This is a genomic window from Pseudomonas sp. S3_A03 (assembly GCF_054668275.1).
This window is the reverse complement of the sequence record NZ_CP162753.1, coordinates 288,358-346,028: the sequence shown is the minus strand read 5'-3', so window position 1 is coordinate 346,028 and position 57,671 is coordinate 288,358. Positions and strand designations below refer to the sequence as shown.

At 57.8% G+C, this 57,671-nt stretch carries 46 protein-coding genes and 8 pseudogenes (2 of these 54 only partly in view); 22 read left to right on the top strand and 32 right to left on the bottom strand.

From position 1 onward, the window contains the following. Positions 1-744, bottom strand: the 5' portion of a protein-coding gene (locus AB4O25_RS01615; protein ID WP_068936452.1) for a helix-turn-helix domain-containing protein. It extends 219 nt beyond the left edge of the window; 744 of the gene's 963 nt are visible here — the first part of the coding sequence; the start codon lies at positions 742-744; the stop codon falls past the left edge of the window. Between the two features lie 214 nt (positions 745-958). Between AB4O25_RS01615 and AB4O25_RS01610 the strand changes: the two genes are divergently transcribed. The 3 genes from AB4O25_RS01610 (at position 959) to AB4O25_RS01600 (ending at position 4,488) form a co-directional block, all read left to right on the top strand. Then, positions 959-2,335, top strand: a complete 1,377-nt coding sequence (locus AB4O25_RS01610; protein ID WP_017526968.1) for an aspartate aminotransferase family protein — start codon at positions 959-961, stop codon at positions 2,333-2,335. Between the two features lie 37 nt (positions 2,336-2,372). Then, complete coding sequence (locus AB4O25_RS01605) at positions 2,373-3,827, top strand: aldehyde dehydrogenase family protein (protein ID WP_065878602.1); 1,455 nt, start codon at positions 2,373-2,375, stop codon at positions 3,825-3,827. A gap of 97 nt (positions 3,828-3,924) precedes the next feature. Next, positions 3,925-4,488 (top strand): cytochrome b, encoded by a 564-nt coding sequence (locus AB4O25_RS01600; protein ID WP_026067199.1) that lies wholly within the window; start codon positions 3,925-3,927, stop codon positions 4,486-4,488. Positions 4,489-4,497: 9 nt separating this feature from the next. On the opposite strand, the gene AB4O25_RS01595 is transcribed toward AB4O25_RS01600, so the two are convergent. Continuing rightward, positions 4,498-5,046 (bottom strand): hypothetical protein, encoded by a 549-nt coding sequence (locus AB4O25_RS01595; RefSeq protein WP_065878607.1) that lies wholly within the window; start codon positions 5,044-5,046, stop codon positions 4,498-4,500. Between the two features lie 292 nt (positions 5,047-5,338). On the opposite strand from AB4O25_RS01595, the pseudogene AB4O25_RS01590 reads away from it, so the two are divergent. Next, positions 5,339-5,725: pseudogene (locus tag AB4O25_RS01590) on the top strand (hypothetical protein); the annotation flags it as partial. 89 nt (positions 5,726-5,814) lie between these two features. Here the strand turns inward: AB4O25_RS01590 and AB4O25_RS01585 are convergent. From AB4O25_RS01585 to AB4O25_RS01560, 6 genes are all read right to left on the bottom strand, one after another. After that, positions 5,815-6,576: an SDR family oxidoreductase gene (locus tag AB4O25_RS01585; protein ID WP_460150362.1), complete on the bottom strand. Its 762-nt coding sequence runs from the start codon at positions 6,574-6,576 to the stop codon at positions 5,815-5,817. 28 nt (positions 6,577-6,604) lie between these two features. Beyond that, the gene (locus tag AB4O25_RS01580; RefSeq protein WP_017526962.1) at positions 6,605-7,432 is read right to left on the bottom strand and encodes a DMT family transporter; all 828 of its coding nucleotides are present in this window, start codon (positions 7,430-7,432) and stop codon (positions 6,605-6,607) included. 74 nt (positions 7,433-7,506) lie between these two features. Then, entirely contained in the window at positions 7,507-8,412 is a 906-nt protein-coding gene (gene gcvA, locus AB4O25_RS01575) for a transcriptional regulator GcvA (protein WP_017526961.1), read from the bottom strand. A 123-nt stretch (positions 8,413-8,535) separates the two neighbouring features. Beyond that, complete coding sequence (locus AB4O25_RS01570; RefSeq protein ID WP_460150361.1) at positions 8,536-10,503, bottom strand: FUSC family protein; 1,968 nt, start codon at positions 10,501-10,503, stop codon at positions 8,536-8,538. Beyond that, a complete protein-coding gene (locus tag AB4O25_RS01565; RefSeq protein WP_460150359.1) occupies positions 10,503-11,411 on the bottom strand; it encodes an efflux RND transporter periplasmic adaptor subunit in 909 nt (302 codons plus the stop codon). Before AB4O25_RS01565 ends, AB4O25_RS01570 begins: the two co-directional genes overlap by 1 nt. A gap of 12 nt (positions 11,412-11,423) precedes the next feature. After that, positions 11,424-11,612, bottom strand: a complete 189-nt coding sequence (locus AB4O25_RS01560; RefSeq protein ID WP_065878617.1) for a DUF1656 domain-containing protein — start codon at positions 11,610-11,612, stop codon at positions 11,424-11,426. A gap of 143 nt (positions 11,613-11,755) precedes the next feature. On the opposite strand from AB4O25_RS01560, the pseudogene AB4O25_RS01555 reads away from it, so the two are divergent. From AB4O25_RS01555 to cysN, 12 genes and pseudogenes are all read left to right on the top strand, one after another. Continuing rightward, positions 11,756-12,552: pseudogene (locus tag AB4O25_RS01555) on the top strand (AraC family transcriptional regulator). A 214-nt stretch (positions 12,553-12,766) separates the two neighbouring features. Then, entirely contained in the window at positions 12,767-13,399 is a 633-nt protein-coding gene (locus AB4O25_RS01550) for a sulfotransferase family 2 domain-containing protein (protein WP_116079659.1), read from the top strand. Positions 13,400-13,998: 599 nt separating this feature from the next. After that, positions 13,999-15,168, top strand: a complete 1,170-nt coding sequence (locus AB4O25_RS01545; RefSeq protein WP_017526955.1) for an alginate O-acetyltransferase AlgX-related protein — start codon at positions 13,999-14,001, stop codon at positions 15,166-15,168. A gap of 42 nt (positions 15,169-15,210) precedes the next feature. Beyond that, positions 15,211-16,449, top strand: coding sequence for an MBOAT family O-acyltransferase (locus AB4O25_RS01540; protein ID WP_460150357.1), 1,239 nt, complete (start codon positions 15,211-15,213; stop codon positions 16,447-16,449). After that, entirely contained in the window at positions 16,425-16,631 is a 207-nt protein-coding gene (locus tag AB4O25_RS01535; RefSeq protein ID WP_460150355.1) for a hypothetical protein, read from the top strand. The genes AB4O25_RS01540 and AB4O25_RS01535 overlap by 25 nt, the downstream gene beginning before the upstream one ends. 586 nt (positions 16,632-17,217) lie before the next feature. Continuing rightward, positions 17,218-17,619 (top strand): GtrA family protein, encoded by a 402-nt coding sequence (locus AB4O25_RS01530; RefSeq protein ID WP_017526953.1) that lies wholly within the window; start codon positions 17,218-17,220, stop codon positions 17,617-17,619. Further along, complete coding sequence (locus tag AB4O25_RS01525) at positions 17,612-18,364, top strand: glycosyltransferase family A protein (RefSeq protein ID WP_017526952.1); 753 nt, start codon at positions 17,612-17,614, stop codon at positions 18,362-18,364. Before AB4O25_RS01530 ends, AB4O25_RS01525 begins: the two co-directional genes overlap by 8 nt. A 14-nt stretch (positions 18,365-18,378) precedes the next feature. Next, entirely contained in the window at positions 18,379-19,155 is a 777-nt protein-coding gene (locus AB4O25_RS01520; protein WP_116079670.1) for a PIG-L deacetylase family protein, read from the top strand. Positions 19,156-19,897: 742 nt separating this feature from the next. Then, positions 19,898-20,796 (top strand): annotated as a pseudogene (gene cysD / locus AB4O25_RS01515) (sulfate adenylyltransferase subunit CysD); the annotation flags it as partial. A gap of 1 nt (position 20,797) precedes the next feature. Continuing rightward, entirely contained in the window at positions 20,798-21,766 is a 969-nt protein-coding gene (locus tag AB4O25_RS01510) for an FAD/NAD(P)-binding protein (RefSeq protein WP_460150353.1), read from the top strand. Beyond that, the gene (locus AB4O25_RS01505; protein WP_460150352.1) at positions 21,724-22,218 is read left to right on the top strand and encodes a hypothetical protein; all 495 of its coding nucleotides are present in this window, start codon (positions 21,724-21,726) and stop codon (positions 22,216-22,218) included. Before AB4O25_RS01510 ends, AB4O25_RS01505 begins: the two co-directional genes overlap by 43 nt. A 2-nt stretch (positions 22,219-22,220) precedes the next feature. Next, positions 22,221-24,134, top strand: a complete 1,914-nt coding sequence (cysN, locus tag AB4O25_RS01500; protein ID WP_460150932.1) for a sulfate adenylyltransferase subunit CysN — start codon at positions 22,221-22,223, stop codon at positions 24,132-24,134. A 102-nt stretch (positions 24,135-24,236) separates the two neighbouring features. On the opposite strand, the gene AB4O25_RS01495 is transcribed toward cysN, so the two are convergent. The 9 genes from AB4O25_RS01495 to AB4O25_RS01455 form a co-directional block, all read right to left on the bottom strand. Beyond that, positions 24,237-25,244 carry a glycosyltransferase family 2 protein gene (locus AB4O25_RS01495; protein WP_460150350.1) on the bottom strand — a complete coding sequence of 336 codons (1,008 nt, stop codon included), beginning with the start codon at positions 25,242-25,244 and terminating at the stop codon, positions 24,237-24,239. 84 nt (positions 25,245-25,328) lie between these two features. Further along, on the bottom strand, positions 25,329-27,461 hold the full coding sequence (locus AB4O25_RS01490) for a hypothetical protein (protein WP_460150348.1): 2,133 nt from the start codon (positions 27,459-27,461) through the stop codon (positions 25,329-25,331). Positions 27,462-27,642: 181 nt separating this feature from the next. Beyond that, entirely contained in the window at positions 27,643-29,181 is a 1,539-nt protein-coding gene (locus AB4O25_RS01485) for a glycosyltransferase family 4 protein (protein ID WP_017526945.1), read from the bottom strand. Beyond that, positions 29,181-31,814 (bottom strand): glycosyltransferase, encoded by a 2,634-nt coding sequence (locus AB4O25_RS01480; protein WP_017526944.1) that lies wholly within the window; start codon positions 31,812-31,814, stop codon positions 29,181-29,183. Before AB4O25_RS01480 ends, AB4O25_RS01485 begins: the two co-directional genes overlap by 1 nt. Continuing rightward, positions 31,807-33,192, bottom strand: a complete 1,386-nt coding sequence (locus AB4O25_RS01475) for an ABC transporter ATP-binding protein (protein WP_017526943.1) — start codon at positions 33,190-33,192, stop codon at positions 31,807-31,809. The genes AB4O25_RS01480 and AB4O25_RS01475 overlap by 8 nt, the downstream gene beginning before the upstream one ends. Continuing rightward, the gene (locus tag AB4O25_RS01470; protein WP_460150345.1) at positions 33,182-34,000 is read right to left on the bottom strand and encodes an ABC transporter permease; all 819 of its coding nucleotides are present in this window, start codon (positions 33,998-34,000) and stop codon (positions 33,182-33,184) included. The genes AB4O25_RS01475 and AB4O25_RS01470 overlap by 11 nt, the downstream gene beginning before the upstream one ends. 415 nt (positions 34,001-34,415) lie before the next feature. Continuing rightward, entirely contained in the window at positions 34,416-35,438 is a 1,023-nt protein-coding gene (locus tag AB4O25_RS01465) for a glycosyltransferase family 2 protein (RefSeq protein WP_017526940.1), read from the bottom strand. Positions 35,439-35,791: 353 nt separating this feature from the next. Continuing rightward, positions 35,792-36,898 carry a nickel/cobalt efflux protein RcnA gene (locus AB4O25_RS01460; protein ID WP_017526939.1) on the bottom strand — a complete coding sequence of 369 codons (1,107 nt, stop codon included), beginning with the start codon at positions 36,896-36,898 and terminating at the stop codon, positions 35,792-35,794. 6 nt (positions 36,899-36,904) lie between these two features. Next, positions 36,905-37,198: a metal-sensing transcriptional repressor gene (locus AB4O25_RS01455; protein WP_460150344.1), complete on the bottom strand. Its 294-nt coding sequence runs from the start codon at positions 37,196-37,198 to the stop codon at positions 36,905-36,907. A 193-nt stretch (positions 37,199-37,391) separates the two neighbouring features. Between AB4O25_RS01455 and AB4O25_RS01450 the strand changes: the two genes are divergently transcribed. After that, on the top strand, positions 37,392-37,832 hold the full coding sequence (locus AB4O25_RS01450) for a hypothetical protein (RefSeq protein WP_065878629.1): 441 nt from the start codon (positions 37,392-37,394) through the stop codon (positions 37,830-37,832). A gap of 31 nt (positions 37,833-37,863) precedes the next feature. After that, entirely contained in the window at positions 37,864-40,752 is a 2,889-nt protein-coding gene (locus tag AB4O25_RS01445; protein WP_460150342.1) for a DUF4132 domain-containing protein, read from the top strand. Positions 40,753-40,760: 8 nt separating this feature from the next. Here AB4O25_RS01445 and AB4O25_RS01440 read toward each other — a convergent pair. The 6 genes and pseudogenes from AB4O25_RS01440 to AB4O25_RS01415 all read right to left on the bottom strand — a co-directional run. Further along, a pseudogene (locus tag AB4O25_RS01440) lies at positions 40,761-41,054 on the bottom strand (ATP-binding protein); the annotation flags it as partial. 567 nt (positions 41,055-41,621) lie between these two features. Then, positions 41,622-41,909, bottom strand: a pseudogene (locus AB4O25_RS01435) (response regulator transcription factor); the annotation flags it as partial. Positions 41,910-42,203: 294 nt separating this feature from the next. Then, positions 42,204-43,097 (bottom strand): annotated as a pseudogene (locus AB4O25_RS01430) (sensor histidine kinase); the annotation flags it as partial. Positions 43,098-44,499: 1,402 nt separating this feature from the next. Beyond that, positions 44,500-45,600 (bottom strand): ABC transporter substrate-binding protein, encoded by a 1,101-nt coding sequence (locus AB4O25_RS01425; RefSeq protein WP_116079650.1) that lies wholly within the window; start codon positions 45,598-45,600, stop codon positions 44,500-44,502. Positions 45,601-46,279: 679 nt separating this feature from the next. After that, positions 46,280-46,603: an aminotransferase class III-fold pyridoxal phosphate-dependent enzyme gene (locus tag AB4O25_RS01420; protein ID WP_460150340.1), complete on the bottom strand. Its 324-nt coding sequence runs from the start codon at positions 46,601-46,603 to the stop codon at positions 46,280-46,282. Positions 46,604-46,653: 50 nt separating this feature from the next. Then, positions 46,654-47,506 (bottom strand): IS5 family transposase gene (locus AB4O25_RS01415; RefSeq protein ID WP_460150339.1). Its coding sequence is split into 2 segments (ribosomal slippage): positions 46,654-47,158 and positions 47,157-47,506, totalling 855 coding nucleotides; the frame shifts between segments, so codons are not numbered across the junction. A gap of 126 nt (positions 47,507-47,632) precedes the next feature. On the opposite strand from AB4O25_RS01415, the gene AB4O25_RS01410 reads away from it, so the two are divergent. The 4 genes from AB4O25_RS01410 (at position 47,633) to AB4O25_RS01395 (ending at position 50,194) form a co-directional block, all read left to right on the top strand. Next, a complete protein-coding gene (locus AB4O25_RS01410) occupies positions 47,633-48,310 on the top strand; it encodes a response regulator (RefSeq protein WP_017530590.1) in 678 nt (225 codons plus the stop codon). 134 nt (positions 48,311-48,444) lie between these two features. Beyond that, a complete protein-coding gene (locus AB4O25_RS01405) occupies positions 48,445-48,903 on the top strand; it encodes a hypothetical protein (protein ID WP_460069304.1) in 459 nt (152 codons plus the stop codon). Beyond that, on the top strand, positions 48,900-49,697 hold the full coding sequence (locus AB4O25_RS01400; RefSeq protein ID WP_460149119.1) for a sensor histidine kinase: 798 nt from the start codon (positions 48,900-48,902) through the stop codon (positions 49,695-49,697). Before AB4O25_RS01405 ends, AB4O25_RS01400 begins: the two co-directional genes overlap by 4 nt. Positions 49,698-49,756: 59 nt before the next feature. Next, positions 49,757-50,194, top strand: coding sequence for a hypothetical protein (locus tag AB4O25_RS01395; RefSeq protein ID WP_460150336.1), 438 nt, complete (start codon positions 49,757-49,759; stop codon positions 50,192-50,194). Positions 50,195-50,637: 443 nt separating this feature from the next. Here the strand turns inward: AB4O25_RS01395 and AB4O25_RS01390 are convergent. The 9 genes and pseudogenes from AB4O25_RS01390 to AB4O25_RS01350 all read right to left on the bottom strand — a co-directional run. Further along, positions 50,638-50,831, bottom strand: a pseudogene (locus AB4O25_RS01390) (transposase); the annotation flags it as partial. Positions 50,832-50,880: 49 nt separating this feature from the next. After that, positions 50,881-51,891, bottom strand: coding sequence for an aminotransferase (locus tag AB4O25_RS01385; protein WP_460150335.1), 1,011 nt, complete (start codon positions 51,889-51,891; stop codon positions 50,881-50,883). Between the two features lie 261 nt (positions 51,892-52,152). Next, entirely contained in the window at positions 52,153-53,334 is a 1,182-nt protein-coding gene (locus AB4O25_RS01380; protein ID WP_460150333.1) for a hypothetical protein, read from the bottom strand. A 166-nt stretch (positions 53,335-53,500) separates the two neighbouring features. Next, complete coding sequence (locus AB4O25_RS01375; RefSeq protein ID WP_460150331.1) at positions 53,501-54,739, bottom strand: serine hydrolase domain-containing protein; 1,239 nt, start codon at positions 54,737-54,739, stop codon at positions 53,501-53,503. Positions 54,740-54,745: 6 nt separating this feature from the next. Beyond that, positions 54,746-55,702, bottom strand: a complete 957-nt coding sequence (locus AB4O25_RS01370; RefSeq protein WP_460150329.1) for an ABC transporter ATP-binding protein — start codon at positions 55,700-55,702, stop codon at positions 54,746-54,748. A gap of 24 nt (positions 55,703-55,726) precedes the next feature. Further along, positions 55,727-55,864: a hypothetical protein gene (locus tag AB4O25_RS01365; RefSeq protein WP_460150328.1), complete on the bottom strand. Its 138-nt coding sequence runs from the start codon at positions 55,862-55,864 to the stop codon at positions 55,727-55,729. Positions 55,865-55,944: 80 nt separating this feature from the next. Then, positions 55,945-56,757: pseudogene (locus AB4O25_RS01360) on the bottom strand (ABC transporter ATP-binding protein); the annotation flags it as partial. Continuing rightward, positions 56,757-57,641 (bottom strand): ABC transporter permease, encoded by an 885-nt coding sequence (locus tag AB4O25_RS01355; RefSeq protein WP_460150326.1) that lies wholly within the window; start codon positions 57,639-57,641, stop codon positions 56,757-56,759. The gene AB4O25_RS01355 and the pseudogene AB4O25_RS01360, both read right to left, overlap by 1 nt. Further along, on the bottom strand, positions 57,638-57,671 hold the end of the coding sequence (locus AB4O25_RS01350) for an ABC transporter permease (protein ID WP_460150324.1). The gene runs 983 nt beyond the window's last position; 34 of the gene's 1,017 nt are visible here — the last part of the coding sequence; the start codon falls outside the window, past its right edge — the gene reads right to left on this strand; it ends in the stop codon at positions 57,638-57,640. Before AB4O25_RS01350 ends, AB4O25_RS01355 begins: the two co-directional genes overlap by 4 nt.

Here is a 57,671-nt window from a genome sequence, read left to right as displayed (position 1 = left end):
CACCGCGCGAAAGCTGTTCTGCACGGTGCGGCGACTCACCTGGAGGCGCTCGCACAGTTCGTTCACGCTGGGCACGTTGAGCATCTCGGCCGTGGTCAGCCGGTGGCATTTCTCGACAATGAAGCTGCGCGTGGAGCTCGGGCTGCGCTGCTGTTTGTCACAGGCCGGGTCGGTGAGCAGCTGCATCAGTTCATCGAGCAGGGCCTGCTCAAGCCTGGGCTCACACGCGCTGTCGGGCGCCTGGTCGGTCACCGCCAGGGACAGCATCGCCAGCAATCGCCCTCGGGCCTGGGCAAAGCGCTGCGCGCAGACCCGGATCACCGGCTGACGCAACAACCGACCGATCTCCCCGGCCGACGCCGTGTGCGTCAACGCCTGCTCGAACCATTCGCGCTCGAACGTGACGGACAACAGCTCCATGCCCATCGGCATATGGAACATGAACTCCTCGCCGCCGTGCAGGAAAAACAGGCTGCTGTCGTCCACCTCGCGGCCCTGCATGCGCGTCGAGCCCGGCACGCTGATCGGCACGGCGAAGCACATCTTGCCGCGCGGCGCCACGCCGTGCTGCACCACGCGTTGGTTGATCTGCTCGCGGAACACGTGGCAACGCGCCGTCGTCAGTTGCATCAAAGAACTTTCGGCCTGGCCGGCGGTTAACTGGCTGTAGTCCTGGCTCCATTCCTGGACAGTGGCCGCATGCACATGGATATCGCGAAAGTGGCTCACATGATGGTTTTGCATGATGGGTGAAAACCTCTGCCGATAGTGTTGTTTCCAGCCTGCCGTGTTTTGCGATAGTCCCACATAGGTCACGCATTGCAAATTCTTTGTATCTGCCGCCATGCATCGGCAACGGCGCAGCTCATGCGCGTCGATTTGCCGATTCGGGCTAACGGTCAAGGCCCTGTCATGAGAATGATCGGCTCACTGAAAACCGTCAGCCAGAGAGTTCGTCATGAGTGAGTCCAAATTAGAAGCCCTGCATTTTGCGGATGCGCCGCGAATGATTTCCACAACCCTGCCCGGCCCCATGACCCGCGAGGCGCTGGCATTGTCGGCACGCACCGAGTCGATGGCGCGCGGCGGCGGGCGCATGCCGATCGCCATGGACCGCGCGTTCGGCGCGACCTTCAAGGACCCCGACGGCAACACCTACATCGACCTGTCGGCGGGCGTGGGCGTCAGCAGCGTCGGGCGCTGCCACCCCAAGGTGGTGCAGGCCATCCGCGATCAATCCGAAGTGCTGATGCACGCCCTGGAAATCAACAGCACCCGCCGCACCGCACTGGCGGCCAAGCTTTCGGAGATCGCGCCCGAGGGCCTGCGCGGTGACTGCATCACGTTCTTCACACAAAGCGGCAGCGACGCGCTGGAGGCGGCGGTCAAGTTCGCCAAACGCATCACCGGGCGTCACCAGATCCTGGCCTTCCACGGCGGCTACCATGGTGTGTGGAATGCCTCCGGCGCGCTCACCACCGGCACGGCCTACCGCAAGGGCTACGGCCCGATGATGGGTGGCGTGATCCATGCGCCCTACCCCTACGCCTATCGCTTTCCCTTCGACACCTCGCACGCAAGCGCCGAGCAGATCGCCGGCGACTACGTGGATTACCTGCTCAACAGCCCCTACACCGCCGCCGATGATGTGGCCGCCGTGATCGTCGAACCGGTACAGGGCGAAGGCGGCTACGTGCCGCCCTCGCCGCAGTTCCTGCAACTGCTGCGCAAAGCCTGCGACCGCGCCGGCGCGCTGCTGATTGTCGATGAAGTGCAATCCGGCGCGGGGCGCACCGGCAAGATGTGGGCGGTGGAGCATTCCGGCGTGAAGCCCGACATGCTCACCTTCGGCAAGGGTATCGGCAGCGACCTGCCGATGGCCGGACTGATCATGCGCTCGGACCTGGCGGCCGCGATTCCCGACGGGTCGATGCCCAATACCTTCGCCGCCAACTCGTTGTCGGCAGCCGTGGCGCTGACCAACATCAGCATCCTGCAAGACCCGGAACTCGGCCTGCTGGAGCGCGCCCACACCCTGGGGCTGGAAGCGCAGGCACACATCCGCGCATTCAACAGCCCGCTGGTGGGTGAAGTGCGCGGTCGCGGCCTGATGATTGGTATCGAGCTGGTCGAAGACGCCGCCACCAAGACCCCGCTGGCGGGCGAAAAGATCGGCCGGCTCATGGGCTACCTGATGAATCACGGCGTGCTGATGATCCCGTGCGGCCGCTACGGCAACGTCATGCGTGTGATGCCCTCGCTGACGATCCCGCGCGCAATGTTCTTCAAGGCGCTGGACGTATTCGGCGACGCCCTGGCCTCCCTTGAGGCATGAGGTATATGCCCCCTGCTCATCACCCCCGGACACTCACATGAATCAGCACCTGAACCACTTCATCCAAGGCGCGTCGTGCGAAGCCAGCGACAGTGGTCGCATCCCGCTCATCAACCCCGTGACCGAACAGATCTACGGCAGCTGCGCCAGCGGCACCGTCGACGACGTGGCCCGCGCCGTGGCTGCGGCACGCGTCCAGCTTGAAGGCGGTGATTGGAGCCGGCTTGACGGCGCCCAGCGCGGTCGGCTGCTGTCGAAACTGGCGGACCTGGTGGAACGTGACAGCCAATTGCTGGCCGACATGGACGCCGACGCCATCGGCCGTTCGCCACTCGAACCACGCCGGATGGACCTGCCCAACGCCATCGCCAACCTGCGCGCCGCCGCCGGCTGGGCCAACCAGTTGGAGGGCCGCACCATTCCCACCGGCGGCTACTTCGGCAGCAAGACCCTCTCGTACACCGTGCGCGAACCGGTGGGCGTGGTCGGCGCCATCGTGCCGTGGAACTCACCGCTGATGATCACGGTGTGGAAGCTCGCCGCCTTGCTGGCGGCGGGCTGCACGGTGGTGGTCAAACCCTCGGAAGAGACCCCGCAGTCGGCCCTGCACCTGGCGGTGCTGGCGCAGCAAGCGGGCTTTCCGGACGGGGTGATCAACGTGGTCACCGGCTACGGCGCGCAAGTGGGCCGCGCCTTATGCGAGCACCCACACGTCGCCAAGATCAGCTTCACTGGCAGCCCCGAGGCCGGGCGCGAGATCCAGCGCACCGCCGGTGTGCTGTTCAAGCGAGTGGCGCTGGAGCTGGGCGGCAAGAGCCCGCAGATCGTGTTCGACGACGCGCCATTCGATGACGCGCTGTTCGGCTGCACCCTGGGCCTGTTCGTCAACCAGGGGCAGATCTGCGCCTCCGGTTCGCGCATCCTGGTGCAGCGCAGCCTGGCCGAACGCTTCGCTGCCGCGCTGGCCGATGCCGCGCGCGCGGTCAAGGTGGGTGACCCACGCGAGCCCGAGGTGCAGATGGGGCCGGTGGCCAAGAAAGCGCAGTTCGACCGCGTCAACCGCTACATTCAGTTGGGCATCGATCAAGGCGCGACGCTGTTGGCCGGCGGGGTCTCCCCTCCTGGGCAAGGCTGGTTCGTGCGACCGACGATCTTCGCCGACGCGCGCAACGACATGGCCATCGCCCAGGACGAAATCTTCGGGCCCGTCGGTACGGTGATCACGTTCGACAGCGAAGAAGAGGCCGTGGCACTGGCCAACGACTCCGCCTACGGCCTGGCGGCCACGGTCTGGACCACCGACCTGGCGCGCGCGCACCGCGTGGCCGCGCAGGTCAAGGCCGGCGCCATCGGCGTCAACTGCTGGAGCCCGCTGGACGCCAACCTGCCATGGGGCGGCGTCAAGGCCAGTGGTCTTGGTCGTGAAGGCGGGTTGAGCGGCGCGCTGGCCTATACCGAGGAAAAAGTCATTACCGTGCTGCTGCCCGACTGACCCTATACCGCCCCAGCCACTCTGCGGCCCTGTGCCCGCGGGGTGGCCACCCAACCGTGCATTCCTCACGCCGTTGAGGATCAATGGAGAGCCCACGATGAACCCAATAGATCAACCGACAATAGATCGGTATCCGACCTCCCTGCGCGCATTGCACTGGGTACGTGCCGTGCTCGTCCTGGGCCTGCTCTGGGCAGGCTGGCACATGACCGGCCTGAATGATGAAGTGGCGAGCAAATACGAGTTCTATTACCCCTGGCACAAGTCCTTCGGCGTGCTCACGTTTTTGCTGATACTCACCCAGATCGTCCTGCGCTGGCGGGCGCCGAGCATTCCCCAACCACTGGAAACACTGGCCCCGTACGAACGGGTGTTGTCCAGGCTCACACAACGTGTGATGTATGCGCTGTTGGTGATCGTGCCGCTGATGGGCTACTCCATGTCGAGTACATACACCATGAGTGACGGGGTGTTCTTTTTCGGCGTGAACCTGCCGGAGCTGCTGGCCAAGAACGACGATTGGTTTGTCGTCTTCCAATGGCTGCACAAAGTGCTCGCCTACACCCTGCTAGGGCTGATCACGCTGCATGTGGTGGGCGCCCTCAAGCACCGCTTTTACGACCCAGACCCTCGCAACGATGTGCTGCGCCGCATGCTCTGATCGGCACGCCTATTGCGTTCGCGAACTCGAGGGAGCCGGACGCAAGCATGCCGGTGTACCGCTTTGAATCGCCGGCATTGGCACCCGCACGTCTTGATCATCGACGCGCATCAAGCGACTCAGCTGAGCGCTGCATCGATTACCGCGCACGTCCAAGGTGACTTCGTATTCAGCGTAGGCTTGTGGGGTTAAATCGAGTTGCAGACCGCACGACCAGTTGTATCCGTCGGTGCTGAGAAAGATATAACCCGGGATGCGCGGCCTGACCTTGATTTCCAGAAAGCCTCGGGCTTTGGCCGGTGGCGCAATGATCATGTCTGCACGGCGTGGGGTGTCAGGCACGTATAGGGTGTTGAGCTCGCCCGTCGCACCCTCGCAGCGCTGGTCGTCAAGGTAATAGAGTTTTGCGTTAGAGGTATTGGCAACGAATCGCAGTTTCGCCGCGTCGGGCTCTACGGCGTCAACGTACGTGTTCCTGGCTGCACACCCAGCCAGCAACGTGGAAAACAACGCGGCGACGCCAATGGCGGCGGTGAGCCGAAGCGAAAAAAACGGCATGGGTTTCATCCTTGAGGCGCTAAAGCGAACGCGTGATGCTACGGAAGGGCATTAGCGCTGTCCACTTAAGCTATCAAGGCCGCAGGCGCAGGCATTGCAGCAAAGGACTACAAACCAAACGGAAACGGCCGACTGGAACGCGTACAAAAAAAGACTTCTTACTAAACGCCCACCCCCCAACAGGTGGGCCGATAACAATAAAAAAGAGGTCTGTGCCATGAACGTATCCACGAGTCCCGTGCGCGTCGCCGTTGTGCAATTCGATCCGCAAGTCGGTACGCAAAACCGCCCCGCCAACCTGAACACCAGCCTGAGCGTGGCCCTGGAAGCGGTGAATAACGGCGCCAATCTGATTGTGCTGCCGGAGCTGGCCAATACCGGTTACCTGTCCTCGTTGCTGGGGGTGCTGGTGTGGCGTCAGCAATGGCGCAAACGGGGCTGGTACCCGACCTATGTGCCCTTGGTGTCGGTGGTACCTGCGGTGGTATTGGCCTATGGCGGCAGCATGACGGTGATTGTGAGCAGTGCGCTGCTGGGGGCACTGGTTGCTCCGCCGCTGGCGTGCTCGATTGCCGGACGGCTGCCGAGTTATCTGCATCCGTATATTGGGAATGTACTGTCGATGGCGATCAGCACGGTGTTGATCGTGCCAACCATCGGCTATTGGCTCGCCCAGTGACCCGCTGACGGGCTCGCCCGTTTTCACCTCCGCCGGCCGCGTGCGCTGCCCTGTTTGAGTGGCAGCGCATCCAGGCCGGTATCACCGGCTCATTTACCCCCCGTCACATCCAGGAACGTCCCGGTGACGAATGACGCCTCGGCGCCGGCCAGCCATAAAATGGCCTGTGCCACTTCCTCCGGTTGGCCACCCCGCCCCATGGGGATCGAGTCCTTGACGCGATCGACCCGCCCCGGCTCGCCGCCGCTGGCATGCATGTCGGTATAGATGTGCCCAGGGCGAACACCGTTGACGCGTATCCCCTCCCGGGCCACCTCCTTGGCCAAGCCTATGGTAAATGTCTCCAAGGCGCCCTTTGATGCCGCATAGTCGATGTATTCATTGGGGCTGCCGAGGCGCGCCGAGGCCGAAGACACATTGATCACCACGCCGCCCGGGCCGTTGTGGCGGTAAGACATGCGCTTCACCGCCTGCTGGGCACAGAGTATCGGCCCAATGGAGTTGACCGCGAATATGCGCTGCATCCGCTCGAAGCCCAGGTCCTCCAGGCGTGACTGCTTCTCCAGCATCCCGGCGTTGTTGACCAGTACGTCGATGCGCCCGAACGAGCGGTCGATGGCGGCAAACAAATCGGCCACCTGTCGAGGGTCCGCACTGTCGGCGCGGACGGCCAATGCCCTGCGCCCCATTGCTTCGACCTGCGCCGCCACCGCCAACGCCGCCGGCTCGTTGGCAACATAGCTGATCGCCACGTCATAGCCCTTTGCGGCGGCCAGCCGGGCGGTCGCCGCCCCCACTCCGCGCCCTCCCCCGGTGATAAGCATCAGCGGAGCCCGCAAGACATTAACCATGGAAAATCCCCCAGAGCAGTGGGCTGCATCAGCCGATGATGATGGCGCCGCTGACGATCACGACGCACGCCAGGATCCGGCGAACAGTGAGCGTCTCGCCGAGAAACAGGTAACCGATCAGCAGCGCAAACAGCACGCTGGTTTCGCGCAATGCCGATACCGCGCCCAACGGCGCCTCGTTCATGGCGTAGATCACCACGCCATAGGCGAGCAGCGAGACCAGCCCGCCGACCACGGCGGTCACGGTGCCGGGCCGTACGGAAAACAGGCTGCGGGCGTCGCGCAGGCCGATGTACACCAATGGCATCAGCACGCCCCACAACGCGCACATCCACACCGTGTACGCCAGCGGCGCGCCGGAAAGCCTGGCCCCCATGCCATCGACGACGCTGTAGGCCGCGATAAAGCAGCCCGTGCCCAGCGCATACGGCAAACTGGGCACCGACAGGCTGCGCCCCCTGAAGGCCAGCGAAATAATCCCGCCTGACACCAGGGCAATCCCGAGCAACTGGCCAGGAGCGATGCTTTCCCCGGCAAAGGCCGCCGCCCCCAGAGTGACCAGCACTGGCGAGGACCCACGCGAAATCGGATAGACCTGCCCCAAATCGCCGACCCGGTAACTGCGCACCAGGAACAGGTTGTAGCCCACATGCAACAACCCCGAAAGCAGCGCATAGCCCCAGCTTTCAGGCGCGGGGGGCGCCATGAATGCGGCGGCGACCACACAGGCAATGGCGATGGCGATGCACATCACCGTCATCGACCACAGCCGATCGGCACCGCCGCGCAGCAACGCATTCCAACTGGCATGCAGGAGCGCGGCAAACAGAACGAGGACAACGAGATGGATAGGCATGCGCCATCTTAGGCAACCCGGCCCCCGGACAACAGAGAAGTCTCCTCATCGCAGCATGAATAGATGCTCATGCATCATTCATCCGCCCGCCGCACTTTCAGCGCCTCGCCGATCAACCATTGGCGAAAGCTGACCACGTGCGGCTGCGACTCCAGGCCCTTGGGGCACACAAAATAGTAGGCAAGCGGCGATGGGAACGGCACATCGAACAGTCGCACCAGACGGCCATCGCTGATTTCGTTCTCGACATGCCCGCTGCGCACCAACGCGACGCCCTGGCCGAGCAAGGCGGCCTCGACCGTCATGTTGGTATCGCCGAACCTGACGCTCTCCTTGAGCGGCGAAAACACCAGCCCGACCGCTTGAAACCACACCTCCCATTTCGGCACCAGCTCGGCGCCATCCCGGGTCAGCAGCGGAAACTGCAACAGTTCGGCGGGGCTGCAGGGTGTGCCGAGGCGCTGCAGCAGTTCGGGACTGGCCACGGGAAATACCTGCTCGCCGAACAGAAACTGCGCATGCAGGCCAGGGTAATTGCCCTTGCCGAGCCGGATCGCGACATCTGCCTGGGCATCGGAGAAGTGGATGATTTTGTCGGTGGTGTCCAGCGAGACCAACAGTTCGGGGTGTTGGCGAGAGAGACTCGGCAAGCGAGGCAGCAGCCATTTCAACGCGAACGAATAGGTGGTGCTGACGCTCAGCCGCACCCGGCCTTTTTGCTCGCGCAGGTCAGCCAACGTCGCTTCCAGGCTCATGAAAAACTCGCGCACGATAGGCGCCAGCGTGGCCCCCGCTGCCGTGAGGCGTAACGCCTTGCCCCGTTCAAACAACTGCAACCCCCACAGCGCCTCAAGGTGCTTGAGCTGGTGGCTGACCGCGCTCTGGGTCACATGCAGCTCCTGGGCGGCAGCCGTAAAGGTCGGGTGCCGGGTGGCGACTTCAAAGGCGCGCAGTGTCGCGGTCGGCGGCAGGTCTTTCATGGGTAGGGCATCCGGCGAGTGGTAAGGGCAATTGCACACATGAGCATTGGCTCATAGTAGAGCAGATCCGTCACCTATCGCCGTTGGCGAGAGACGCGCACCGCCGGCAGGCACCGGTTTGTTTTAGGGGACACGGGGATGAGCAGCGTTGGCGTATTGCTCCAGCAGCCAGGCCAAGTCCTGGTAACAGATCGCCAAATCAGGCGCCCCAACCCTTCTCATCGACCTTGCTGTGCGGCGCGCCTGCGCGGCGCTGATCGCCGGGTCGTAAGCATATCGAGCCATCCGCCGAGCGCCGGTTTGCGCGCATTGGGCCACCGGCGATCCAGGGGCAATGCCGCTCGCTTCACGCTGTAGCCGGCTCAATTGCTTACTCAGTTGCAGCGACAGGTAGCCCGCCTGGTCATCGTGCTGGTGATCGGCGCCCAGCACTGTTGTGAGCGCGACGATCCGGTGGTGTTGTGTGGCTTGCCATCTAGAGTGATCGACAGCACCCGCCTGGCGAAGTAGCCGACGGGTGTCCTGATGGAGCGAACGCCTCAATGCCTGAATATGTTTAGCCGGGTCCTTGGGCAATATCTGGAACGCCAACAGGCAGATAAGCATGGCCGCGAACCAGGCCAGCGACTGGTTCGCGAAACCGGCGAAATCATAGAGGGCGGTATCACCGGTACTCACCAAGGTGTTAAACCCGATCAGGTAGGCAACGCCTTGCAGGGCGCTGCGTGGTTGGCTCGTCGCGTGAATCCCGAACGACCAGAACATCGCCAATAGCAAAAATAACAGCGGGAACCCGTTGATCTGCGGCATCAGCAGGAACTTGCACAGCGCTGCCGCCAAAACCGCATAGAGCGTGCCGCGTATAAAGCTGGCAATGCCTTGGGCGGGTGCGGGCGCCGTTGCCAACAGCGTGCAGCACGGGCCAAGGACCGCCAGCAGTGTGGGCCCTTGATCCCAGCCGCTGATATACCAGACCCCACCGGCGGCCAGCGTGGCGAGCAGCGCCCGGATGCCGTTTCGCGCCGCATCGGCGTAGTTGCGGTGATAGCCCACGGCGCGCACCCGCTGTGGGCGCGCGTGATCGAGGCTGGAGAAATTCAGCAGGGCCTCGCTCAGGTCCGTCAATTGCTCGTACAGGCGTTCACCGGGCAAGCGTGAATCAGGGGTTGAGTCAGCCAGAGCCTGCGCCAAGCCACGCAGTTGCCCCACCGTATCGGCCGCGGCCAGAAAGTCGCAGCGGGGGTCGAGCATCCGCTCACTCAACTGTTGTAGCGCGGTGCTTATTTGAGCCCGCGACGTGAGGTCGATGCCGGGGTATGGGTCGCCCGCCTGCACGTCGAGCACAGCGGAGCGCAGATGCGCCAGGCCTGCCTGAATCGCCAACTGCCGGGAGCGAATCAGCGACGACTCGCCCCGTGCGAGCCCCAGTTGGTCGTCCACCTTGCCAATCTGCATCGCGAGCGAGCGACCTTGCTTTGCCCGTTCCGCAGGCTGCTCGCCAGACAGTCTCGCGGCAATCAGCCGGGCACTGCGGGCACAGACGTCGACCAGCGAGCGTCGAACTGCATGCTCCATCGTTTTGGCGCTGAACAGCGTGACGACCAGGCTCAGGCTCAGCACCCCTAACGCCACCGCCGTGCCACGGGTGATGATGTGGTCGAACCCCTGCTCAGGCGCGACGATGGCCGGGCCCAACGCCAGGCACACCGTATAGCCCGCCACCACGGCCGCCGTGGCCTGGTAATGGCGCAAGACGGTCATTGCCCCCACACACAGGCCCAGCCACAGGCCGATGCCGAGGATGAACAACAACATCTGTTGCGCGAACAACCCTGTCAGCAGCAAGGCCGCGACCAGGCCGATCAGGGTGCCGAGCATCCGGTGGACGCCCTTGCCACGAACCGCCCCCTGGATCGGCTGTACCAGCAGCAGCACGGTGGATGCGCCCGAGAACGGCGAGTCCAGATGCAGCTGGAAGCCGAGCCACAGCGCCAGACCCGCCGCCACGATACTGCGCAGCACGTAAAAAAAGGTGGCGGGCGTCCAGGGCCGGGGGATCGCCGCGAAAAGGCGTGTCGCCATACGCGTCATCACATGAAGGCCTGTAACCATTGCGTGAGCCGCCAGCGCGGCGCGGCGTTGGGCTGTGTCACTTCGACACTGGCGGTCATGCCGGCCGCCAACTCAACGCCGTCCGGTACGTTGTCCAACTCGATGCGCACGGGTACACGCTGTGCCAACCGAATCCAACTGAAGGTAGGGCTCACCGTGGGCAAACCGCTGTCGTTGCGCAGTTCATTGGCGTCGGCGATCCCCCGGCCCATGCTTGCCACATGCCCTTGCAACAGTGCGGCAAACCCCATGAGTTTGATTGACACCGGCGCGCCGATGCGCACGCCCGGCAGCTTGGTCTCCTCAAAATATCCGGTGACCCAGAAACTATGGCCATCGACCACGAACAGGTTGGTAGTGCCGGCCTGCGCATAGTCACCAGGCTGCAGCCGCAGTTGAGTGACGTAGCCGTCTACCGGCGAACGCACCGTCGTGTGGTCCAGGTCGAGCTGCGCCTGGGCTAACTGGCTTGCCGCAGCGTCCAGGCGCGCCTGGGCCACCGCCAAGTCACGCGCCGCATTGTCAATTTCTTCCCGGGCGATGGCGTCGGCCAACTGGGCTCGGCGCTTGAATTGCGCACTGCGCTGATCGAACACACTGCGTGCCTCTGCGAACTCCGCCGTGCGCAGCTGCACCGCCAGCCGATAGGCGCGCGCATCGATGCGATAGAGTAAATCGCCCTTTGCCACCCATTGGTTGTCACTGGCCGACAACCGATCGATCTGGCCGGAAACCTGCGGCGCAATACGGATAACCTGCGCGCTCACCCGCCCGTCCCGCGTCCAGGGCGCCAACACATACGCCCGCCAGAGTTGCAGGCAGAACACCACAGCCAGCAAGCCAAGCGCCAGCGTGGCGGCAGGTTTGAGAATTTTGACGATAACCATGGCCGACCTCGCTCAGCAGTTGACGACCATCGCCGACACGACGATGAGTGAGATAAAAAAACGCGCCAGCGCCGGGTGCCACGCCGCGTCCAGCCAGCGACGGCTCAGGCGGTCGATAAGCGTGTAGACCAGCACCGATACGCCCAGGTAGATCAACAAGGGCGGAAAATAGAGGTTGGCAATGGAGATTTCGCTGAGCATGGCAAGCACCGGATTCGCAGGCTTCTGACATTCGCCCGCATCCAGAAGGGGCTTGCCGGGGATGCTAAGTGATTAGCATCGCTGCCGATATTGAGTAGACTGCCAAAATATAATCAAATCCAGACACGCTTCGATTGCACGCCATGGCCCAGATCCAGCCCTTACCCACCGATCAGCTCGAGTACGACAACCTTGCGCAACCTGCCGTAGCGCTGACGCTCGAAACCCAGCGCAACGACAGTGAGTCCGCCGTACATACGCACCGCAAGGGCCAACTGGTAGTCGCCTATGGCGGCGGCATTGTGTGTACGGGAGAAGATGGCGTGTGGATGGTTCCGTCAGGGTTCGGCGTGTGGATACCGGGGGCGTCGCTCATAGCAACCGTGTCACGGCCAACGGCCAAGTCTGTTTTTTGTTCGTGGAACCCGGCGCCGCGTCACTGCCGGATCGCTGCCGCACGCTGGCGCTGTCACCGCTGCTACTGGAGCTCATCCGCCACTTGAGCGGCCAGGCCCAGGACTACCCGCCCCACTCTCGCACCGCACGCTTGGCCAGCGTGTTGCTCGAAGAACTTGAACTGGCCCCCACTGAACAGCTCTACCTGCCGTTGCCCGCCTCTACCCCGCTGCGCACCATCGCCCGGGCGCTGGCGCAAGCCCCCTCCGACCGCGCCACCATGGCGAGTTGGGCACAGCAAGTGGCCATGAGTGAACGCTCACTGGCCCGCCTGGTAAAAAGCGAGACCGGCCTGACCTTCGGCCAATGGCGCAAGCAATGGCAGATCATTGTCGCGTTGCAAAGCCTGGCCGAGGGGCTGTCGGTGCAGAGCACCGCTGAAACGCTGGGCTACGAGTCTGTCAGCTCGTTCATCAGCATGTTTAGAAAAACACTGGGCACGTCGCCGGCGCGTTATGTGCGCAATACCCGGCTACGGCAGTGAGCCGGTGTGCATCGATACCGCGGCCACTTTGCAGTCGCCGGGCTTCAGAGGTCAGCTACATTGCATTAAGATGCGCCAGCCAACGCTATTCAGAACCGCGGATTTCAGCCGATATCAAAAGCAATCGGAATTCCTGACCCCGCTGGGGGCTTTCGCAGGTTTGGCACACAAAAGAACTGCAGCGGATGCAAACATATAATTAATAAGGGACACCATGCTGTCGGAAAAACACAACACACTGTTCATTCACATACCCAAGTGCGGCGGAACATCAGTCGAGTCGGCCATCTGGGAAGAACATGAGAAGACTGAAGAAAACCTTTGGATGGGATTTCTTGATCAGTACCACAACAAGTTCCAGACCGGAGGTTTGCAACACCTGAAAGCGATGCAAATCAGGCAGCAGATTGGCCGCGAAAAATTCGACAATCTATTCAAATTCTCAATCGTCCGAAATCCATTCGCTCGAAGTGTTTCGCAATATCTATACATGTCCTCCAGGGCTGACTTGCGAGACTACATAGGCATGGAGGCAGGCGATAGTTTCTTGACGTACCTGCATAAAATCCAAAGAAGAAGCCACGTCCAATGGCAGCAGCAGGTTTCGTTCCTGTATGACTATAAAGGCAACCTTCTGGTTGACCTGGTTATTCCCTTGGAGCAAATAAGTGGTCTTCCCGAGCTCTTGAGAGAAAACACATCAATTAATATAGAGCGCGTCCCGAAGACAAATACCTATACGAAAACGTATGACTACCAAGATTACCTTTGCAATGAATCCGTGGCGCTAATCTCCGATCTGTACCTGGAAGATTTCGAAGCGTTCGGCTATTCCATTACGCTTTGATTTATCAACATAAGTAATACGGCTCTTTACCACTCTATCAAGACACTGTGTACACCTCGATCGACGCATTGAAGGTAGCAAAACACTTTACGATAGCGTCGGCGGGTCTGGGCGTAGCTTACTCACGACGGAGCACCTTCGCTTAGGTCTCCTATTACGAGAACATAGGGCATTGTGCGCTCTGTATGTGTGACCAATTCTGAAGCACTACCCGCATGCGTTTGTGCTTCACGCTAAGTTAAGATCCGTCAATGCTGCTTATTTCAATGTATGTCGCACAAGACAGCGGGGTTGTGAGCGTTTCGCAAGCGCGGGCTTAAGTACACCGACAGATAGCAACGTCTGTGTTTCTCTTGGGGGCATTTCGTTCAGGCTAGCGTGATGGCTACGGCAGCCCGACGCCCCCAAGCGCGATCAGTTAGCACATCTGTACTGCCAGGTGTTGCCTTGGCAAGACAGGCATGGAATGTTGCAAGCAAATACTGTAGATTTCGGCCCTTCTCGAAAAATTGTTCTTTCAAAAATCGAAGGCGCTTGGGGATATGAGTCATCGGAAGACAGCTACAGCGAGGCTTAATCGTTGGCGGTACAGAGTGTCGATGGTTATAGTTTGTGCAGTTTTTATCGTTAGTTTTATCCCTACGCTGCTGGCGATCTTGCCGTCGCTTACAGAGGGCAATCGGGTCACTTCGACCGTTAGTAGTAATTATCTCAATAAATTTTCGGACTGGTATTCAGCTAAAGTTGAGCCTGTCCAAGAGCTGAGAAAACTGCAGACTTTTCCTAGTACTTGGGTGGGCGGCCCCGTTGACCTTGACAAAAACTACGCGAATTTTGAGAAGTGGTTTTCTGACAACTTAGGTCTGCGCAATCTAATGATTCGGGGAAAGAACGAACTGGACTACCAGCTTTTTCGATCATCGTCCAGGGTGTACTTCGGAAAGGATAATGAAATCTACGGAAGAAACCTCGTTGATCGGCGAATTCCAGCAATGGAAGCAATGTTAAGAACCCAGGCGAATAGAGACATCATTCATCGAGGTATTGTATATTTTTCCGATGAAATGAAAGCGCAAGGGGTTACAGTGATAGTCGTAATGCCGATGCAGAAGCCCTATTTCTATAGTGCAAGGCTTCCTTTTTTTGCTCCGGAGCTCCCAGAAAAAACTAATTTTATGGCGCTGTATAAGGATCTTAGCGCCGACTCCCAGCTGCACATGGTAGATGTCTACGGAATCCTTAACTCGATCAAGGATGATTACCAAATATTCTACACGCAAGATTTTCACTGGACTGAGGCAGCTGCGCTCTCAGTGTCTAAAGACGTGGTCAATCGAATCGCTGCGCTTGAAGGCACCCATAACCGATGGAATCACGACATAAAGATAGAAGAGAAACCGTACGTCGGCTCTGATGCCAGGTTTTCTGCTCGTCTAGACTCTTCGCGCACGGCTACAGAACCATTTATCGTCCCCGACTGGCCCGTAACTCATCAAAAAATACAGCTCAATCCGAAGGTTACAGGCTTTGAATTTGAGACTGATGATTTAAGTGACAAGGGGCTGCTGCCAGCCACCTGCATGTATGGGAATAGCTTTAGTGATGGGATGGTCCAGTCAGGCATTTCTGAATACTTTCAGAGATTTACCAAAATTGATCGAGAGCGACCACTCTCGGACATCCCTAAACTGGTGAGTGGCAAGTGCAAGTATTTGATTGTCCAGATATTGGATATATCTACTGGGCACTGGATGTCGTTTAAAAAATAGCGTCTGTGCCCATACAAGAAATCACAAAAGAGCCTTTGCATTATGGTCTTCTCATCCCCGGCATTTCTGTTTATCTTTTTCCCTTTGTTTTACGGGATATATTTCCTAGCGCCTAAGTCGCTTAGGAATGGCTTTGTATTGATTGCTAGTTTCGCGTTTTATGCGCTTGGCGCAGGAGCTTTAACGCTAGTAGCGCTGCTATTGTTACTGATTAACTGGATTATCGCAGGTGTAATATCTCGATTGCTTGAGCGCAGCGAAAAAGCCGCACTTGCAAAGATTGTATTCATCATTTCCATCATTACGAATCTTGCGCCCCTCATATTTTTTAAATATCTATTGTTCTTCGCACAGATGGTCAGCGATGTAACCGGCATGCCTGCGCAGTCTGTAGTGGGTGGATGGGAGATTGCACTACCGCTTGGGATATCTTTTTACACGTTTCACTTTATTTCTTATCTGACCGATGTTTATCGTCGTCAAATTTTGCCCGAGAGAAGCCTTCAGAAATTCGCAATTTATATATTTCTGTTCCCTCACCTTATCGCTGGCCCCGTGGTTAGATTTTCTGAGGTCAAGCAACAACTGGATGTGAAACGTCGAGTATTGGTTAGCCGTGATATTTTCTGGGGAATGGTTATTTTCGTAATCGGCCTTGCGAAAAAAATCCTGATAGCCGATCCATTGGGCTCTGTTGTCGATGCTGTGCATGTACCGGGGCATGTGCTTACTACCTATTCAGCATGGCTGGGCGCAGTCTGCTATTCCTTTCAAATTTACTTCGACTTTTCCGGTTACACAGACATGGCCATAGGCATGGCGCGGATGATGGGGTTCAGGTTTCCTCGAAACTTCAATCGACCTTACGCGGCCCAAAGCATCACCGAGTTCTGGCAGCGCTGGCATATGACGCTGTCACGGTGGTTTCGCGACTATGTATATATTCCACTTGGCGGAAACCGTACTACTTCATTCAAGATATACCGTAACTTGTTCGTTGTGTTTGGCCTGTGTGCGCTTTGGCATGGTGCCGCTTATACGTTTCTAATATGGGGTTTCGGGCATGGGTGCCTGATAGCGCTGGAACGTGCAGGCGTATTGAAAATTCACAAGTGGAGAATGGCAAGTTTTCCTGTGTTTGTTTTCGCTACCCTGCTGTGGGTACCGTTCCGAGCGGAAAACGTGTCTCAGATGAATTCATTCTGGCGAGCAATGACAGGCCTGGATTCCACTATCCCCTTTGGACGGCGGCCGACATGGGCCTGGCCGATATCAAGGTGATCTTCCTGCTTGCGCTTGCTTTTCTGATTTGTCTTGTTGGCGACAAACTGTTCTATCGCTTGAGAAGGCGAAGCTTCAAGATGCCTGTCACTGTGGGAGCCTACGTATTCGTGCTGTATGTGCTCTCTTGCATTTCAGTGGTTGAGCGCGGCTTCAATCCGTTTATCTACTTCAAGTTCTGACTTGGTCTGGCCGCGAGGGAGGGCGGCATGATGCCGGCCCGTCCTGCATTGCATACGGCAACTGCTCCAGTACGTCCCGCAGTGACATATAGGCTCTTGGCCGTTGAGCTGCTTGGCGGTCTCAAACAGGCCTAGTTCCGAACGCATGCCTGCTCTTGTTGAGGAAGACGAAAAATACAAGCTATCACCGCCACCTTAATGCCCAACTCGGCCAGCGCGGCGAGGCCATCGACGGACTTTTCAGAAGTCCGCAGGCCTGAGATAGAGATAGATTTTTTCGACGTTTGCGTCGGGACGCATCTGATTTACTGGCTCAGGAGGGAGGCAGGAACACAGCATCCGGTTGCAGCCAAGTGCGTTGAACGCGGGTTCGTGAAGCGGATACGCGTATCCTGCATGCGTTCAGCTCCTTCCCTTTATTGATTACGACGTGTCTGCGATACTCTGGACAACTCGCCCAAAACCAACCGCTGACAGAGAGGTGAGCCCCATGTGCGTTGGTTCACTGATGTATTAAGGAACCCTCACGCCAAGCGCACCCTGTGATAGCACCACTGTCAAGCGGATCTGCATCCGCAGGAATTCAATGCAACGAAGTCTAATTCAGTTCGCTCGCTACCTGCTCGTAGGGGGCCTAACTTATGGCGCAGACCTTAGCGTATTCCTTCTGCTATTTAATATTTTCGGTATGGACTTACTCCTTGCCAATATGATCAGCAAGGTTTTAGCCGGGCTATTCTCGTTCGCGGCACACCGAGCCTTCACTTTTGGCGTGATCGACGCCAAGGGCCGGACGAGGCAAGCGGTACGTTATTTCACGCTCCTGGCGCTGAACATTCCAATTTCAGCCTTGATTCTGTCTGCCATGCTATGGATCACATCGCTGGAAGTCGTCGCCAAAATTCTGTCCGACGTACTTCTTGTGCTCATTAGTTATGCACAATCGAAATTTATAGTTTTCAAAAGGAACGAAATTTCTCATGAGTGACTTATTGGATGATGGCATTCATATTGTCAGGCGTAACAGCTATAGCAATGATCTGATTGCGCAATGGACTCGTTTATTCCAGAGATGCTTCGGAGGCTCCGAGGACAATGCGACCCGCGTGTTTCAGAAGTACTTGCTCAACGACTCGAGAATTTGTTATTCGGTCAAAGAAGGCACCATGGTGGCTGCGTACTGTGGGTTACGACTAAGCCACGAAGACGGCGCCGTTTTTCTTTCGACAGACACGATGTCCGACGGCACCCAAAAAGGGTCGTCGGTGATTCTTGGGAAACGGCTGTATAAATCCTTCGTTGAGGAAGGTATTGATATCGTTTGTGGCTACCCTAATAAGAACATCAGAAGAATACGCGAGAAAGGCCTGGGTTGGACGCTGAATGGAAACTTGTACTTGTACATGGGCATTCCCTTTCTTTGGCGTTTTTTCAAAAAACCGATGAACCAGAATGCTTTATGGAAACTGGCAAGACCCGCCGGTGGTTGGTTCACTAGAAAAAAACCACCCTTGGTCAATCTGCTCGGCAGTGATGGGTTGTACTCCTCCAATCCCGGACTTGTCATTACCTTGTCTGCCTACCGGCCTGGCGTCTTTTTTATCAAAGTTCCAGGTTTTCTTTTCGAACCGAGAAGTTTTGGCTACAAATGCCTTACCGAGCAGACAGAAAAAAACAATGCCTTCTTGGAAAAAATCAAGTACCTCAATATCGACACCATTGATATACCTTGATAGCGGGTACCGACATGAAGCCAAGTTCTATATTTTTGATGGCCCACCAGGACGACGAGTTCGGGGTATTCCATCAAATCGAGCACGAGTTGAAAGCTGGCCGTTGGGTCCGTTGTGTATATGTCACCGATGGGGCTGCCACTGCTGATTCCGACCGTCGAGATCTGGAATCGCGAGCCGTCCTCCAAAAATTAGGGGTTGCAACAACCGACATCCTTTTTGTTGGCCGACAATTGTCAATTGGTGATGGTCAGTTACATCAACATGTTGGCGTATTTGCAGACTGGCTGGATGGTTTCTTTAATGATCATTCAACGCTTCAGTCGTGTTTTGTGCCTGCCTGGGAAGGCGGCCACCCTGATCATGATTTGTTGCACGCTATTGCGGTGGAGTTACTGACGACTCGTGCGACCTCGGTCACCGTCAGGCAGTACTCCCTTTACAATGCTCGAAATTGCAAGGGGCCATTCTTCCGCGTCTTATCACCACTTCCAGAAAATGGGCCCGTTGAACAACAACCTATTGCCTGGCGAGATCGGCTTCGATACATAAGGCTTTGCCTGTCATACCCTTCTCAATGGAAAACTTGGCTGGGCTTATTTCCATTCGTGGGCGGGCATTATCTGTGTCATGGCGTCCAGCGCTTACAAGATGTCAATCGCCAGCGACTGGACCAGCCTCCGCACCAGCAACCTCTTTATTACGAACGACGCGGCTTTCTCGATTGGCCTACGATGCAAAAAGCTATTGCTGAGTTGCAGCAAAAATTGTCGGGTTTGAACCCACCGTAAATGATCGCCCCCCATTGAGCCGGGGGGTCGCATCCACCCTCTCGGCAGCGGGCATTCGCCTTCAATGGGCCTCCTTGCCGGCACCGCATGCCTGCATCAGTAAAAGCACAAAATGTCGCACTTTGCTTTACTGCTTCAAAAAAAAGCGTAGATTGCTTTTTACATGCAGAGAAAGCAGGTCAATTTAGAAATGGCACATTTTGCGACACCCGCTGACGCCGCGTTGCTCGGCTTGGACAGTGAAGACGTCTGGGATACCGAGCGGGCCTTTGCGCACCTCAAGGCGTTGGGCAAGGCGGATACCAAGCGCACCGCAGAACGACGCCTTCACACGCTGGGCCTGCTTCCTAACGAACTGTCAGAGCACGACCTGCGGGACGAACTGGATCGCCCTGCGAACCAACTCATTCTGCATTGGGCTCTCGAACAGGCGCGCAAACGGCGCGACCGTGTGCTCTTTGCCCAACTCTACCCTCTGCCCAGCGGCAAGCCGGCACTGCATGCCAACGATGCCAGGGGCGCACGCTTCTGGGTACCGCTCGCCAGCGCCGAAGATGAAGTCATTCAAAAAGCCTTGGGCGCACTTCAGCAGCACCTGGGCAAACCCATTGCGCTCTTTGCGCATGGTCAGTTGGTCGGCGTAACACGTTCAATGCATCCGAACGCCAACATCCATTTCTGCCCACAAACCTTCAAACCCGTGCTCCCCGCGCACTTGCACCTCCCCAGCCCTCACGCCGAGGTGCAGCGTTTTGCGCACCTCAAACGCCTGGAAGCCGAAAGCATCCACGTTATTCGCGAGGCTGTCGCAGAGGCGCAAAACCCGGCCATGCTGTACTCCATCGGCAAAGACAGCGGCGTCCTGCTGCATTTGGCGCGCAAGGCTTTCCTTCCTTCTGCGCCGCCCTTCCCTTTGCTGCACATCGACACGCGCTGGAAATTCCAGGAGATGTACCTGTTTCGCGATTTCATGGCGCGCGAAACCGGTATGGAGATGCTGGTGCACACCAACGCGCAGGCGATCGAGAAGAACATCAACCCCTTCGACCACGGCTCGGCCCTGCATACCGATATCTGGAAGACAGAGGGCCTCAAACAAGCGCTGGACCATTACAAATTCGATGTGGTTTTTGGTGGTGCCCGTCGCGATGAAGAAAAGTCCCGCGCCAAGGAGCGGTTTTTTCCTTCCGCAGCGCCACTCACTGCTGGGACCCGAAGAATCAGCGCCCGGAGCTCTGGAACCTGTACAACACCCGTAAAAAACAGGGTGAGAGTATCCGGGTTTTCCCGCTTTCCAACTGGACCGAACTCGACATCTGGCAATACATCTACCAGGAAAAAATCCCGGTTGTACCGCTCTATTTTGCACAGCCTCGGCCAGTGGTGGTGCGGCCCGAAATGACCATGATGGTAGACGATGACCGGTGTCGGCTGTTACCGGGCGAGGACATTCAGATCAAGAAAGTGCGCTTTCGAACGCTGGGCTGCTACCCCCTCACCGGCGCGATAGAGTCTGATGCGCAAACCCTGGAAGACATCCTGCTGGAAGTTGCCAACACCCGACAGTCCGAGCGCCAGGGCCGCGTGATTGATGCCGACAGCGCCGGCTCCATGGAGAAGAAAAAAAGGAGGGATACTTTTGATGCCCACACATTCGACTTCAATACTCATCGTCGGCGGGGGATTCAGTGGCACGCTCACTGCGATTCATCTATTGCACGCCACCGCCGGTCAAAGCCTCTCGATCACGCTGGTCAACCCCGCATCGGCACTGGGTCGTGGCCTTGCCTATCGCAGCAACGACGACAATCAGATTCTGAATGTGCCTGCCGGCAATATGAGCGCGTTTGCCGAGACACCCTCGCACTTCGTCGAGTTCTGCCAGGGCATTGACCCGTCGATCAACCCAGGCAGCTTTGTATCGCGCCGCCTCTACGGACGCTACCTGGAGCAATGCCTGCACACAGCGGTTTCAGCACACCCCGAGCGCTTTCATGCGGTGGAGGGGGAAGTCGACGAGGTTCACGCGCTCCCGGCCAAAGACGGGTTCACGGTCAATCTCGCGTCAGGACACTGCTTTATTGCCGCGCATGTGGTCCTGGCCATGGGGCATCAGTTGCCACGCTTCCCACTGGCACTGGACGAGAAGACGCGTGCTTTCGTGATAGACGCCTGGGACTTCGACAGCATGAACCGGCTTGCGCCCGACGCATCCGTTCTGATTATCGGAACCGGCCACACCGCAGTGGACGCGCTCTTTCATCTGACGCAGCAAGCTCAACCGCGCATGATCACGATGCTTTCACGGCATGGGCTTTTGCCTCAACCTCATCGACTGAACCCCAACCCGCCCCCCGTTGGCCAGTACCCGGAATACCTGGGTGAGGCGCCATTGCGTATGCGCACGCTGCTGCGCCGACTGCGGCAAGAGGTCGCGCGCCACGCCGACTCAGGGGGGACTGGCGTGATGTACTCAACCAGCTTCGCCCCCACACGCCACGGCTCTGGCAAGCACTATCGCTGGTCGAACGGCGGCGGTTCCTACGCCATGCGGTGGCCTTCTGGGACGTGCATCGCCATCGCCTGGCGCCGCAGGCCGCCGACCGCCTGAACGCTCTGCTCCAGACACAGAAGGTGCAGGTGCTGCCGGCACGACTATTGGCCATGCACGTTTGCGCCGCTGGTGAGCTGAGCATTGAACTCAGGCCACGGGGCCAACAGGCCGCGCAAACACTTGCGGTGACAGCGATCGTCAATTGCACCGGCCCGAGTATGGCGATTGGCCCGAGATCGCAGCGCTTGTTTCAACAACTGGTCGCAGACCAACTGCTGACCCCTTCCCCTTGCGGCTTGGGCCTCCAGATCAATGACCGATATCAACTCATCGGTGCGCAGGGGCATGCAGTAAAGGGGTTGTGGTACGTGGGCCCGATGCTCAAGGCGCGCCACTGGGAAGCCATCGCCGTACCTGAATTGCGCGTACACGCACAGCAGCTTGCACGGGAACTGGCCAAGCAATTGGCTGCATGTTCCGCGCTGCCTGCTCAACCCGAGTCAGTCTGAATATGCCTACTATCAAATCGCGCCTGCGCAAGCCTCAACCCGCGCCACACACACTGAGCCTGGCTGACCTCTTCGAGCAGCAGCGCCATCAAGACTTGCTGCGCTTCATTACCTGCGGCAACGTGGACGACGGCAAGAGTACGCTGATTGGCCGCCTGCTCTGGGAATCCCGGCACGTCTTCGACGACCAGCTACGTGACCTGCAGATCGACTCCAAACGCCATGGTACGCAGGGCAATGAGCTGGACTTCGCACTCCTCGTCGACGGGCTGACTGCCGAGCGTGAACAAGGTATTACCATCGATGTGGCCTATCGCTTTTTCTCGACGCCTCGGCGCAAGTTCATCGTCGCCGACACCCCGGGGCATGAGCAGTACACCCGTAACATGGTCACAGGCGCCTCAACCGCCGATGTTGCGGTGTTGTTGGTCGATGCTCAACGAGGCGTGCTCACCCAGACTCGACGGCATGCCTACCTGGCGTCGCTGCTAGGTATCCGCCACATCATTTTGGCCATTAACAAGATGGATCTCGTGGCTTACGACCGGCAGGTCTTTGACACAATCCGGGCGACCTTCCAAACGGTGGCCGAATCACTGGGCTTTCAAACCCTGACGGCCATTCCGTTATCGGCGCTCAAGGGCGACAACATCACCACTCGGTCAGCCAACACGCCCTGGTACACGGGCCCAACCTTGTTCAGCCACCTGGAAACCATCGAGGCCCCGCGCTCCAGCGGCGATAAAACGGTGTTTCCAGTGCAATGGGTCAACCGCCCCAATGCCGATTTCCGGGGCTTCAGCGGCACACTTGCATCCGGTGAACTGGCCCTGGGTGACCTGGTACGCATTACCACCTCAGGGCAAACCGCAAAAATCGCGCGGCTTTTAACCGTTGATGGCGACCAGCCCAAAGCCAGTGCTGGGGATGCGATAACGCTGGTGCTGGATCAGGACGTGGACGTCTCTCGTGGGGATGTGATCGCGCGGGCAGATCAGCCGTTGGAAATGACGGATCAATTCGAAGCCACGCTGGTATGGATGGCCGACGAAGCAGGGCTGATCAGCCGGACTTATGATCTGAAGCTCGCCACCCAGTGGGCCGCTGCCAGCATCACCACCTTGAAGTTCCGGGTGAATGTAAACACTCAAGCACACGAAGCGTGCCGACAACTCAGGCTCAATGACATTGTCGTGGCGAACCTGGCCCTCAGTAAGCCGCTGGTATTTGCGCCCTATGCACAATCGCAGACGCTGGGTGGCTTCATCCTGGTCGACCCTTTTACCCAAGCCACCGTGGCCGCCGGCATGATCCGGCACAACCTGCGCCGGGCCCAGAATGTACATCGCCAAGCGTTGAGCATCAGCCGTATAGACCGCGAGCGGCTCAACGGGCATACCGCGAAAGTTATCTGGTTTACCGGCCTTTCCGGCTCCGGTAAGTCAGCCCTTGCCAACGCGCTGGAAAAAGAACTCCACGCTCAAGGCAAGCGCACCTACATATTGGATGGTGACAACGTTCGCCAAGGCCTGAACAAGGACTTGGGGTTCACCGACGCTGATCGGGTAGAGAACATTCGTAGAGTGGCCGAAGTCGCCAAACTGATGATGGATGCCGGCCTGATCGTAATGACAGCCTTCATCAGCCCCTTCAGGGCCGAGCGCGAGATGGCGCGGCAATTGATCGGAGAGGACAACTTCATCGAGGTGTTTGTGGACACGCCACTGGACATCTGTGAGCGACGTGACCCCAAGGGGCTCTACAAAAAAGCGCGAAGCGGTCTGTTGCCGAACATGACGGGTATCAACAGCCCCTACGAAGCGCCCGAACAGCCAGCCCTCAAGCTTGACACGTCGGATCTGGACATCGAGATGACGGTCAAACACTTAATGGCACTGCTGCTCAATAATCGATGAAGCCAACCTGCCGGCCAGGCGCCGGGTAATCAGTTCCAGGGCGGGCACGTCTTCCGACTGCCCGACCTGACTTGCCCCCTGCCCTGCAAATCGCAAGGCAGCTTATACGCGCGGCCCCACATTATTGACGCCGGGTCTGCGAATACTCCGGTGAAGGGGGCGCACGGGAACCGAAGCTACGTCGTAACTGATAAACCCCAGCAGGAACTGTATGCCGGCGATAATCGGCAGCGCCGACATCATTACCGTTCCAGCCGGTGTGGGCACGCCCATCTGGGCGGAACTCACCCAATGGTAGCCACCGTACAAAAGCCCGAAACCCAGAAAGAGCAGGCCCAGCGGCAACTCCAGGGAAGCGACAGACATGTCTCGCAGGTAATAGCTGTAAAAGATTCGCTTGTTGAAGTTGCGCACGTGCTTGACCAGAAACTCGCCGACAATCTTGGAGATTTTCAGATTGCTGACTTCGTCGACATACTTGGCATTCATCGGCACATCCACCACCACCGCGCGGATGGTGTTCAGCCGAAACAGCATGTCCGTTTCGAAAAAGTAACGATGGCTTATTTTTTTGAAAGGCAAGTGCCTGGCCACTGTCACATGAATAGCGGTATAGCCATTGGTGGGATCGAACAGATCCCAATAACCTGACGACAGCTTGGTCATGAACGACAACATTGCATTGCCGAACAAGCGCATACGTGGCATTGCCCGAATTTCTTCCAAATCGAAAAAACGATTGCCCTTGGTGTAATCGGCTTCACCGGCGAGGATCGGCGCAATGAAATCAGGGATCAGGCTCGGGTCCATCTGACCATCACCATCGACCTTCACAATGATTTCCATATTCTCGTCAATGGCGGCTCGATAGCCCGTCATCACCGCACCACCAACGCCCTGATTTTCGGAATGTCGTAGGACAGTCACCCGTTCATCGGTGCAGTTGGCCTCGATGAAATCACCCGAACCATCAGGGCAGCAATCGTCGATAACATAGATACGCACCACTTCAGGACCGATTCCGCCAATCACGCCAAGAATATGGTTCTTGACCTTATAGCAAGGAATCACCACGGCTACTTTGGGTGGAGAACTATTCGTCATGGTCATAATTTTTCCGTTTGCAAGTACGAGACTGACCGTTAGCCAAGCGTGCGGGCAGCGTGCTCCGCAAGGTGCATCCGCCCTTGCACATCATTGGGTGACTTCATACATTTCCACACCCCACAACTCCGCCATTCGCGGGAAATGCTGTTGGATGTACGGGTTAAGCGCCGCACGTACTTCTGGCGTCGTACAGCCATCCATAACGATGTGGCTTACTTGGTTTTCCGCCAGGTAACGTGCGAATTGCGCAGTATCGAGCAACTGTGATTGCCGGCTCGCCCAGCTGTAGTTGTGCCACGTCGTGTAAATGGTTCGACCTTTGAAATAGGCGCCATAAGGGCAACCCAGCAGCAATACCGTGGGGGTTTTGCGCAGCGAAGCAGCGAGGATATTGCCCATGTATTGGTGGGCGTTGAGCATTTCTTCGGCGTAATTTGCCGATGTCACTCCACGATAAGGGCTCGGCGATAGCATGTTCATCGCTGGAATATGCATCATCCCGTTAACAAAGCGGCTCGCCGGCAACCCGAACAGATTCGCGGCAAACAGGCAACCGAGGATGATCATCCACAATACGTTTTGTGGCCGCTTGATAACGATATGCAGGTAGTAGGCGATGCTCATCGCCAGCAGGGCCATACCCGGTAAAAAGTAACGCAGATACTGGATCTGGGCACCAACCGCAACCAGGTAGATCACCCCGATACCCAATGGCACCAACGCCAGCAGGTTGCGCCGGCACACCGCAACCAAACTTCCCGCACAGGCCAACAAAAACAAGATTATCAGCCCCATGGAACCATCACTGGATTCCTCGTAGCGGGACGATTCAAAGGTCATTTTCCAGGGCAAGTCCCAGCTGAGGTGACCAGCCCAACGACCATCCAGGAAGTTGATAGGATCCCAGTAGGGTGATTTGAACACGCCGTTAAAGAACGGAAAGAGTGGGTTGCCGGTCTTCAGCCACGCCACCACGTAAAAAAACAGTGCCAGCGCCAATGCAGCCAAAAGGATCAGCGACAAACGAAGCCGATCGGTGGTCTTGCCGATCTCGCGCCAATTGACCACCAGCACCGCCAGGATCACTGGCGCCAGCAGCAAGCCGAACGTCTTGGTCGCACTGGCGCCTGCCGCGCACAGAGCCGCCAACAACGCCAACTCGATGGATTTGTGACGCAGCGAAGACGTTAACAGGACCGCCGATGCGAGGATGAAACCACACAGGGTCACCTCGATGAACAACCCCGAAACCTCACGCACGAACATCGGCACAAAGGCCAACGCCGCCGCCATGGCCACGCCGGTGGGGCGCAAACGGAAACCGCCGCCCGTAGCGACGAGCGCCAGCATGACGAGAAATTGCAGTACAAGCTCAACCTTGACCGCCTCGACGTTCCCGGCAATGAACATTGCGCTGAAATTAAGCTGAGGCGCGAGTGGCATGACCGCAAATACGTACTCACGGACGTCGTAACCCCACATGCCCTTGCTTTGCATCTCACGGGCGATGCGCATATGCATCGTCATCGCGTCCCCGTCAAACCCGGGATGCACGGACGCCACAATTAGCAACATGATGGACAGAAGCAGGAAGAACCGCGGAACTTTCCAGCCCCCCACCGCTCTCAATTGCCTTGGACGAGAAACGAGAAGCTCGCGCAGCACACGCACGACCTCGCCACGCCCAATCGGAGAAAGCAGCAACAGCGCGCCCATCAGCGCGCCTTCCATGAAACGTGTATTGATCGGGAAAAAACTGAGTGCGGCGAGGATGAGCAAAAACATCGCTTTTCCCACCCAGAATGCCAGCGCTATACGCGCCAGGTCCGAGCGGGCAAGCTGCGCGCGCGCCTTCAGCCCAATAAGCTGATACCCCAACGCGGCGGCAACGAAGCTTGCGGCCAATGCCCATAACGTTGCGACCGGCCCCGCCATGAGGACAAACGCTGCAAGTACCGCCACTACGCCATTGACCGGATGAGGCCGAAAGGTAGCGACAAATGCAACGAGGGTGAGCACCACCACGATGGTTGCGGCGTTGCGTACCTCATAGATATTGCCCCAAAGCGCGGTCAGAGCGCTCGCAGGCTTACCGGTAAGGAACACGATGAGAACTACGCACATTAAACAGGCCAGCAGGACCTGGAGCCCCAGCGGAAAAGTCCCGTTTGCGCGCCACCAGGGAGCCTTGGCACTCAGCTTATTTCGGATAGAACTCACGTACTCGCATTCCTTTATATTCACGGGACATTGGGTAACGTCCACGCCAAAGCATCCATTGACGATATCGGCTGACAGGACGGTACCGCGCACCCACTTCTGCGACCCTTGCCGCTTGGGATAAACCGGGCGCCGACCAGATCATTCAACGGTTCAACAAGCCAATCAGCGAGCGACGTGGCTAATACGCAAGCCCACGAAATGCTTCCCTGACTCTTGCCTGGAAATTGGCACGCGCGAAGCGCTCGATGGACTTTTGCGCTCGTTCACCGATTTGCGCCAGCATTTCAGGCGAAGCGTTAACCAACATCCCCATTTGAGTCGCCAGCATTTCGTAAGTCGAATAACGAAACCCGAGATCCTCACTGGCGACGATTTCCCGCTGGCCGGCCGCGTCGAATACTACCGGAACACAGGCACAAGCCATAGCCTCGCAGGTGGTCATGCCAAAGTGCTCGAAGCGCTCCGGAAATTGTTCGACGCGCTCTCCCCAGCCAGCACCGTGCCAATATATCGACGCCTTGCGATAGTAGGTCAGCAGATCAGCAAAAGGCAGGTCGGGAAGAATATCAATGGGGTGGCCCGCGCACAGTTCCGTGAGGCGATCAAAGTAATCAAGGTGCATCTGGTGCTCACGATGCCGAGAGCCAACAAATACCAGGCGCCAGCCGTCTGGAATGACGCCTTCCTGCCGCAGGCGAATAAATGCGCTCGCGATCTCGTGGTGCTTCTTGTTATGGCCCCCGGCAAAAAAACGCCCGACGGTAAGAATGATTTTTTCTTTTGCAGGCGGACCGTCGAGGCCAAAGAGTTTAGTGTCGATCGGCGGCTGCAATTCGGTGGAGGGCAATTGCCAGCGCCGATCAATCCACTCCGACGTGAAATTCGATATGGATATGATCCGGTCATAAGCTCGCAGCGCATCACGCGGACTGTGTCGTTTAAGAGCCCCTTCACTTCCCCATTTGAGCGAGCGCGTGTCGATACAAGCGCCCAACTGTCGAGAGTCGGATGAAAGCGCCAGTTCGCTCATCACGACCGGCTTGCAAAAAATCGAAAGAAGACGGCTATGGCGCTTATCATTCGGCTTGCAGGGCACGTGCAGGATATTGCCTTCCATGTGCCAAGGCAGCTCTTCGCCATCCAGTCGAATCATTTCAATACCGTTGTAGGCCTCTGGCCACAGAGGAATCCTGACAGGGCGGGACTGTGCGCCAGCCACCATCAAAATAGCCTCGGCACTGATCCAGGCACGCCCATCAGGCTCAACGTCATACACCCCGGCAACTGGCGTAATGACGTCACCTCGCCGACGGCCGATACGCAGTAAGTCTCTCTTGCTGCCGCGCACAAGTTCGCGAACCCATTGCACGGCTCGCCCACGCATCGACGACAAGGCATCGACACGATGTGGAAAATAACAAATCAATGCCGACTTCTTCGCGCGCGGCATCAGCGATGATGAGTAAGTGCTGTTGACGAATAAATCGTAATGCGAAGAACGGGGCGACAATCGCTCGCATGGCTCGTTCGGCCATTCCCGCATGGTGCATCGGGACAGATCCAAGTGAAGCCTTGACTCCAGACGGCTCCAGTCCACAGGTTCAATCGATATCAACTCAACTTCGTGGTCTCTGGACAATATTTCAGCTACCGAACCCGTGTAGTTTTCGCCGCCACCAAACGTATTCCAGTATCGATTGTAAATGCCGATTTTCATTAGCGATCCTTTCGCATTAGTACCCGCAGACGCTTCCCTAAAATAGCGGGAAGCATCAACGTCGCTTTCAGAAGTGCCTTGAACTCGATTTGCTGAGGCGTCATCTCATTCAATGACCTTCCGCGCCACGACAATAAGCCGAGACGTCTATTAACTCGAACTGCCCGCACAAGCACACGGATAAACCGAGCGGTTTGTACCACCAAGTGGCTCGCCCCGGCATTTTTAAAAACGTTAAGCCAGTAATTACGCGTCACGTGGTAGCGAAAAACCGGCGACCATTCACCACTGCTTCCCGCATGAATGTGACGAACCACCGAACGGGGCTCATACAGAAGCTTCCAGCCCGCCTTGCGAATGCGCCAGGAAAGATCGGCATCTTCGTAATACATGAAGAAGCGCTCGTCGAATCCGCCATGGTCGATAAACAGCTTGCGGGGTATCAGCACACTGCAACCGCAAAAAGCCTCCAGCTCCCGAGGCTGATCAAATTGCCCGGCATCGGGCTGATTGATCCCGATATCCGCAGCATTCCCTCGGCCATCAAGGGCGCTGCCCGCATTGTTGACAACCCACTCGGCGTTATTTGCCACATCGGCGGGGACATCGAACTGGAACTGCGCGAACCCTTCATGCACGAGACAAGTGCCGAGCGAATGCCCGTCGCATTCAACTTCCAGGCAAACGCCTTCAGGCCGTCCAACGGCAGTCGCTACGACACTCAGCGTCAGTGGCCCGCCCAGTTGCGCCTCTCCTACAGGTAGCATCAACTCGGCCGTCTCGCCGGTCCAACGCACGACCCGGCCCTCGGGCCAGCGCTCCTCGTGATAAAAACCCTGGCCGACGATAGGCTTTATGTAGGCAACGCCCACAAATGCAGTTTCCGATAGATCGACCGCCACCCCCAGCATCCGCCCATCGTCACCGCCTGGCGATTGAGTCGGCGCACGCAGCTTGATCTTCAGGAACCGTTTGAAATAAACAATTTTAGGAGATACGGCACCCACCTTCTCTCCCGCTGCGGTGCCTTGCGTCCAAGTAGCCACGAGCCCTTCAAGCCACGTGTCGGAAACCACCGTATCGTTGTTGATCAACGCCAACAACGGAGAAGTGGCGGCACTCACGCCCAGATTGTTACCGCCTGCAAACCCGAGGTTGACTTCGCTACGCACGACCTTGACCGAGGGAAACTCCTCACGCAGAAACTCTACAGAGCCGTCATGAGAGGCGTTGTCGACCACAATAATTTCTGCAGGCAGATAGGTCTGGCGCAGGAGGCTCGCGATCAGCTCGCGCAAGAACGCTTTACCGTTGTAGTTGACCGTTACCACGCTGACGTTGGGCGAAATCCGCTTCATCATTTCGGTACGCCGCGCCTCGACGTAGGCAAAATGTTCTTGTCGCGCCGACCAGACTTTATCCTTGTCCTGAAGGATCAGATCCCGCTCATGTGAAATTCGCTGAACCTCTGCGACATGTTCCGTTGCTACCTGCCCGAGGCGCTCGGACCATATCCGATCCTTTTCCGTCAGCATTACATCGCGCTCGTGCGCCAACCGCTGAATCTGCGCGACATGATCAATTTCTATCTGCTCGACACGCTCCGCTAGCGTCTCATCCTTGGCGATCACAATTTGCTGGGCCAGCGCGGCATGATCAGCCACCACCTGCTCGACCCGGGCCGCCCAGATACGGTCCTTCTCCTGCAACTGTTCATCACATTCGGCGACACGCCGCTCCAGCCTTACGGCCAGCCCCTTGCTGTCGCGCAGCGACGAGGTCAGTCGGTCGACAATACTCTGGCTCAACGGCCCCAAGGCATTCAGCAGCACTTCTGTATCAAGTACCGAGACGATCGAATAGATTTCGAGGGCATCCAAACTGATGCGCCCCTTCTCCACCCACGTCGTAACGTCCAGCGCCACTACCGTGGCGGACGAAAGGTGAGCTTCGTCGATATTGCGCGAGCAGCTCAAGCCGACATAGAGCAGCTCACCCACTACGCAGATACCCCGCGTATACCCGTCCAGGACTGCGGCGCGTACAAGCTTGCCGTCCGACGAGTACTCACGGATTTCCTTGGTCTCGGAGTTCGCAAGCAACAGGTTGTTGCCGTAAGGAACCAGGCTGTGGGGTTGCGACAGGCCCTCGATATATTTTTGCCCAGAGAACAAATCCTGAACAAACCCGGCGCCCTGAGTGTTGCCTTTATATCCACGGGTTGTTTCAGACATTCCGAAGGCGGAAAAGACGATGGTGTCTTTCCAGCGGGCCAAGCAGTTCAGGTGCCAGGAGTCGGGCTGCTCAGAAAACGTCCAGCGCTGCGTCTCGATGCCTGCCTCGTTGAAGCAGACAACTTCGTTTCCGGTGGTGCCAACGACGTAGCACAGCTCGCCATCAAACAGCACGTCATGCACGTCATCGACCAACTTCGCGTCACCTGTCAGCGACCAATTGCGATGGCCTGTCAACGACAACCCGGCGGGCTGAAGCCCCAGCAGAACGGAAGCCCCGCTGACATCAAGGCCGGTGCAACCCGCAGAGTCCAGACGGTTTGCCTTCCCCCCATGAACCAAGAAAAGTCCACCGTCATTCGGGCACGAAACCAGCAAACCATCAAACAAGCTATGCATTCATTTCCACCGAACATTCAAAGCCAAAATCGATCAGTTCCGTTGCTCGATTATCGACGACAGGCAATACACGGAAGGCGACCACATCAACCTTGCGATGCAGCACCATTTCTTCTTTCGAATCATCGCAACCGAACACACCCGCATTCAGGAAAAACACGCCGGGGTTCAAATGACATTTAAAGGAGTACTCGACCGATATCCGGGTGCCCGGCTCGACCACTAAAATCGCGTCGGTGGGCCTCGAGGCAGATAATCCACCGCCCAAGGGCATTCCGCTGGATGACCTGATCGACATCCCAAAACGGACATTGGTCACAAGCTGGTCGAAGGATACGTCGTAACGGAAAAGGTAGGTGCGCCCCCGCACCAGCCCATTTACCTGGACGCCTTCAGGGGTAAAGATCCGCGTATCGCCGATCGTCGCCCCACGGGATTCGAACACGATCGTACTCTGGGGTACGAACTCAGGATCAAAGGACTCTTGATCGGCGTCGGCGCTCTCGCTGACGCAAGCGCTGCCCGTCACGACCGGCGCGTCACCTTCCTGCTCGGCGCCGATCGGATCATGGCGATTGGCACGCATTGCCTCACGAAGCTCTTCTCGCGTAGCCGCCGGCGCATAAAGGAGTTTTTGGTAGCTACCGACAATACGTTTCGGCTCTCCGACCGCGAGCAGCTCCCCAGAGTCCAACAAGATAGCGCGGTCACATAAGCCCACGACTGTTGATGCGGAGTGAGAAACGAATAGAATCGTCGCCCCCGAGCTTCGTATGGTTTCTATGCGTGAGAAACATTTGCGCTGAAACAACTCGTCGCCAACCGACAGCGCCTCGTCAACGATAAGAATGTCCGGGTCAACGTTGATGGCTACCGCAAACGCCAACCGTACGATCATTCCGCTTGAATAGCTTCTGATCGGTTGCTCGATAAACGTCCCGATTTCGGCAAAAGCCGCGATATCGTCAAAGCGCTGATCGGTTTCCTCTTTGCTGAGGCCCAATATCGCCGCGTTCAGATAGACGTTCTCACGCCCGGTAAACTCCGGATTGAAACCCGCCCCCAACTCCAGTAACGCGGCAACTCGCCCCTGGGTTTGAATGCTGCCGTCAGTCGGGTTGAGCGTGCCGCAGATCATTTGCAGGAGCGTCGACTTGCCACTGCCATTACGGCCGACTATTCCGACGGTTTCTCCTTTTTTTACCTCAAAATTCACCCCTCTGAGCGCCCAGAACTCTCGATAATACTGGCGCGAACGCATACCGAGCGTGCGCTGTACGGGAGGGAGCACAAACTGCCTGAGCCGGTCGCGAGGCTGGTCGTAGATGTGGTAGCACTTGCTAAGGTTCTCGACCTTAATGGCAACTTCAGAGGACATCAGCAAACCCCTTGCGTGTTTTCTGGAACCAGGCAAAGCCCAACCAGGCAACAAAGCAGGTAGCCGCCAAATAGGCCGCCAAGAGGGCAAAGTCCGGCGACGCTCCGAAGTAAAGTACCGCCCTGGCCTGCTCGATGACGGTAGTGAGCGGATTGAGGTAGAGCAGATAGCGATAGGTTTGCGGCAGTGCCGTGACTGGATAAAAAATCGGACTTAAAAACATCAGCGACATCGTGACCACGCCAATGAGCTGCGAGACATCCCGCAGATACACGCCAAGCGATGCCAGCGCCCAACTCAGCCCCATGATCAACAACGCCAGCGGTAGCAGGATGAGCGGTAGATAAAGCACGGTCAGGTGAGGCGGCCCGATCAGGATCACATAGGCCAGCAACCACACCACCAAGCTGACGCCCATGTGAAACAGCGCCGACAGCAGCGTGACGAAGGGCAGGATTTCCAGCGGAAACACCACTTTCTTGACGTAGTTGACGTTGGAAAGAATAAGGCCCGGCGCGCGATTTATGCACTCGGAGAACAGGTTGAAGACCATCAACCCGGCAAACAACACCAAGGCAAATTCAGCTTTTGAATCACTGCCGCTGCTCCATCGGGCCTTGAACACCACGCTGAAAACAAAGGTGTACACAACTAGCATGAACACGGGATTGAAGAACGACCAGAGCAACCCCAAGGCCGACCCGCGGTACCGCCCGAGCACTTCTCGCTTGGCTGAAGCCCAGATAAGTTGTCGGTAGCGCCATAAGTTGACCAGCATTGCCGTAGGACCCGCAGAATGCACTTGCATCAGGCTATGTACTCCCCGATCGTTACAGGCAAATTGCCACCACCTGATATCTCGGTGAAAAAAATCGCGGGGCTTTTTTGACCGTTTAAAAAGATGCTGCCGTTGTGTTTCATGCTGATCCTTAACCTAATAATCTTGCATCATTCAGGGCTATGGCGTTCCCAGCGAAGCTCGCCGCAGAGCTTACCAGCAGCAAACACAAAGCTGTTGGACGCCATGCCGGCTTGTTGCAGAAAATGGGAATACTTTGCCGCGGCACAGTGCCGCTCGATTTCAGGAGTAAGGTTTTCGCCAATGATGCATCTGGCAGAGGTCTCACCACGAGCCTGGCTGGCATGCCCACGCAAAGCGCTGCCGCAGGTTAATCGAGCAGCAAATGGCTTTCCGTGAAGACACTACTCATGATTGCCATTGATTAAATTTTCCCGAAGACGGCTGCCGTGATAAGCCCGATATTTCCGAGCAACGTTTGACGGTAAATACCCGTGCGTTTCAGACAAATCAAACGTGGGATCAAACTCATTTTGCGGGCTGCCATAAAGCGGTGAAGTATTTTCCGGTTTTCGGGAGTGAGTCGATGCTCGAGTGCGCTCAAGATGACAATATTGCTATCGCCCCACTGTTTAAAACGCCCCTGAAACAACATGCGAATACGCTTGAAGCGAGACATCCAGCCAGAGTTGGTGCCCACTAGGTTACAACCATGTTGACGGTAACGCAGAGTCGGCTCGGGGTCGTAAAAAACCTGGCCACCACAGCCCGTCACTAACATATATGCCCACCAGTCATGGGTGACGACCGGTCTGTGTTCCCCGGCCTCACGCAGGAGCTGCCTGGCACAGTTATTGAACACCATGGTGTTACCACCACCGATGTTTTGCATCAGCGCATTGGCGAAACTGGGAGGTTTGGAAAAGAGTGGCGAAAAGCCGATTTCATGGTTGTCGGCATCAACCAACCGGGTGCGGGAGCAATATAAGCCAGGTACATCTGCGGGTAAGGTTTGCAACCACTGCACTGAGCGGGCCAGCTTATCCGCCTCCCAAATATCGTCCTGATCGGAATAGGCGTAAAAATCCGCTTGGATGGTGTCATTACACGTCAGCGAGACAAAGTTGGCGGCAAAGCCCTCCGCCGGCCCAGAGAACACATGCAACGAACCTTCAGGCCACTTTTGCTGGTACGCCGCAAGAATCCCTCGCGTGTCATCCTTTGAACCGTCATCGGAGGCCCAAACGCTCCAATTGGAGTGAGACTGGGTCTCGAAAGAAGCCAATTGCTCAGCCAGATAGCGTTGCCCCTGGTAGGTACAGAGCAAAATAGCAACGGTGGGCAAAGCTGTGCGCGCACCCGTCCTGGAATCCAAGTCGGAATTAGGTTGCTCACCTGAAGGGTTTGAGTCGCAGTTCAATTGATCTGCCAAATTAAACTGAAGCATCCATTTATCCGCCTTAGCCGCTTGATTTCATACCGACAATGCACCTTCCGTGGCCCTTTAAACCCATCAAAGTCCAACACTTACCCCCCAATACGAAAAGGCGCATGAGCTTACCTTTACATATACGGTCAGGCAACCGCGCACTTTCCCACCCGCTCCAAAGCAGCGTCCCATGTCAAACGCCGCTCTTCTCGCAGCCTAAGCCGCTGTAATACGATGAAATACTTTATGCAGACACCGCCCGATCAAATAAGTTGCGCATGGTTTCCGGTGTTTGTGCGATGAGAGTAGACGCACGCCGCAATGGGGCGCCGGCGCGGTCCGCGCCGGCCTCTCATCACCTGCGCGCCGCATCAAGCATTCAACCCGATCCAGCCATGAAAGCCCACGTACAAGCCAACACCGATGATCAACGCACTGGACAAGTATGGCGCCCGGCGAGCCACGGTACCCAACCATGGCCAACGGCTGGAAGCCTGCCTGGCACCCACCGCCGCCGCAGCGCCGACCGTAACCAAGGTGAGCGCCAATCCGATGCTGAAACACAGGACCAGCATGCCCCCCAGGGCAACCTCTTTAACCTGCAGACACAGCAACAGCACGGTGATGGCTGCCGGGCAAGGAATCAGGCCGCCCGTCAGACCGAACATGACGATCTGGCCGGTCGTGACTTCGCGGCGGGTGAAGCGCTTGCGGATATCGTTGGCATGGGCACGTTCATGCGCATCCTGATAGCCATCAGTCGACAGCTCCAGTCCGGCATGCGCATGGTCATGCTCCTGGTATTCCAAATCGTAGTCGTGGGAGTGGCCCGCATGCCCAAGACTCAAGCGTGCGCTGAACTCATGAGGCTCCGGGACATCGATGGCAGACTCCAGGTAGCCGTCGCGCTCGACGAAAGAGAACGATTGCCTGGCGCCGTCCGGACGGGTTGTCATCAGGCGAACATCGGCGGCGCCCCACGCATGGCCGGTCAACGTTGTCAGGCGCCAGCGCGGCGGAACGCCGTCTTCGAAGATCGCCAATTCAACACGGCCATGGCCAGTATCGATCCGGTGGGTCTCATCATGAGGGTCATGGGAATGACCAGCGCCCTGCTCGGACATAAACATCCGCTCACCACGCCAGGTGCGCCACAGCATCCACAGCGCAATCCCGATGATCAGTGCCGCAGACGCAAGCTGGAAGTACGGCTCGGTGGTTTGCGCGTCCAGCCCCTTGCCCAGGTACATGCCACCGATGGCGACCAACCAGACCACGGCCGTGTGCGACAACGTCGCGGCCAGCCCCAGTAAAACCGCCTGTTTGACCGAGCCACGGATGGCCACGATGAACGCGGCCATCATGGTTTTCGAATGGCCCGGCTCCAGGCCGTGCAGCGCCCCCAGCAAAATAGCGCTGGGGAAATACAACCAGGCGTTAGCCCCGCCTTGTTGCAGCAGTTCAGCAAAATTAGGCATGTCGGCTCAAAGGTACTTAGTGATTTGTTTGAACGCTTCCAACGGACCGCGCTCGCCGGTGCCCAGCGCCGAAACGGTATCTTCCAGGCAATGATCGATGTGGTCCTGGATCAACGTGCGCTTGGCCTGGCACACCGCTTTTTCCACCGCGTGCAGCTGCTGGGCGATGTCCACGCATTCACGACCTTCTTCGATCATGGTGATGATGCTGCGTAGATGGCCGTCCGCGCGCTTCAGGCGCTTGATGATCGCCTCATGACTTTGATGGGTATGTGGGTGGCTGTGTTCGTGCTCATTCATGACTTGACCCTCGGGAATCAGTGAATTGCGCCGGCATCCTATCCCCCCTGGGGGGATATGGTCAAACCGATCATCGTTGACCTGGCAGGTTTCTATCGCTGCTCCCGATCGCGCCGCGCGATGACGTTTATTGCCGACCGGGCTATGCTGATGCGCCATCCGCCCGGCTGGCCTGGCTTGCAAGGAATGCGTCATGGAGTTCGTGGTTCATAGCTATTGCCTGAAAGGCGCACGCCAGGAGCTTTTGCTGCCGCCTGTCACCCTGATACCGGCCTCCCTGACCTTGACCGTCGCCGAGCTTATTCGCCTGACCGTTACCGAACAGATTGCCGCGCTGTCGGTGCAGCACTGGCTGGAACACCTGTCGGTGCGCGAAGTGCTCGACCGCCAATACCTGAGCGAGCACGACATTCGCCAGCAAGCCGGTGCCGGCGCGATTGCGATGCCTCAGGCCAGCGCGCCTGCGCAGTTGGATGTCGGTGTTGAGGTCGAGCGCGCCTTGAAAGGGTTTGAAACCCGTGCGTTTCGCGTTCTGCATAACGGCGTCATGCTGCAACGGCTTGATGAGTCGATCCAATTGGGCCCACCTTCCACCCTCGCATTTATCCGTCTGGTGCCGCTGATTGGCGGTTGATCCTCGTCGCTCACTTTCTCGGATACCCATCATGCACTCACGCCGCCCTGCGCCCGACCAAGCCACCCGCCTCGCTGCGCTGCGAGCATTTTGTGACAGAGCGCTGGATGACTATCCCGAACTCAGCCGATATGACGAATTCGAACTGGACTTCTGGGACGGCATCGACTTCCTGCGCATCGCCGATGACTGGGTCAGGCACCAGCCCAAGGATGGGCCCAAAGCCCTGGCTGATGGTTTTGTGTTCCCTACCGTCTGGGACGACCTGGAGGATCGCCGCGATCAACAGCGCTATGGCCTGCAATATCGAGTCTGTGATGCGTGGGTCACGGCGCATCCGGACGCCTACGCGCTGGAGCAGATCTGCGCGCGACTGCGGCACATGCTGCAATTTGCCTTCGAAGACAGCGACTACCCACTGCCCACTGACGAAGACGGCCCCGCCTATTACCGCAGGCGCCCGGACCAGGCCTGGGCCTTTCCTGACGTTCAAGCTTGCATCAACCGCCTGAGCAACTACCCGCCAACCGCAGCCTGGCAGGCGTTCGCCGAATGGTTGCTGGACGGCGACTGGAACCGCGAGCAGCCCCCTTCAACGCCAGACGAGGAGCCTACGAAAGTCGCCGACGCGTATCCCTACGTGCACCAGGAAATCGAGCGCATCGCGCTGGGCCTGCTCGAAGCCGGCCGCCTCGATTACCCGCGCTTCGTGCGGGCGGCCACTACCTGGGGGCGCGCCATGATGTTCTACACAGACGACACCGGGCTGGACAGCGATGATGTGGACATGGATCGGTACGCCGATGACGTGCTCGACGATGACGAGTCATCCCACAGCGATGCCCCCACTACGCGAGCACCCGCAGCCAGCCATCCTGAGCTGGCACGCTTCACCGTTCGCTATATCGAGGACGCCTTGGCTGGGTTGCCCGATAACGCCCGGAAGCTGGCCGACACGTTCCGTTCGGTTGAGGTGTATCAGGCCCGCTGGCTGCTGCAGGCCCTGGCGGTCGTCGAACGACTGCGCATGACGCCGGAGGATTTTTTCGAGCGTTGGGCCGATACCGCCGCAGTGCTCGAGCGCTTCCTGTTGCTTCAGGCATTGCCCAAGCCCTCGTCGGCGGAGCTGCTCGCGGCACTCGGCGGGTTTTCAAGAAACAGCCTGCTGACCGCCCTGCCCTATGCCGGGCAAGCCAGCCGAGTGGTACTCGACGCTCTCGGCTGGAGTGACCTGCAAGCCTTCCAGCGTGAATACCTGAGCATTGCCCTGGCACCTCAGTCCGACTGGGGCACCGACCTGCCCAATACGCTAGATGAAACCGTGGGCGTGGTGGACCGTTACCTGCTGGACAAGGCGCTGGCCGAAGCCGACCCAAACCACCTGCGCGAGTACCTCGCGGCACTCGCCCCCTCGCCCTGGGCGTTTCCCGAGACGCGAATACTGCTCGACGCCTACCAGGGCATCGGCCGAGCGGCGCTGGAAAAGAAGTTGACCCGCCACGCACAGGCGGCAATGCGCATCTACGGCGTGCTGCCCGTCACGGAGGCGGACGATGTACGCCAACGCTATCTGACATTCAAGAAACTGCATAAAGACGTGCGTAAATACGGCGCCGAACGGCAGGCCAACTCCCATGCGGCGATACAGGCTGGCCTGGAAAACCTCGCACGCGTCGCCGGTTACCCCTCGGCAATCCGCCTGGAATGGGCCATGGAAGCGCAGATCGCCGAAGCCGCCGTAACGGCCGCCCACATCGATGGCTACGACATCACCCTGCTTATTGACGGTTTGTCGCCCACGCTGCACATCGGCAAAGCCGGAAAAACGCTGAAAACCGCACCGCCTGCGATTCGCAAACACACCGCCTTCATCGCGCTCAAGATGCAGCAAACCGGGCTCAAGGAGCAGATCGCGCGCTTGTGCCGCACCCTCGAAGCGATGATGAGCAGCGGCGAAACCCTGGCGCTCGAAGACCTCAAACCCCTGTTGAACATGCCGGCGGTTCGCCTGCTGATGGAACAACTGATCGTGCAGGCCGACGACACTGTGCTGGGCTGGCTCGATAGCACAACGCTGACGGTGACTGACCTTGAGGGCCGCCAACATCTCGCGAAAAAGAACCTGCGTATTGCTCACCCTTTCCATCTGTTCACCGCAGGCCAACTCTCGGCCTGGCAAAAAGAAGTGATCACCCATCGCCGCGTGCAGCCGTTCAAACAGGCCTTTCGCGAGTTGTACTTGTTGACGCCTGCCGAGCGAGACAGCGGCCTGTGGACCCACCGTTTTGCCGGCCATCGCCTCAAAAGCAAAGTCGCCGCCCGGCTGCTGCAGGTCCGTAACTGGTCGACCTCAAGCGTCGAAGACATCTATTACGAGAGCAAGGAGCACGGCATTTACGCCCTGTTCAACTTTTTGGACACCGGCCATTACCTCTCGGAAACCGAGCACGTCACCTTCGACACGATCGCGTTCTACCGCGACCATAAAGCTATCCCCCTTGAGCAAGTGCCGCCGCTGTTGTTCTCGGAAGTCATGCGTGACGCCGACCTGCTGGTCTCCGTGACCCACGCCGCAGACGACTACAGCAGCAGCAACGAAACCCTGCAACGCCGCGCCGAACTGGTCGGCGAATTGATTCAGGGGCTAGGGTTGAGAAACGTGAAATGCGCAGGGCATTTTCTGTACATCACCGGGCAGCGCGCGAACTATCGCATTCATCTGGGCAGCGCAGCCATCCATATCGAGCCCGGCAATTACCTGTGCATCGTGCCCGCCGGCAGCGGCGTCAAGGAGTTCTACCTGCCGTTTGCCGACACCGATCAGAAAATGGCCGAGGTGCTGAGCAAGATGTTTCTGTTGCTGGACGACATGAACATCACCGACAGCCTGATACTGGAGCAGATACAACGCCGCGAGTGAGTCGGTTTTTATCCCTGACTCAGCGAAGCATCCAGGGGAATAACCAGGGTAAACGTCGCGCCCTGCCCGGCGCCGTCGCTGTGTACAGTCAAGCGCCCCCCCATTTCCTGTGCCGCGAGTGCGCAGCTGTGCAGACCAAAGCCGTGACCGTCTTTGCGAGTGGTGAAGCCATGCGAAAAAATCCGCGCCAGGTGCTCTGGGGTAATTCCGCTGCCGTTGTCGGCCACTGAAATGCGCAGTGCTGATGCGTCATCCAGGCACGCTTGGAGCGTGACGCTCGGGCTACGATCGACCACGCCCTCCAACGCGTGCTTGGCATTGCCGATCAGGTTCACCAAAATCAGCAGCACCCGGTGCCGGTCCAGCGAGAGCAGGGGCAACTCGGCAATCGCCTTGACCACCGCTACCCCCTGGCGCTCCAGTGAGCCGGCACTCATGCGCAAGGCATCATCGATTAGCGCCGTGACCGAGACTGCCTCCACGACACTGACAGCAACGGCGTAGGACTGCTGGGCCGCAACTATGGTTTTGATGTGGTCGATGCCCTTGGTGAGTTGCCCGAGCTCTTGGACAATGCCTTGCTGCTCTGCCGTCACCGCCTGCGCCAGCTTGACCAGGTAATCGGGCAGCATCTTGCCTTTGGGGTCTTGGGTGAGAAAGTCGCCCAGGTCGTTGGCGTGCTCGCTCATCAACTGAGCCACCCTGCTCAAGCCCTGGGCTTTCGAAGCGCGCAACTGGTTGCTGACCAGGTCTGCCGAGACGTTCACGCTGTTAAGAACGTTGCCGACGTTATGCAGCACCGCCGTGGCGATTTCGGCCATGCCCGCCTGGCGGGACTTTGCGTGCAGTTCGGTTTGTACCTGGCTCATGCGTAGCGCCGCGCGGACGCGAGCCTTGAGTTCCAGCGGCGAGAAGGGTTTGGCGAGGTAGTCATCGGCGCCACTTTCCAACCCGGTTACGCAGGCATCACTACCGCCGCGGGCGGTCACCAGGATCACGGGCAAATGGGCAAAACCCGCGCTGGCTTTGATCCTGGCGGTCAGGCCGAAGCCGTCGAGCAGCGGCATCATTACATCCGAAACGACGACATCGATGGGTCGACGCTGCAGGAGTGCCCACGCCTGTTCGCCATCCGTGGCGGTGGCGACGAGGTAGTCGTCGTGCAACAGCTCGCGCAGATAGCTGAGCATTTCCGGGCTGTCGTCGACCACCAGCACTCTGGATCGCGAGGCGTGTTCCGGCAGCTGCTCGTCGTCTGCGTCATGCGTCGAACCGTCCTGGCGGCCGTCGTCGAAACGCAGCTGGCGCTGCTCGGCCGAGCCTGTCGCGCTCGGTGAAGACTGCTCGCGCAGCGTGCCGGCGTCGGTCGGCAGGGTGTTTTTCTCAACCCCCAGCGCCAGTCGAACGAAGAAACACGAGCCGCGTCCGGGTTCGCTGTTGACGCCGACTTCGCCCCCCATCAATTCGACCAGATCCTTGACCAGCGCCAGGCCGATGCCTGTGCCGCTGTAGTGGCGCGTGGCGGAATTATCGATCTGGGAAAAGCGCTGGAACAGCAGCGGCAGTTTGTCGGCAGCAATGCCAATCCCCGAGTCGTGCACCGCCAGCTCAAATCGCTCGCCATCGATCGGCGTGACTGCCACGTGCACCGTGCCGCCAGCGGGGGTGAACTTGATGGCATTGCTCACCAGGTTGAGCAGGATCTTCTCGAAGTGCCGGGGGTCCAGGAACACCGTGCCCAGCGAGGGATCGATGCTGCACGTCAAGGTGCAGCCTTTGCTCTCGGCCACCAGGGCGGCATCCTCGGCCAACACGCCCACTGCTTTGTTCAAGTCGACGGGCGCTGGGCACACCTCGAACTTGCCCGCTTCGGCCTTGGAGAAATCGAGGATGTCGTTCACCCGGTTCATCAAGCGCAGCGCATTGCGCTGGGCGCGCTCGATCTGTACTCGCCAGTCTGCGGGCGGGGTGGCCGCCGCCGAAAGCTGCTCCAGAGGCGCGAGAATGAGCGTCAAGGGGGTGCGCAATTCGTGGCTGACGGTGGCCACGAAATCGCTTTTCGCCTGGTTGGCCGTATCGGCCTGGTTGCGCGCCTCAATAAGCTCGACGGCCTGCGCCTCCAGCACCTCGGTCTGGTGATGCAGGGTGTCGGTGCGCTCGGCGACCATGCGCTCCAAAGAGGCCTGGACTTGCTGTCGTTCGGCTTCGGCCTCGGCCTCCAGCACGCGGATGCGCAGGGCAGTTTCCTGGAACACCCGAACGGCGCGGGTCATGATGCCAATCTCATCACCGCGCCCGGCGCTGGCGATTTCGGCGTGCAGGTCGCCCGCCGCAAGCCGGCGCATGACCGAGGCCAGGGCCACAATGGGCTGCGCGATAAATCGTGAGGTGCTCCAGGCAATGGCGCCGGCCAGCAGGATAGCGACGGTGACCGCAATGATCGTCGCCAGCATGCCGCGATCATTGTGGACCAAGGCGTCGGAGCGCGCTTGGCCCGCAAAACGAGCAACCAACAGGCCCGCGCTGCGTGCTTCATTGCGAACCTGGTCGCGCGCGTCGCTCAAGGCGTTGCTCGCTTGATGGAACCTGGCGAATGCCGCCCGATAGCCGGCAATCTGTTCGCTGACCGTCAGCGGCGTCGCCGTGGCTTGCAGCCCCACGGAGGATGGAAGCACCCGAGAGAGACGGGATAGCTCGTCCAGGAGGGTGACGACGGATTTGGCGACCTCGGCCGACGGTGACAGACGAAACGACAAGGTCTGCGCCTCCAAGGTCGCCACGCGCTCGGCGAAACGCTTGGATAGCGCGGCGGCATTGTGCAGCAAGCCGGTGGCCGCCTGAATATCGCTGGCGTCGTGGGCGACGTCGCCATCCACATCCTCCAACATCGTCTCGAGGCGTCCCGCCACATCTGCGACGGCGGCCAGATGCCGCAAGGCTTCGCCCCCTCGCAGTCTGGGCGCCTCGCCAAGGCGCTCAACCGCCACGCCAGCCGCCGCGAGCGCTGCGGCCAACTGGTCGAGGGCCTCGCTCTGCTGCGGCGCCCCCATCACCTCGCGCAATTGTTCGACCACGGGCTGGAGCGCGACGCTAGCGCTATGCGCCGCAGCGGCGGCTGCCGCATCCCCGGTCACCAGCACCCTGGCGACATTGGCGGTAATGATCCGTTCGCCGTTGCGCAGGACATTGAGGATGCGGTGGGCACTGTCGATGTCGCTCACCCGCGCCTTGTGCTCAACGGCGCGAGCGTCGAGCCCCTTCAACCCATCGGCGATGCCCTGTTCGACCAGGGTCGTTGCCTCTCGCATCCGGCCGTAATGGGCGGTCATGTTCTCGGTTTCGCCATCCATGGTCAGGCTCGCCACGCGCAAGGCCGTGATCGCTGCGGCGAGCCGCTCCAGGCTGCCGTTGAGCGACTGCGCTTCGGCCACCGGAATAGCGGTGAGCCCGGCGATAGCCGTCGCAACCATGCCTTCGGCCTGGGCCAGGCTTTGCTGGTCGCGGGTGGCGATGAAGTTTTCCACGCGACCGGTGGCCGCGTTGACCGACGCCAGAATTTCTGCGGAATGGCTGGCAGAATCCACCGCGCGCACCATGCCTCGCAGCCCGTAGAGGTTCACTAGCGAAACCGCCAGCATCAGGAACACCAATGCGGCGACCGCCAGGCCAATTTTGACGGCAATGGGCCGGTCCACGACCGGTTTGAATGTCAACATGGCGCCCCGCATCCTCGCTCCCTGCCCGCCATTACTGCTTCATCACCTCCGGCAAAGGCGCCGGCGGCGCCGTATGGTTGATGGCCGCGTCGATCATTGCCGCAACGGAAGCCTGGCTGTAGAACGGATTGGCGGCCCCCCCCACCGGCATGTCGGCAAGCCAGGCGTCCAAGTCTTTCGCATCGATACGCACCAGAGGCACCTCGACGAATTTGGGCACCTGCTTGCCCGCCAGAACCTGCTGGGCGACCCAGAACCCCACTTGGGAGACACTGGGGGAAGCCGAAACAGAGACGGTCTCGTAGCCATTGGCGTCGCGTTCCTGTTTCCACAGGGCAAGTTCATCCTGACGGTTACCCATCACGATGATCGGCAATGGTCGGCCCGCCGCCTTGAACGCCATCGCCGCGCCATACCCGTCGCCCCCCTGGGTCGCGACGGCATCAATGCCGGGCAGCGACGGCAGCGCCAGCGCCACCTCCTTGCGCGCCACAGCGCCTGTCCAGTTCCCGTACACGGTCTTGGCGAACTTCAGGCCCGGATATTCACTGGCGGCCTGGCGAATGCCGTCGCTGATATTTTTATCGGTGGCATCACCAGCAATGCCGCGGATCTCCAGCAGCGTGCCGTTACCCTTGAGGCGCTTGGCAATGTAATCAATTTCTATGCGGCCCATGGCGGACCAGTTGTAGTCCACGGTATAGACGCAGCCTTCGGTGACCAGGCTGGCCATGACCACCACCACGATGCCGGCGTTACACGCATCGCGGATCACCCCATCGAGCGCCGTGTCGGACGCGGCCAGGATGACGATGGCGTCGACGCCCCTGACGATCAAGTCCTGGATATGGGCCGCTTGTTCCGACGCCGAATTATTGGCACTGACCACCGGCGCCTCACGGATCAAACCCTCCTTTTGCGCTTGCGCTGCTATCTCCTGCCAATTGCGCACCATCACCTTACGAAAATCGCTGCCCGCGTATGAATTGCTGAAGGCAATGCTATGGCTTGCGGTCGGGCCGCCGGCGATACCGCTGTCGGCAGCGTGGGCCGGACTGGCGGCAATCATCAGCAACCCGCCCATGCAGGCGGCGAAGCGCCAGAGGACTGTGTAGATCGGGTCAGCCTTCATACCGATCTCCATCGTGCCTGGGATTGACTGCCTGTGGGTGAGGCCACTGCGGCGTTGCCGACCAACGCTTCTTCGGCGGGCCGGACGGCTCATGAGGCCATTGCGATAATAGAACCGGGTATGAAGAACCAGACACGTACAGACTCCTTTCCTTGGCGGACGACAACTCAAACCAGTACATGGCCTGCAGTGGCGATTAGCATAGTCTTAACATGCCCACTGCGCGCAGACCCGGCGGATTTTGGGGGTCGGTGCTGGCGTGCCATGCATTCTGGAACTGCGTTTTTACACAGCATGGGCCGGAAAGACCTGTAGGCATGGGCGAAAGCAATTTTCAGGCACAAAAAAAAGCCACTCATCTGAGTGGCTTTTTTCTGAATCTTGGAGCGGGAAACGAGACTCGTATCTGGTGTCCGACTCGTTGAAATCTGAGGGGTTTCTTTTATTTCCGAGACAGGAAAAGACTCAATTCTGGACTTGTTTTCAGGGTGTATCAAGAGCAAAAAAAGATGACTCCAAGCCATGCTAGCGAGCTCTACCTACAGCCACTCGGAAGAGCAGTCGTCCGGCCGACGGTATCAATTGCGTAGGACCAATTCGAGACGAGTCCTAAAGCGAGCACGAAGCGGCAGGCCGGAGGACTCCACATTCCGGCTCTGCCTGTAGTGAGCGGCGTTAACTACTGTGCAGCGTGTTTGAGGTACCAGTGCTGTGTCGCATCCAAAGAAGCCGCAAAAACTCCAAGGATTTCATTTATATCCTTCTCCGTTGAGATCAACGGAGGACAGAATGCCAATGCATCTCCCATGACTCGGTTGATCATTCCGCGCTCCTGGGCCTGAGAGGACAGATACCGCCCGAGTCTGCCAACAGCCTCAAAAGGCTCTTTTGTGTGCCGGTCGGCTACCAACTCAACGGCAGCAATCAACCCCACACCACGAACCTCCCCAACCATTGAATGATCAGCAAACTGCTGAAGCCCTTTGCGAAGGATAATCCCCATTTCAGCAGCATGCTGAACCAGGCCCTCCTCTTCGATAATTTTAAGATTCTCTAGGGTTTGTCTGAAAAGTCAGCCCGCAAGCATTTCTCGATACAGGCCAGTGTAACCATGGCTTTGAAGCTGCTCGCCAGTTTTTCGTATCGCGTACAGAGCCGACGCTTTTCTTTGAGCCAACTGAACAGCCGTTCGATCACGTTGCGCTTTTTATATTGTGGCCTGTCGAACAGTCGAGGCAGGCCTGGTCGAGGCTTGCGATGCATCTTGCGCAAGGGAATGATCGGCTGCATGCCGTAGAGGTCACAGTACTGACGCAGTATCTGGCTGTCATAGCCCTTGTCCGCCAGTACACATCGGCAACGCTTACGCGGACGACCCTTGCTGCCTGGCAGGCTGATCTGTTCCAGTAGCGGCATGAAATAGCGCGAGTCGGCTTCTTGACCGGGCGACAACATGACAGCCAGGGGGAAGCCATGGCTGTCGCAGGCGAGATGTATTTTGGTGGTCAATCCGCCTCGGCTACGGCCTAGGCAGTGGTGTTGCGGTTCTTGCGGGCCCCTTTTTTCCAGCACCGCTGGCCGCTCGGGTAGCTCGAATCGATGTCGAATCGACCATCCAGGTATTCAGATCGATAAAGCCATCTTCGCACAAACGAAGGTGTAAATGGCGCAGAACCTGCTCAAAAGTGCCGTTGTCACGCCATTGTCGGAAACGCTGGTAAACGGTCTTCCAAGGCCCAAAGCGCTCTGGAAGATCTCGCCATTTGGCACCAGAGCACAAAATCCAGAAGATTCCGTTAAGCATCTGGCGGTCATCGCGCCTTGGCCGCCCCATGTGTTGAGGAGGAGAAACGATGGCTTCGATCATCGCCCAACGCTCAGATGAAATTTCATAGCGGCCTGTCATGACGGCCCTCTTGGCAATCAGAGGGCATCATTTTAGCCAAAGAGACTTTTCAGACAAATCATAATAGATTTCCTAATATATTTTTTCTTCAGACGTTCTTCATTCACTTTTGATAACGTAACTATTGTGAAAATTCTCCTAATCGAAGACGACCTGGATCTCGGCAATGGCGTTCGTATCGCACTTGCAGATCAAGGGTTAGATGTCATATGGGTTCGCCGAAAAGTAGATGCGTTGCATCAGCTCGATGTCTGCGTGCCAGAACTTGTGCTACTCGACCTCGGACTGCCCGACGGTGACGGCATGAGCCTGGTAGCATGCTTACGTCAGCAGTTCAGGGGGATCCCCGTCATCATCCTGACTGCAAGAGGCACTCTGCAAGATCGCCTGTGTGGGCTCGATGCGGGTGCAGACGACTATCTGGTAAAACCATTTGTTCTCGCCGAGTTGTTGGCTAGGGTGAGAGCACTGGCCCGACGCAGTTACGGTTTTCAAAATGAGGTGATAGAAATTCGAGGATTATTTCTTCATATGCCGACTCGTCGCGTGACAGTTAGTGGACGTAATGTTGATTTAACGGCAAGTGAATACGCCCTGCTTGAAATTTTAATGATGCGCGCTGACCGCGTGCTTACACGACGTTTTCTGGAGGAAAGGCTATTCGGCGCGAAAGAAAATATGAGTAATCCGCTGGATGTGCATATGGGAAATTTGCGTCGCAAAATCGGCGAAGGCTATGTGCGAACGGTGCGGGGTGTGGGGTATGTCATTGATACCGCTACAATTCAGAAAGGGATTGGTTGATGCGAAATTTTTGGCTCAACTTGAAAACTCCAACGCTTGTAAGACGAATTATACTCGCCCAGATGCTACTACTTACACTGCTTTGGTGTCTTTTTCTGACCTACATTTTGTGGGAGAACTTGCGAAGCCCCTCTATGCTCACGGGTAGCAATACTTACGAAACCATTCTTACATTAGTTAAGCGCATGGATGATCGCCCGCAGGACCTCACTACCGTGCTGGAAAAGTTCAGCGAAGCATTGCAGGAAGGTTATGGCGGAGGTGAAGATCCCAAACTGTCAATCAGCCTCATTGTTCGTAAGAATAGAAAGATAATTTATTCATCTGATGGTGCTCCGACAGGAGTAACAAATAGCAGGTATGGAGAAATTCAGAGCATTCAGAGTGAGGGGCGCAGCTGGAATAGCCGTACTCTCAAATCAGGGAACTCCGACGCGGAGGTAACACTTATTACCCCTGCCGGAGGCTGGAACTTCTTCATATACCTGAACTCTCGTGGATACTACATATTGCCGCTGCTGGTGTGCATTCCTTTTCTTTTTTTCCCGCATGGCTATCAGTCCGTATTGCAATGCGCCCTTGGAGCAAGGTGATAAATGGTATTTCTTTGCGAACTTTAGAAGATCTCTCCCCCTTAAAAGAAGGACCAAAGCAGATAGAGCTTCGCCAAATGGTGGACGCGACTAATCTATTTCTTGCCAGAGTGCGAGCAAGTTCTGAGAGGGAACGGGTTTTCATTGCAGATGCCGCTCATGAGCTGCGTACTCCCCTGGCTGCAATGCGAATCAATGTTGAGGCTTTGCAGTCCTATGTAAGCAGCACTAATCAACAGGAGCTGCTTGCAGGGATTATTCGCAGCAATAGCCGTGCTGCGCGTCTCGTCAATCAGTTATTGCTGCTGATGCATAGCGAAGCAAGCATCGACACTGTTATGGAGGCTGTGCCGCTGACGACCCTCATACAAGAGCAAATGGCTGCGCTGGCCCCCCTAGCGGCTGAGCGTAGGATTGAACTTGAATTCTACTCTGATGGTGAAAGCTGGATCAATGGCATCAGGGAACGCCTTATGTCGCTGATTGATAACTTAATTGAAAATGCCGTGAAGTACAGCCCTGAGGGCGGACGCGTTGAGGTAGATGTGCGATCACTTGATAAATCTACTCAGCTACGTGTCTCAGATGCAGGCCCTGGCATTCCATTTGAATTAAGGGCGCGAGTCTTCGATAGGTTTTTTCGCGAGCCCAATCAAATGCAAAGCGGCAGCGGACTGGGGCTCGCAATAGTCAAAGCGGTTGCACTGCAGCACAACAGCAACGTATGGCTAAGTACATCTGCAGAGGGTGGACTCCTGGCGACTGTTGATTTTCCAAAACACAATTCCGACTGAAAAAGCATGATTTGATGCCTGCCCGGCGGAGGGCCCATACCAGAACAATGGAGTTGAAATTGAAATATTTATCCTTGCCTATACTATTATTTTCTATCTCAATCAGCGGGTGCGCTATAACCGTCAGCGAATTAAAAAGTAGTCATTCATCTTATGACGGCAGCTTCATTAGCGAGAAGACGCCCTCCGATACTTATCGAAACTTAAGACTAATGGCAAGACAATGCCTGGAACATGAGACATATACAGGAAAGCCGGTCATCGTATTAAGCGAGTTTAGCGATGAGCGCAGTGAAGGTGAGATCAATCAAAAGCTCCTTTCGGAAGGACTGTTGATTAACAACGCCCTAATTGAAATAGAAAGACATGATGCGAACAAAGCACAGGTCAGGTTGTACACAACAAAGAACATCTTGAGTGTCGGTGCTAGATCGCCGAAGATAAGTGATATCAAGCGCTGGGCTGACGGCGATATAAATTGCGCTAACGAACTCTAGTTCATGCCGTGAGTACTCCAAGTACTATTGGAAAAATCCCGCATAATTGTTCAATCTGCTTTTATAGGTCAACGGCGACATATGCAATGAGCCGTTTGCCAGTCGCCTGCATAGAGTCGATGCAGCGAGGAGCCGACTTGTCGCTTAGGAGTAGTGGGCCTAAATGTAGGTAGCATTCTATGGTTGGGTGTTTGAATGCATCAGGGTATCGGACGGAGCCGTAAAGCTTGATCGCAATATGCTCTGAATAATGGTGACCGATTGGCCAAGTGTCGGTAGGCGTGGCCATGCTGAAAGACCATTGTTGGCGCTGGAGCGAGATTGATCCAGTTGCTAATATTTAGCTGACCCGGGCTGTTGTGACGTAAACGATCATTGGCTCTGGGTAATTCGCGAGCTGACCGGGTAAGCGTCCCGTCCGCAACAGGGGCAATCCGTCATCAGCGGTCACAAACAGTCTTCCAAGGCCCAAAGCGCTCTGGAAGATCCCGCCATTTGGCGCCCGAGCACAATATCCAGAAGATACCGTTAAGCATCTGACGGTCATCGCGCCTTGGGCGTCCCATGCGTTGAGGAGGGGAACGATGGATTCGATCATCGCCCAACGTGCAGATGAGATTTCATATCGGCCTGCCATAACGGCCCTCCCAGCAACCAGAGCACGTCATCTTAGCCAAAGCGACTTTTCAGACAAACCCTAGGGCGACTGCAGTAGCTACCGGGTGCCCGCTACCAGTGAAGCCATGACCTAAGGTGCCAATCGACTGGCTCTGGTCGGCAATACCTTGGTAAACGGCATCGTTAATCAATATGGCTGCAATGGGCTGATAGGAGGACGACAGCTGTTTGGATACAACCATGACGTCTGGTTTGATATCAAAAGTTTCGCAACCGAACATATTGCCGGTTCGACCGAAACCGCAGATGACCTCGTCCGCGACAATAAAGACGTCATGCTTGCGGCACACCTTCTGGATCTTTTCCCAGTAAGTTTTCGGCGGAACGATCACCCCCCCTGCGCCCATCAGCGGTTCGCCATAAAACGCTGCGACCGTCTCAGAGCCTTCCTTGATGATCAGATCATCCAGTTCTCGGGCGAGGCGATCGGCGAACTGTTCTTCTGTTTCACCCGCTCGACCATATCGGTAAAAGTGCGGGCAGCTGACATGCAGGAAGCCCGGCAGGGGAACGTCAAAACCGCGCTGATTTGCCGGCAGCCCAGTGAGGCTCGCACTTATGGTAGTGGTACCGTGATATGCGTTCTGCCGACTGATGAACTTTTTCTTGGCGGGGTTGCCCAGAGCATTGTTCCGGTACCACAAAAGCTTAACTACCGTGTCGTTTGCCTCAGAGCCGGAGTTGGTGAAAAACACTTTGCTCATCGGCACCGGAGCCATCTCCACCAATTTTTCGGCGAGCTCAATGCTGGGACGGTGTGCCTTACTGGAAAACACGTGATAGAACGGTAGTGTACGTAGTTGCTTTTCGGCAGCCTCTATCAGCCGTTGGTTGCTGAAACCAAGCGCTACACTCCATAGCCCTGACATCGCCTCGATGTATCGCTTATTTTGGTTGTCATATACATGAACTCCTTCTCCACGCTCGATGATGAGGGGGCCATCCGCTTCATGAAGTCGAGCATCCGTATAAGGGTGGAGGTGATTTTCAACATCTTTTTGTGCAAGCAAATCCGTCATGATTTTACCTCGAAGTGAAAGAGGATTCGTTAAACCAAGGGCTGTGTAGAAACCCAAATTAAATACCCAGGCAACCGCACCAGGCTCCACAGCTACAACAGCTAACTGTCGCCAATAGCCATGGAGTAAAAAGCGGCATAAACACCGTAATCGGTGTCCGGACTTACTTGACCAATTCAGGCTCGCCTACAGGTTGTGCGCTAAACCTGTGGGCGAGCCCGCTCGGGGAAAGGACTTTAGGGTTGTTGCCAAAAATCCGGATCAGAAGTAATAACCGATGTTCATGTACAGCTGGTTTTCCCACTGGTCACTACCCCCAGCCCCCAGACTTTGCGTGAGGCTGCTGCCACCGATGACCGGATCATTCTTGCCGTACAACCATTCCGTGGCGATCCACAGTTTGCTGAGGGAGAACGAGGTGCCGAAAATCATCCGTTGCGAGGTCTTGAAGTCGTCCGCGGATTTATCGAAGGCGCTGTAATTGGCATACACCTGTACACCGCTGATCTGATCGAACAGGTACTTGCCGCCAACGTCATAGCTCACATCCGCTACGTATAAGTTGCCGCGACTGGCAACGTTGTAAGTGGCGTCGTAACCGCCGAAAGTCACCAGTTCATCGGTGCCGGGGTTGCGCGGGGACATCTGCTGTCGCGCAGCTTGCAGTTGCACACCCCATGGTCCGTTTTTACCGATGTAGTGCACCGCCACGGCATTGCGCCGGCCGTCGTTGTTGGTGTCGCGGTTCTCCAGGGATGAGGTCAGGCCAGAAATCCCGACTTCGGACTTCCATGGCCCCAGGTCCAGCGCCTTGGCCACCCGCAGCACCACGGTGTCGCGCTCCTGGTTGTTGCTGCCGTCGATGACATAGCTGTCCGCTTCGGAGACAACGCTGGAGTAGGTTTCCCCCTTGCTGGTGCCTTTTCCCTGCGAGGCCGGGCGAAGGTAGTAACCGGCCTGGATGTTCCAGTCGCCACTTTGCTGGATGTACTTGGCGCCAAGTTCTTCCACGTCTTCCAGCCCCACAACGTTCCCCAGGGTTTGATAGAACGTGCTGCCAAAGTACGGCTGCAAACCGAACGGCACCTGGTTCAGACCGACCTGGATTTGCTGGGCAGGGTTGAACTTGTAGCCGATCCAGGCGAACTCGGCGAACTGGACGTCCCCGACGTTTTCTGTGTACTGGTAAGGGTAGGCTCGGCCGTAGAAACGGTACTTGGCCTGGCCGATCCAAGTGTCGGAGTTGTACTTGGCGGAGAGGATCACGGTATCGAAGTTGAACTTCTGGATATCGCGATCCGGGTCATAGTCCCAACGCGCCCGGACGGCACCGCCGAGATCGAGATTGTCGGTGACCTGGACCGCCTGCGCGTGTGTGGAAAGTGCGCCCAACAGCGCCAGCGGAATCAATGAGCCCAAGGCCCGGGTGGTGTTCAAGTTCATGGTCGCTCCATCTTTAGGTTTTATTTTTGGCAACAACCATCCCGGCCACGGCAAAGCGCGGTCTGGATGAAATAGGTACGGCCCGCCGAGACTGAAGCTGGAACAGCGTCCAGGTGCTAGCGGGCTAAACGGTGTTTGAGAAGCCGCAGTTGTTTAAATTTCGGCGTCAGTGGTGTTGCAGTTCTTCAACCACAGCGGCACAAGCGCGGAAGGCATCCAGCGTCCACTCTGGATTGATAAAGTCTGGCCAACTGGAAAGTTTTACGATCGCCACTTCAGCAGCCGGATCCCAATAGATACTCTGGCCAAATACTCCGCGCGCCGAGTAAGTGCCCTGTTCACTGTCCAGTACCCAGCACTGATTGCTGTAGGCCGCAGTCGGATAGTGCTTGGTGTAATAGCCATAGAGGACTTCAAAAGCGGGTGTGGAACCACGTCCGCATGCACGCACAAACGTCTCTGGGACAATCTGCTGGCTATTGAAATGTCCACCCTGCAAATACATCTGGGCAAAGCGCCCGAGATCACGCAGCGTGGCGCTCATCCCCCCATCGGCCAACGCAGTTCCAACACCATCGAGGGTGATACTCGCGTCTTGTTCTGCCCCCAGTCTTGACCAGATTTCCCGGCTCAATAAAACGGGGAGCCGCTCGCCGCAGGCCCGCTCACAGACCCAGGCCAACATGTCGGTATCCACCGAGCGATACTCAAAGAACTGACCATGCTCACGGTCTTTACCCAGCGATTTCAACAAACCATAAATGCTATCGGGAGACTCTCGCTCTCCCCGTTCGCGCCAACCCGAGGCGATATCCAACTGAATGAATTCGGCATCCGGATCGGTGTAGTCCTCCCTGAATCTCACGCCCGTGCGCATATCCAGCAGATCCTGCACCCGGGCATCGCCATAACCGCTTGCCGAAAGCTCGGGCACATAGTGGCTGACAGGCGCTTGGGGATCGATCCTGCCCTGGCCGATCAACCGACCGACCAGGCTGCCGATGACGGTCTTGGAGACCGATTGCAGCAGATGCAACGTGTGCGGCTGCATGCCGTTGAAATACTGCTCCGAAACCACCTTGCCTTGATGAAGTACCAGGAAACCATCGGTGTAGCTGTCGGTCAGGAAAGTCGCCAGATCGGTTTGCCCGCCGTCGACCCGCTGGAAACGTACGTCGTCCAATGAGCGCTCGTTGCGCTTGAATTCGCTGACTGGCCCGGGACCGCGATGAATAGCGGCCACGGGAAACAGCTGGCTCATGTGCTGGAACGACCAGCGGTTATAGGGCGGGCTGTCCCAGTTGTGCAGGCCAATCTGCTTCTCCCGGGGCGGCGGATAGCCCTGCATCAGCCTTAAATCCTGGTAGCCAATGCCTGGAGCGGTCATGTCATTTTTATTGTACATAGGGGTTCAGCTCTCATCGTTCAGAGGGTGGTGGCAGGAAAAGCGATGGCCGTGATCCTGGGTCTCGGCTGGCACCTCTCGGCGACAACGCTCGCTGACCCGCGGGCAACGGGGCGCGAAGTGGCAACCGCTAGGCCGGTTCAAGGGGCTGGGGATTTCGCCGCTGAGGATCTGCAACTGGTCACGGCGTTCCGGGTCGATGGAGGGCACCGAATTGAGCAGCGCACGGGTGTAGGGATGACGCGGTCGACCGAACACCCGCTCCACGGGGCCGGCCTCAACGATGCGCCCCAAGTACATCACCAGCACCTGCTGCGCCAGGTACTCGACCGTCGCAAGGTCGTGACTAATGAACAGGTAACTCAGGCCATTGTCGGCCTGCAGCGTCTTGAGCAATTGCAGCACTTGGGCCTGGACCGACACGTCGAGCGCCGCCGTAGGCTCATCGAGGACCAGCAGTTTTGATTCCAGCGCCAGGGCCCGGGCGATAGCGATACGCTGCAACTGGCCGCCGGAGAATTCATGGGGATAGCGCTCCATGTGTTCCTCGCCCATCCCCACATTTGCCAACAGCGAGAGAATGCGCGCGCGCAAGGCGCTGCCGCTCAAGCCAAAGGCAACCTTCAGCGGCTCGGCAACAATTGCCTTGATGGTCATTTTCGGATTCAGCGAGGCATAGGGATTCTGGAACACCATGCTCAAGCTCCTGCCCCGCGCCCTGGCATCAGTAGGCAGCGGCCGACCTTCGACCAGGATCTGTCCACTGTCGGCTGGCAGCAGACCGAGCAAGGTCGCGGCCACCGTACTTTTGCCACAACCGGATTCCCCCACCAGCGCGACCGTCTCACCGGCCTGCACCTCCAGGCTGATGTGATCGATGGCCGTCACCAGGCCGTCGCGGCTGGCGTAGGTCTTGTGCAGCTGAGTGACGCTCAGCAGCGCGGGCTGTTTGTTGTTGTTCATAGCCGTTTACCTTTCAAAGAAGCCTCACACCTTGACCGACGTGTTGTGACAAGCCGCCCAGTGTTCCTCGCCTATCTCTACCCTCGGCGCAGCCTGAGCGCATCGTCCAGTGGCGCGTTCACAACGTGGATTGAAGGCACAGCCAGGCGGAGGAGCCGCCATGTTCGGCACCTGCCCGGGGATGAAGCCCAGGGGCTGGGATCCTGCCCCAGCTTTGGCACGGTGCCCATCAATTTCAGGGTGTAGGGATGCGCGGGTCGCTTGAACACCTGGCCCACCGGACCGCTCTCCACCACTTCGCCGGCGTACATCACTGCCACTCGATCACAGAGCGAAGCCACCACGCCAAGGTTGTGGGTGATAAACAGGATCGCCAGGTCCTGCTCCTGCGCGAGCTTGCGCAGCAAGGCGATGATCTGCGCCTGCACAGTGACGTCCAGCGCCGTGGTCGGCTCATCGGCGATCAGCAGTTTCGGTCGGCAGGCCAACGCCATGGCAATCACCACGCGCTGCAACTGACCGCCAGACATCTGGTGCGGATACTTGCCTAACGCAAGAGTGGGATCGGGCATGCTCACCGCTTCCAGCGAACTCAGCGCCTCGGCGCGGATTTGCGCCTTGCTCAATCGCCGATGGCAGCCAATGACATCGAACATCTGCCGCCCGACCGTGAAGAACGGGTTGAGCGCCTTCATCGGATTCTGAAAAATCATCGCCGCGCCACCGCCGCGCAAATCCGCCAGCTGCGACGCCGACGCACCGTTGACCTGCTGTCCGGCGACTTTGACACTGCCGCCCAGCCGAGCGGCCTCAGGCATCAATCCCAGGCAGGACATGGCCGTCATGGACTTGCCCGAGCCCGACTCCCCGACCAACCCGAGGATCTCACCGCGCCTGACCTTGAGGTCGATGCCGCGTACGGCCTTCACGGTTTTGAACAAACCTGGGAAAGACACCGTCAGCCCTTCCACTTCCAGCACCAGGTCTTGAGCTGCATCGTTTTTCGAAGCGGCGAGCTGTTCGAGCGTAGAAGGTTGCAAGGATTCGTTAATCATCAGCGCATCCCCTTCTTTGGATCGAGCACATCGCGCAGCCCATCACCCACCAGGTTGACGGCCAGCACCAGGACAAAAATCGCCACGCCGGGAAACAGCACCGTCCAGGGATTTTCGAGCAATTGCGAGCGCGACGCCGCGGCCATCAGCCCCCACTCCACCATGGGCGGTTTGGCCCCCAGCCCGATAAAGCTCAGCGAGGCAGCAGCGAGAATGGTGTAGCCAAAGTCCATGGAGCCCTGCACGATCACCGGTGTGGTGGAATTGGGCAGTACATGGCGAAGCAAGATGCGGCAGTGACTGACGCCCATGGAACGAGCGGCATGGATATAGGTCTCCGAGCGAACCCGTACTACCGCGCCACGCATGATCCTCGCGTACCAAGGGAACCACGAGATTGCGAGCGCCAGCATGGCGTTGGCCAAGCCCGATCCCAGCGCAGCGGTAATAGCGATCGGCAACAACAGCGGTGGAAAGGCCAGAAACACGTCTGAGACGCGCATCAGCAGCGTATCGATTCGACCGCCGAAGTAGCCGGAAACAAGCCCAATCGGAATTCCGATCAGCATCGCGATCAACGTCACGCTCACTCCAATGATCAGCGAGGTGCGTGCGCCATAAAGCACCCGAGAAAGAATGTCGCGACCAAACTCGTCCGTGCCCATCCAGTGTGCCCAGTTGGGCGCCATTAATTTTTGGGAAAAGACAATCTTGTTCGGTTCATAAGGCGCGAGCCAGGGGGCGAAGATGGCCGCCAGGATGATCAGCAGCAATAACAGCGCGCCGAATACAAACAACTTGTTATCGCAGGCAAACGCCAGGGCCTTGATGCGCCATGAGGGGGCTCGCGAGGGCATGGCCAGGGATACGTCTTGGATACTCATTGGACTCGCAACCTCGGATCAACAAGGTGA

Coding starts and splice junctions, on each gene's coding strand:
- AB4O25_RS01600 (WP_026067199.1), top strand. CDS start 3,925: ATGAACCCAATAGATCAACCGACAATAGATCGGTATCCGACCTCCCTG.
- AB4O25_RS01550 (WP_116079659.1), top strand. CDS start 12,767: ATGCTGTCGGAAAAACACAACACACTGTTCATTCACATACCCAAGTGC.
- AB4O25_RS01405 (WP_460069304.1), top strand. CDS start 48,445: ATGCTCACGGGTAGCAATACTTACGAAACCATTCTTACATTAGTTAAG.
- AB4O25_RS01470 (WP_460150345.1), bottom strand. CDS start 34,000: ATGCAAGTGCATTCTGCGGGTCCTACGGCAATGCTGGTCAACTTATGG.
- AB4O25_RS01495 (WP_460150350.1), bottom strand. CDS start 25,244: ATGACCATGACGAATAGTTCTCCACCCAAAGTAGCCGTGGTGATTCCT.
- AB4O25_RS01565 (WP_460150359.1), bottom strand. CDS start 11,411: ATGGTTATCGTCAAAATTCTCAAACCTGCCGCCACGCTGGCGCTTGGC.
- AB4O25_RS01450 (WP_065878629.1), top strand. CDS start 37,392: ATGGAGTTCGTGGTTCATAGCTATTGCCTGAAAGGCGCACGCCAGGAG.
- AB4O25_RS01420 (WP_460150340.1), bottom strand. CDS start 46,603: ATGGGGATTATCCTTCGCAAAGGGCTTCAGCAGTTTGCTGATCATTCA.
- AB4O25_RS01355 (WP_460150326.1), bottom strand. CDS start 57,641: ATGAGTATCCAAGACGTATCCCTGGCCATGCCCTCGCGAGCCCCCTCA.
- AB4O25_RS01475 (WP_017526943.1), bottom strand. CDS start 33,192: ATGTCCTCTGAAGTTGCCATTAAGGTCGAGAACCTTAGCAAGTGCTAC.
- AB4O25_RS01530 (WP_017526953.1), top strand. CDS start 17,218: ATGCAACGAAGTCTAATTCAGTTCGCTCGCTACCTGCTCGTAGGGGGC.
- AB4O25_RS01540 (WP_460150357.1), top strand. CDS start 15,211: ATGGTCTTCTCATCCCCGGCATTTCTGTTTATCTTTTTCCCTTTGTTT.
- AB4O25_RS01520 (WP_116079670.1), top strand. CDS start 18,379: ATGAAGCCAAGTTCTATATTTTTGATGGCCCACCAGGACGACGAGTTC.
- AB4O25_RS01365 (WP_460150328.1), bottom strand. CDS start 55,864: ATGGCGGCTCCTCCGCCTGGCTGTGCCTTCAATCCACGTTGTGAACGC.
- AB4O25_RS01560 (WP_065878617.1), bottom strand. CDS start 11,612: ATGCTCAGCGAAATCTCCATTGCCAACCTCTATTTTCCGCCCTTGTTG.
- AB4O25_RS01580 (WP_017526962.1), bottom strand. CDS start 7,432: ATGCCTATCCATCTCGTTGTCCTCGTTCTGTTTGCCGCGCTCCTGCAT.
- AB4O25_RS01510 (WP_460150353.1), top strand. CDS start 20,798: ATGCCCACACATTCGACTTCAATACTCATCGTCGGCGGGGGATTCAGT.
- AB4O25_RS01545 (WP_017526955.1), top strand. CDS start 13,999: ATGGTTATAGTTTGTGCAGTTTTTATCGTTAGTTTTATCCCTACGCTG.
- AB4O25_RS01595 (WP_065878607.1), bottom strand. CDS start 5,046: ATGCCGTTTTTTTCGCTTCGGCTCACCGCCGCCATTGGCGTCGCCGCG.
- AB4O25_RS01385 (WP_460150335.1), bottom strand. CDS start 51,891: ATGACGGATTTGCTTGCACAAAAAGATGTTGAAAATCACCTCCACCCT.
- AB4O25_RS01370 (WP_460150329.1), bottom strand. CDS start 55,702: ATGAACAACAACAAACAGCCCGCGCTGCTGAGCGTCACTCAGCTGCAC.
- AB4O25_RS01485 (WP_017526945.1), bottom strand. CDS start 29,181: ATGAAAATCGGCATTTACAATCGATACTGGAATACGTTTGGTGGCGGC.
- AB4O25_RS01480 (WP_017526944.1), bottom strand. CDS start 31,814: ATGCATAGCTTGTTTGATGGTTTGCTGGTTTCGTGCCCGAATGACGGT.
- gcvA (WP_017526961.1), bottom strand. CDS start 8,412: ATGAAAGACCTGCCGCCGACCGCGACACTGCGCGCCTTTGAAGTCGCC.
- AB4O25_RS01425 (WP_116079650.1), bottom strand. CDS start 45,600: ATGAAGGCTGACCCGATCTACACAGTCCTCTGGCGCTTCGCCGCCTGC.
- AB4O25_RS01465 (WP_017526940.1), bottom strand. CDS start 35,438: ATGCTTCAGTTTAATTTGGCAGATCAATTGAACTGCGACTCAAACCCT.
- AB4O25_RS01460 (WP_017526939.1), bottom strand. CDS start 36,898: ATGCCTAATTTTGCTGAACTGCTGCAACAAGGCGGGGCTAACGCCTGG.
- AB4O25_RS01570 (WP_460150361.1), bottom strand. CDS start 10,503: ATGACGCGTATGGCGACACGCCTTTTCGCGGCGATCCCCCGGCCCTGG.
- AB4O25_RS01375 (WP_460150331.1), bottom strand. CDS start 54,739: ATGTACAATAAAAATGACATGACCGCTCCAGGCATTGGCTACCAGGAT.
- AB4O25_RS01445 (WP_460150342.1), top strand. CDS start 37,864: ATGCACTCACGCCGCCCTGCGCCCGACCAAGCCACCCGCCTCGCTGCG.
- AB4O25_RS01525 (WP_017526952.1), top strand. CDS start 17,612: ATGAGTGACTTATTGGATGATGGCATTCATATTGTCAGGCGTAACAGC.
- cysN (WP_460150932.1), top strand. CDS start 22,221: ATGCCTACTATCAAATCGCGCCTGCGCAAGCCTCAACCCGCGCCACAC.
- AB4O25_RS01455 (WP_460150344.1), bottom strand. CDS start 37,198: ATGAATGAGCACGAACACAGCCACCCACATACCCATCAAAGTCATGAG.
- AB4O25_RS01535 (WP_460150355.1), top strand. CDS start 16,425: ATGGGCCTGGCCGATATCAAGGTGATCTTCCTGCTTGCGCTTGCTTTT.
- AB4O25_RS01605 (WP_065878602.1), top strand. CDS start 2,373: ATGAATCAGCACCTGAACCACTTCATCCAAGGCGCGTCGTGCGAAGCC.
- AB4O25_RS01585 (WP_460150362.1), bottom strand. CDS start 6,576: ATGGTTAATGTCTTGCGGGCTCCGCTGATGCTTATCACCGGGGGAGGG.
- AB4O25_RS01610 (WP_017526968.1), top strand. CDS start 959: ATGAGTGAGTCCAAATTAGAAGCCCTGCATTTTGCGGATGCGCCGCGA.
- AB4O25_RS01380 (WP_460150333.1), bottom strand. CDS start 53,334: ATGAACTTGAACACCACCCGGGCCTTGGGCTCATTGATTCCGCTGGCG.